Annotated in this window: 42 protein-coding genes and 1 pseudogene (2 of these 43 cut by a window edge); 30 read left to right on the forward strand and 13 right to left on the reverse strand. The window is 53.3% G+C overall.

Annotation, left to right across the window (positions count from 1 at the left end; translation table 11 throughout):
- From ACI1P1_RS25270 to ACI1P1_RS25285, 4 genes are all read left to right on the forward strand, one after another.
- Positions 1-432: the 3' end of a Gfo/Idh/MocA family protein gene (locus tag ACI1P1_RS25270; RefSeq protein WP_416219267.1), read on the forward strand. 603 nt of this gene lie to the left of the window's left edge; only the last 432 of its 1,035 coding nucleotides appear in the window; its start codon lies beyond the left edge, outside the window; the stop codon is at positions 430-432.
- 310 nt (positions 433-742) lie between these two features.
- A complete protein-coding gene (locus ACI1P1_RS25275; RefSeq protein WP_416219269.1) occupies positions 743-3,853 on the forward strand; it encodes an efflux RND transporter permease subunit in 3,111 nt (1,036 codons plus the stop codon).
- Between the two features lie 15 nt (positions 3,854-3,868).
- Positions 3,869-5,119, forward strand: coding sequence for an efflux RND transporter periplasmic adaptor subunit (locus ACI1P1_RS25280; protein WP_416219270.1), 1,251 nt, complete (start codon positions 3,869-3,871; stop codon positions 5,117-5,119).
- A 24-nt stretch (positions 5,120-5,143) separates the two neighbouring features.
- Positions 5,144-6,868, forward strand: a complete 1,725-nt coding sequence (locus tag ACI1P1_RS25285; protein ID WP_416219272.1) for a hypothetical protein — start codon at positions 5,144-5,146, stop codon at positions 6,866-6,868.
- A 79-nt stretch (positions 6,869-6,947) separates the two neighbouring features.
- Here the strand turns inward: ACI1P1_RS25285 and ACI1P1_RS25290 are convergent, their stop codons facing one another.
- From ACI1P1_RS25290 to ACI1P1_RS25300, 3 genes are all read right to left on the reverse strand, one after another.
- Positions 6,948-7,832 (reverse strand): VOC family protein, encoded by an 885-nt coding sequence (locus tag ACI1P1_RS25290; RefSeq protein ID WP_416219273.1) that lies wholly within the window; start codon positions 7,830-7,832, stop codon positions 6,948-6,950.
- A gap of 53 nt (positions 7,833-7,885) precedes the next feature.
- Positions 7,886-9,058 carry a PQQ-dependent sugar dehydrogenase gene (locus tag ACI1P1_RS25295; protein WP_416219274.1) on the reverse strand — a complete coding sequence of 391 codons (1,173 nt, stop codon included), beginning with the start codon at positions 9,056-9,058 and terminating at the stop codon, positions 7,886-7,888.
- Between the two features lie 170 nt (positions 9,059-9,228).
- Positions 9,229-10,023, reverse strand: coding sequence for a helix-turn-helix domain-containing protein (locus ACI1P1_RS25300; RefSeq protein WP_416219275.1), 795 nt, complete (start codon positions 10,021-10,023; stop codon positions 9,229-9,231).
- A 136-nt stretch (positions 10,024-10,159) separates the two neighbouring features.
- Here ACI1P1_RS25300 and ACI1P1_RS25305 point away from each other — a divergent pair, with 136 nt between their 5' ends.
- Both ACI1P1_RS25305 and ACI1P1_RS25310 read left to right on the forward strand, forming a co-directional pair.
- On the forward strand, positions 10,160-10,921 hold the full coding sequence (locus ACI1P1_RS25305; protein WP_416219276.1) for a sugar phosphate isomerase/epimerase family protein: 762 nt from the start codon (positions 10,160-10,162) through the stop codon (positions 10,919-10,921).
- Positions 10,922-10,954: 33 nt separating this feature from the next.
- Positions 10,955-12,022 (forward strand): Gfo/Idh/MocA family protein, encoded by a 1,068-nt coding sequence (locus ACI1P1_RS25310; protein WP_416219277.1) that lies wholly within the window; start codon positions 10,955-10,957, stop codon positions 12,020-12,022.
- 74 nt (positions 12,023-12,096) lie between these two features.
- Here the strand turns inward: ACI1P1_RS25310 and ACI1P1_RS25315 are convergent, their stop codons facing one another.
- The 3 genes from ACI1P1_RS25315 to ACI1P1_RS25325 form a co-directional block, all read right to left on the reverse strand.
- Entirely contained in the window at positions 12,097-12,918 is an 822-nt protein-coding gene (locus ACI1P1_RS25315) for a CPBP family intramembrane glutamic endopeptidase (protein ID WP_416219278.1), read from the reverse strand.
- On the reverse strand, positions 12,866-13,441 hold the full coding sequence (locus ACI1P1_RS25320) for a PadR family transcriptional regulator (protein ID WP_416219279.1): 576 nt from the start codon (positions 13,439-13,441) through the stop codon (positions 12,866-12,868). Before ACI1P1_RS25320 ends, ACI1P1_RS25315 begins: the two co-directional genes overlap by 53 nt.
- A gap of 161 nt (positions 13,442-13,602) precedes the next feature.
- Positions 13,603-15,567, reverse strand: coding sequence for an LTA synthase family protein (locus ACI1P1_RS25325; protein WP_416219280.1), 1,965 nt, complete (start codon positions 15,565-15,567; stop codon positions 13,603-13,605).
- A gap of 346 nt (positions 15,568-15,913) precedes the next feature.
- On the opposite strand from ACI1P1_RS25325, the gene ACI1P1_RS25330 reads away from it, so the two are divergent.
- The 4 genes and pseudogenes from ACI1P1_RS25330 to ACI1P1_RS25345 all read left to right on the forward strand — a co-directional run bounded on the left by ACI1P1_RS25330 (position 15,914) and on the right by ACI1P1_RS25345 (position 20,666).
- Positions 15,914-16,225, forward strand: a complete 312-nt coding sequence (locus ACI1P1_RS25330; protein ID WP_416219281.1) for a Dabb family protein — start codon at positions 15,914-15,916, stop codon at positions 16,223-16,225.
- Positions 16,226-16,627: 402 nt separating this feature from the next.
- Positions 16,628-17,524, forward strand: a pseudogene (gene rpoD / locus ACI1P1_RS25335) (RNA polymerase sigma factor RpoD); the annotation flags it as partial.
- Positions 17,525-17,661: 137 nt separating this feature from the next.
- Positions 17,662-19,122, forward strand: coding sequence for a cardiolipin synthase (gene cls / locus ACI1P1_RS25340; protein WP_416219282.1), 1,461 nt, complete (start codon positions 17,662-17,664; stop codon positions 19,120-19,122).
- A 302-nt stretch (positions 19,123-19,424) separates the two neighbouring features.
- On the forward strand, positions 19,425-20,666 hold the full coding sequence (locus tag ACI1P1_RS25345) for an S-layer homology domain-containing protein (RefSeq protein ID WP_416219283.1): 1,242 nt from the start codon (positions 19,425-19,427) through the stop codon (positions 20,664-20,666).
- Positions 20,667-20,741: 75 nt separating this feature from the next.
- Here the strand turns inward: ACI1P1_RS25345 and ACI1P1_RS25350 are convergent, their stop codons facing one another.
- Entirely contained in the window at positions 20,742-20,954 is a 213-nt protein-coding gene (locus tag ACI1P1_RS25350) for a hypothetical protein (RefSeq protein WP_416219284.1), read from the reverse strand.
- Between the two features lie 200 nt (positions 20,955-21,154).
- On the opposite strand from ACI1P1_RS25350, the gene ACI1P1_RS25355 reads away from it, so the two are divergent.
- The 4 genes from ACI1P1_RS25355 to ACI1P1_RS25370 all read left to right on the forward strand — a co-directional run bounded on the left by ACI1P1_RS25355 (position 21,155) and on the right by ACI1P1_RS25370 (position 28,646).
- Positions 21,155-22,687, forward strand: a complete 1,533-nt coding sequence (locus ACI1P1_RS25355; protein ID WP_416219325.1) for an acyl--CoA ligase — start codon at positions 21,155-21,157, stop codon at positions 22,685-22,687.
- A 310-nt stretch (positions 22,688-22,997) separates the two neighbouring features.
- Complete coding sequence (locus ACI1P1_RS25360) at positions 22,998-24,254, forward strand: LacI family DNA-binding transcriptional regulator (protein ID WP_416219285.1); 1,257 nt, start codon at positions 22,998-23,000, stop codon at positions 24,252-24,254.
- A 556-nt stretch (positions 24,255-24,810) separates the two neighbouring features.
- Entirely contained in the window at positions 24,811-27,609 is a 2,799-nt protein-coding gene (locus ACI1P1_RS25365) for an alpha-mannosidase (RefSeq protein WP_416219287.1), read from the forward strand.
- A gap of 2 nt (positions 27,610-27,611) precedes the next feature.
- Positions 27,612-28,646: an HAD family hydrolase gene (locus tag ACI1P1_RS25370; RefSeq protein ID WP_416219288.1), complete on the forward strand. Its 1,035-nt coding sequence runs from the start codon at positions 27,612-27,614 to the stop codon at positions 28,644-28,646.
- Positions 28,647-28,666: 20 nt separating this feature from the next.
- Here the strand turns inward: ACI1P1_RS25370 and ACI1P1_RS25375 are convergent, their stop codons facing one another.
- Positions 28,667-29,626 (reverse strand): glycoside hydrolase family 43 protein, encoded by a 960-nt coding sequence (locus tag ACI1P1_RS25375; RefSeq protein WP_416219289.1) that lies wholly within the window; start codon positions 29,624-29,626, stop codon positions 28,667-28,669.
- Between the two features lie 193 nt (positions 29,627-29,819).
- Here ACI1P1_RS25375 and ACI1P1_RS25380 point away from each other — a divergent pair, with 193 nt between their 5' ends.
- The 6 genes from ACI1P1_RS25380 (at position 29,820) to ACI1P1_RS25405 (ending at position 34,328) form a co-directional block, all read left to right on the forward strand.
- Entirely contained in the window at positions 29,820-29,939 is a 120-nt protein-coding gene (locus ACI1P1_RS25380) for a YjcZ family sporulation protein (RefSeq protein ID WP_416219291.1), read from the forward strand.
- Positions 29,940-30,514: 575 nt separating this feature from the next.
- Positions 30,515-31,447 (forward strand): manganese-dependent inorganic pyrophosphatase, encoded by a 933-nt coding sequence (locus ACI1P1_RS25385; RefSeq protein ID WP_416219292.1) that lies wholly within the window; start codon positions 30,515-30,517, stop codon positions 31,445-31,447.
- A 171-nt stretch (positions 31,448-31,618) separates the two neighbouring features.
- Complete coding sequence (locus ACI1P1_RS25390; RefSeq protein ID WP_416219293.1) at positions 31,619-32,143, forward strand: MarR family winged helix-turn-helix transcriptional regulator; 525 nt, start codon at positions 31,619-31,621, stop codon at positions 32,141-32,143.
- Between the two features lie 42 nt (positions 32,144-32,185).
- Entirely contained in the window at positions 32,186-33,586 is a 1,401-nt protein-coding gene (locus ACI1P1_RS25395; protein WP_416219294.1) for an MFS transporter, read from the forward strand.
- A 73-nt stretch (positions 33,587-33,659) separates the two neighbouring features.
- Complete coding sequence (locus ACI1P1_RS25400; RefSeq protein WP_416219295.1) at positions 33,660-33,959, forward strand: DUF6509 family protein; 300 nt, start codon at positions 33,660-33,662, stop codon at positions 33,957-33,959.
- 60 nt (positions 33,960-34,019) lie between these two features.
- On the forward strand, positions 34,020-34,328 hold the full coding sequence (locus ACI1P1_RS25405) for a hypothetical protein (RefSeq protein ID WP_416219297.1): 309 nt from the start codon (positions 34,020-34,022) through the stop codon (positions 34,326-34,328).
- A gap of 413 nt (positions 34,329-34,741) precedes the next feature.
- On the opposite strand, the gene ACI1P1_RS25410 is transcribed toward ACI1P1_RS25405, so the two are convergent.
- Positions 34,742-35,791 (reverse strand): glycoside hydrolase family 88/105 protein, encoded by a 1,050-nt coding sequence (locus ACI1P1_RS25410; RefSeq protein ID WP_416219298.1) that lies wholly within the window; start codon positions 35,789-35,791, stop codon positions 34,742-34,744.
- A gap of 118 nt (positions 35,792-35,909) precedes the next feature.
- Between ACI1P1_RS25410 and ACI1P1_RS25415 the strand changes: the two genes are divergently transcribed.
- The 4 genes from ACI1P1_RS25415 to ACI1P1_RS25430 all read left to right on the forward strand — a co-directional run bounded on the left by ACI1P1_RS25415 (position 35,910) and on the right by ACI1P1_RS25430 (position 41,056).
- Positions 35,910-36,827 carry an AraC family transcriptional regulator gene (locus ACI1P1_RS25415; protein ID WP_416219299.1) on the forward strand — a complete coding sequence of 306 codons (918 nt, stop codon included), beginning with the start codon at positions 35,910-35,912 and terminating at the stop codon, positions 36,825-36,827.
- Between the two features lie 36 nt (positions 36,828-36,863).
- Positions 36,864-37,340, forward strand: coding sequence for a translation initiation factor IF-3 (gene infC, locus ACI1P1_RS25420; protein ID WP_416219300.1), 477 nt, complete (start codon positions 36,864-36,866; stop codon positions 37,338-37,340).
- Positions 37,341-37,428: 88 nt separating this feature from the next.
- The gene (locus ACI1P1_RS25425; RefSeq protein ID WP_416219301.1) at positions 37,429-39,183 is read left to right on the forward strand and encodes an ABC transporter ATP-binding protein; all 1,755 of its coding nucleotides are present in this window, start codon (positions 37,429-37,431) and stop codon (positions 39,181-39,183) included.
- Positions 39,167-41,056, forward strand: a complete 1,890-nt coding sequence (locus ACI1P1_RS25430; protein ID WP_416219302.1) for an ABC transporter ATP-binding protein — start codon at positions 39,167-39,169, stop codon at positions 41,054-41,056. Before ACI1P1_RS25425 ends, ACI1P1_RS25430 begins: the two co-directional genes overlap by 17 nt.
- 520 nt (positions 41,057-41,576) lie before the next feature.
- Here the strand turns inward: ACI1P1_RS25430 and ACI1P1_RS25435 are convergent.
- On the reverse strand, positions 41,577-43,973 hold the full coding sequence (locus tag ACI1P1_RS25435) for an ABC transporter ATP-binding protein/permease (protein ID WP_416219303.1): 2,397 nt from the start codon (positions 43,971-43,973) through the stop codon (positions 41,577-41,579).
- A gap of 188 nt (positions 43,974-44,161) precedes the next feature.
- Here ACI1P1_RS25435 and ACI1P1_RS25440 point away from each other — a divergent pair, with 188 nt between their 5' ends.
- Positions 44,162-44,839: a response regulator transcription factor gene (locus ACI1P1_RS25440; protein ID WP_416219304.1), complete on the forward strand. Its 678-nt coding sequence runs from the start codon at positions 44,162-44,164 to the stop codon at positions 44,837-44,839.
- Complete coding sequence (locus tag ACI1P1_RS25445; protein ID WP_416219306.1) at positions 44,832-45,881, forward strand: sensor histidine kinase; 1,050 nt, start codon at positions 44,832-44,834, stop codon at positions 45,879-45,881. Before ACI1P1_RS25440 ends, ACI1P1_RS25445 begins: the two co-directional genes overlap by 8 nt.
- 255 nt (positions 45,882-46,136) lie before the next feature.
- Here ACI1P1_RS25445 and ACI1P1_RS25450 read toward each other — a convergent pair whose 3' ends face one another.
- A complete protein-coding gene (locus ACI1P1_RS25450) occupies positions 46,137-47,105 on the reverse strand; it encodes a Gfo/Idh/MocA family protein (protein ID WP_416219307.1) in 969 nt (322 codons plus the stop codon).
- Between the two features lie 199 nt (positions 47,106-47,304).
- On the opposite strand from ACI1P1_RS25450, the gene ACI1P1_RS25455 reads away from it, so the two are divergent.
- The gene (locus tag ACI1P1_RS25455) at positions 47,305-48,261 is read left to right on the forward strand and encodes an alpha-E domain-containing protein (protein ID WP_416219308.1); all 957 of its coding nucleotides are present in this window, start codon (positions 47,305-47,307) and stop codon (positions 48,259-48,261) included.
- Between the two features lie 152 nt (positions 48,262-48,413).
- Here ACI1P1_RS25455 and ACI1P1_RS25460 read toward each other — a convergent pair whose 3' ends face one another.
- On the reverse strand, positions 48,414-48,755 hold the full coding sequence (locus ACI1P1_RS25460; protein WP_416219309.1) for a hypothetical protein: 342 nt from the start codon (positions 48,753-48,755) through the stop codon (positions 48,414-48,416).
- Positions 48,756-48,863: 108 nt separating this feature from the next.
- On the reverse strand, positions 48,864-49,787 hold the full coding sequence (locus ACI1P1_RS25465) for a helix-turn-helix domain-containing protein (RefSeq protein ID WP_416219310.1): 924 nt from the start codon (positions 49,785-49,787) through the stop codon (positions 48,864-48,866).
- Between the two features lie 286 nt (positions 49,788-50,073).
- Here ACI1P1_RS25465 and rhaA point away from each other — a divergent pair, with 286 nt between their 5' ends.
- The 3 genes from rhaA to ACI1P1_RS25480 all read left to right on the forward strand — a co-directional run.
- The gene (gene rhaA, locus ACI1P1_RS25470; protein WP_416219311.1) at positions 50,074-51,312 is read left to right on the forward strand and encodes an L-rhamnose isomerase; all 1,239 of its coding nucleotides are present in this window, start codon (positions 50,074-50,076) and stop codon (positions 51,310-51,312) included.
- Positions 51,313-51,852: 540 nt separating this feature from the next.
- Entirely contained in the window at positions 51,853-57,327 is a 5,475-nt protein-coding gene (locus tag ACI1P1_RS25475; RefSeq protein ID WP_416219312.1) for a fibronectin type III domain-containing protein, read from the forward strand.
- An 81-nt stretch (positions 57,328-57,408) separates the two neighbouring features.
- Positions 57,409-57,671, forward strand: partial view of a hypothetical protein gene (locus ACI1P1_RS25480; protein WP_416219313.1) — the start only. 526 nt of this gene lie beyond the right edge of the window; the window shows 263 of its 789 coding nt (coding positions 1-263); its start codon is at positions 57,409-57,411; its stop codon lies beyond the right edge, outside the window.

Genomic DNA, 57,671 nt, shown 5'->3' on the forward strand with positions numbered 1-57,671 from the left:
AAGCGTGTGGCTGCGGTAGGGGACGCGGAGGATCATGTGAAAATCATCATGAAGGGGCAGAACAACCGCCTAGTGGATCTGGAGATCAGCGGCGGGGTGGCGGAGCCGTCACCGCAATATGCGGTATATGGTGCAAGGGGCACGATGACAGTGATGGACGGCCAAATGTCCCTGCGCTACCTGGACCCTGCCGTGCCGCTTATGGAGAAGCAGGCCGACCCGGGCACCCCCGGGGAAACCTTCGGCAGTGTGGAGAATCTGAGCTGGCGGACGGAAACGGTGCCCGTGGCACCCGCCAAATCGTATAATATATGGGAGGAGCTGTACCGTTCTATCCGTTTGGGGGAGACATTCCCCATTGCCCTGGAGGAAGCCCTGGAGGTGATGCGGGTCATTTCGGAGACAAAACGAGCGTCAGCGTTTACTGGTTAAAAAAGACATAGCCTTCTTTATCGAAACGGCAGCGATGCCGTTTTTTTGCGCTTTGTTTGGCTTTCCGACCCCGTTGATGGATATATCCCTCCCCCGGCCTACCCCCATCCCTCCTCCCGGCGGAGGTCCGCCATGACCGATCTTATGACCCCAGTCATCTGATTTCATGACAGATTTCACATGTTTCCAAATCCTTCTGCGTCTATAATGAATTCATTCCTGTGCCTTCGTGAGATACAGGGATCAGAGAAAAGGAACACAGGGAGGCAGCGGCCATGTGGCCGGCTATTTTATCGGAGGAGCTGTGAGGATGAATAAGTTAACCAATTTTTCCATGAAGAACATCACGGCCGTCATCATTATTGTTCTTCTCCTCTTCGGCGGGGGCGCTTATTCCGCAACCACGCTGAAGGTGGAAAGCATGCCGGATATTTCGTTTCCGGTGGTGCTGATCAACACCATGTATATGGCGCCGCCCAAGGATGTGCTGGAAGGAGTGACGGAGCCGCTGGAGAAGGCGGTTGCCAGTATGGAGGGGCTGAAGAACCTGAGCTCAAACTCCAGCGACAACTTCTCGCAAATTATCCTGGAGCTGGAGCAGTCGGTGAAAACCGATGACGCCAAACGGGATGTGGAAAGCCTGATCTCCAACGTCAAGCTGCCCTCGGGCTCGGAGAAGCCCCAGGTTACCACCTTCGGCTTTGCCTCGGAGCCGGTGTATTACCTCTCGCTGTATGCCCAGAACGGCATGAGCCAGCAGGAGCTTGACAAGCTGTACAAGGATGTCATCGAACCGGGCTTTAAGGGAATGGACGGCATCGACCACATCGACTCCATCGGCAACCAGGAATCGGTGCTGACCATGAAGCTGGACGGCAATGCCATCAATAACTACGGCCTGACCCCTTCCCAGGTGTCCCAAAGCATCCAGGCGGCTCTTATGACAAGTCCGGCCGGAACCGTAGACTTCAACGGCAACGAACAGATGGTCCGGGTCAAAAGCGATCTGAATACCATCTACGGTCTGGAAAATATGAAGATTCCCACGGGAATCGGCTCCACCGTATTATTGAAGGATGTGGCCAAGGTCGAGGCCATTACCGAATCCACCTTTTACTCCCGCCTGAACGCCCAACCGGCGATTGGTGTGCGTCTGTACAAGACGAAGAATGCCAATGCTGTCCAATTTGGCGCTCAAGCCGATGAAATGATGGAGAAATGGAAGGTAGAATACCCCAACATTAAATTCCAGCCGATCTACAACAGCGCCACCGAGATTCAGAACTCCATCAACGGTATGCTGAAGGAAGGCATTTTGGGAGCCCTGCTGGCCTCCATTATGATTCTTCTATTCTTGCGGAACGTACGGATGACCTTGATCGTATTGGTATCTATCCCGTTATCCATGCTCATCACACTCATGGTCATGGCTCCATTGGGGATATCCCTCAATATTATGACCCTGGGCGGAATGGCCATTGCCGTCGGGCGGGTTGTGGATGATAGTATCGTAGTTATTGAGAATATCTTCAGCCAGCTGCAAAAGGCCCAGGAACGCAACGAGTCGGTCATTAAAATGGCGACGGCTCAGGTGGCTTCGGCAATTACCTCGTCCACCATTACCACCGTGGGTGTGTTTGCCCCCATTGCCTTTGTCAGCGGAGTGATGGGTGAAATCTTCCGTCCCTTCGCCATCACCCTGAGTGTGGCGCTGCTGTCATCACTGGTCGTTGCCTTGACGGTTATCCCCATGCTGGCCAAAATTCTGGTTCTGAAAAGCGGGTCCATCAAAACCCACACAGAGGCACCTGCAGGGAAATTAGCCACGACCTACAAAAAAGCGCTGACTTGGTCCCTGAAGCATCGTATGCTTACAGTGGGCATGTCCATCCTGCTTTTGATCGTATCGGTTATGGGAACATTGCCGTTCCTGGCCCAGACCTTCATGCCGGAAAGCGATTCGGATAAAATGATGCAGTTCTCCATCAAGATGCCACGGGAGACGACCATCGAAACCATGAATGAGAAGGTAAAAGAAATCGAAAACGACATGTTGAATGCTAAGGATTCTGCAGGTCAGCCCACATTTGAATATGTGGAATCCTCCATCGGCTATAACGGAGGCAGCGACCGGGTTTCATACCGCAGCTCCTTCTTCGCCGTAGCCTCCGGCGCCTCGGATACCAAAGCTGTTGTCCAGGATTTCAAGAAGCGGATCCGTGATATGCTGCCTGCGGGCTCAGAAGCGGAAGGCGCCGTGATCAGTATGGGCGGCACCGGCGGCGGTACGGACTTCAGCTACATGCTGAAGGGCGACGATATGCTGTATCTGCAGGAAGCAGCCAAGCTGGTCAAGGAGCAGATGAAAACCTTCCCCGAGCTCACCGACATCAAGGACAGCTTAAGCGAATCCAAGATGGAAGTGGAAATCGCGGTTGACCAGAACAAAGCAAGAATGTACGGACTTTCCTCCGCTCAAATCGTGCAAGGTGTACATACATGGCTCGCGGAAGAAAAAATCGGCGATCTGAAATTTGACAATACCACCTTCGAAACCAAGGTTATGCTGGATCCCAGCTTCAAAAACTCCGTGGACAAAATCGGCCGTTTTACCCTGACTGCCCCTACCGGAGCCAAGGTCGCCCTGAATGAAGTAGCCAAGGTGAACCAGATTGAAGCTCCGGCAGCCATCAGCCGTGACCAGCAGGTTCAGTTCGTTCAGGTCACCGCCAAGATCAACTCCGCCGACAAAGGCGGCGTCAGCGCCAAGGTCACAGCTGAGCTGAACAAGCTGGAGCTGCCCGGCGGCGTCCGCACAGAGGTTAAGGGCGTAACCGACGACATGACGGAAAGCTTCCAGCAATTGCTGGTGGCTATGCTGGCCTCTATCTTCATCGTTTACCTGATTATGGTTCTGGCCTTCGGCAACGGCAGCGCACCCTTCGCCATTCTGTTCTCCCTGCCCCTGGCGGCTATCGGGGGACTGGTAGCTCTATTAATTACCAATGAATCTATCAATATTACCTCTCTGATCGGCTTCCTGATGCTCATCGGCGTCGTGGTCACTAACGCCATCGTGCTTGTGGACCGGGTGCAGCAGCTCCGGGAGGAAGGCCACAGCATCCGCGAGGCTCTGATCGAAGCGGGCATAACCCGTCTGCGTCCCATTATTATGACGGCGGGAGCTACCATTATCGCCCTGATGCCTCTTGCTCTGGGCTTCTCCAAGGGCGCCGTCATCTCCAAGGGGCTGGCGGTTGTGGTTATCGGCGGTTTGACCACCTCCACGCTGCTTACCCTTGTTGTTGTACCGGTGGTTTATGATCTGATCGAAGGCTTCAAGCGCCGTATGGGACGTCTGTTCCACCGGAAGAAGCCGGCCGGTCTGGATACCCCGAATACCACTTCCGCAACCCACTGAAAAGGAGAATAAACCATGAAACGGACAAAAACCAAGAAGTTGAAAGCCGGCTATCCTGTTGCCGGAGCCATGGTGCTTGCCGCGGCTCTTCTGGCGGGATGCTCCGCGGAGCCGGCACAGCAGCCTGCAGCTGCCGCCGAATCCCAAGTGAAAAGCGTGAAGGTGGCCCCTGTCGCGAAGAAATCCATCGGTGAGCCCCTGGAGCAGGTGGCGGATATCTCCGCCTCCGTCCAGATGAATATTGTGACGAAGGTAAACGGCGACGTGCTGGAGATTTTGAAGAAACGCGGAGACCGGGTGGAAAAGGGGGATGTCCTGTTCCGGATCGATCCCACCGACCTGGAGATTCAGAAGGAAAAGGCCCAGCTGTCCATCGCCAGCACCCAGGAGCAGATGTCCAAGGCGCGTCTGGATCTGGCGGACGGCAAGCAGGAACTGAAGGACGGCATCACCAAGATGGAGTCTGCCTTGAAGGATGCGGAGAAGGGCTACAACAAGCTGCGCAATGATTATGATCTGGGTCTGGTGCCCAAAATCCAGCTGGAGCAGGCGGAAACCCAATTAAACGGCCTCCGGTTGGATCTGGAAGGGATGAACCGCAAGCTTCAAAACCTGGAAAACTCCAACTCTCTTTCCCAACTGGAATATGGGCTTAAAACAGCCGACGTTTCCTTGCGTGAGCTGGACCGGGGCTTGAGCAATACGGATGTGAAGGCTACTGTCAGCGGTGTATTGACAGATCTTCCTGTACAAATAGGGATGACGTTGAGCCCGGGCATTCCGGCGGCTACTGTGCAGCAGCTGGATCCGGTGAAAATCCAGGCGGAGCTGACCGAGGAAGCGGCGGCGCTGGTGCGCGGCAAGCAGGAGCTTAGCTTTTATGTCCCCGGTACCGTTGACAAGGCCAAAGCAACGGTCAGCTACCTGGCCGATGTTATCGGCGCCCAAACCAAATCCTATTCCCTGGAGCTGACTGTGCCCAATCCGGATTTTAAGCTGAAGCCGGGCAGCAAGGCGCAGATTCTGCTGACAGAAGAACAGGATCAGGTCGTAGTGACGGTACCGACATTAAGCGTCGTCCGCGAAGGCGGGGATACCTATGTGTTCGTTATCAATGGAAATGCGGCAGAAAAGCGGAAAGTGGAGCTGGGACGCCTGCATGAAACGTATCAGGAGGTGCTCTCCGGCGTTAAGGAGGGCGACCAGCTGGTCATCTCCGGACAGAACCAGCTGAAGGACAAGGAAGCCGTACAGATCGTCAAGTAAAGGACAAAACAGGAGGAGAGCAACTTGAATAATAAATGGAAATTATCCCTTGCATCTGTGGCGTTATCCGTCTCGCTCTTGGGCCCCGGCATCGCCGTGTATGCAGCAGACGGCAGTGCAGTCCCTGTGCTTGCCGCAGCCGCCGGACCGTCCGTGAAGCTGACTGATCTTTTGGATGTGGAGCTGAAGAGTGTCCTGAACCAAAAAACAGAAACCGGCACCCGCCTGGGTGTGGTGGTCCGGTTGAAGAATACAGGGGCCGCGGTGACCCGTGTGCCGGATTATGAGGTTAGGGCCGAAACTGCCGACGGCATTCAATATACCCTGAAGGCCAGCGCCGCCAATGCCCGGTCTCTTCAGGCCAAGTCCAGCACGGAACTCAGCTATCTGGTCGAGCTGGACCGGATGGACGAGGTCACTGTGACGCAGGTGAATTGGACGGATGTGGATGTTTATGTCTATCCCAAGACGGAAACGGTAGTGGCCTCCATTCCGGTCCAGGCTGAGGTATGGCAGGGGGAGAGCAGCGTTATTGCCAAGCCGGAGGCGCTGAAGAAATGGTCGGATTCCTTCCGGATTCCGGGCCTCACCTCTCCTGTTCAATACACGCCTGTGTCCATCAGCAAGGAATCCACCGCCGCGGGAACGGTGTATGTGGTTCAACTCCTGGCGTCCAATCCGTCTGAACGGCGCGAGTCCATTCCCGCCTTCACCCTGGACGGGAAATCGGACAGCAAGGTCTTCAACGGCTCCCGGGTGGAGCAGGGGGCATTGACCCTGGAACCCGGCGCAGATAAGTACATCCATTACGCCATCCCGACGGAGCAGGATACCGTGCTGCAAAGCCTGAACCTGCTTACGCCGGAAACCTTCGCTGATGCGGGAGCGGTCGGAGTGAATGTAACCAGCTATGCCGTAGGCCGGCTTCACATTCTGCTTCCCGGTGAGGGAGAGGGTACCGCAGCCACTGCCTATTCGCTGGGTACATCCATTGTGTTTGATGCCAAAAGTCAGCTGGTCAATCCGGAGATGAAGGTTTCCGTGGAGGAGTTCTATATGCACTCCAATAAGGAAGAAGGCAATAAGGGAGTTACCGCCACCTTCAAGCTGACCAATACCTCCAAAAAACCCTTGGCCGTGCCTGCTTTTGCCGCAGATCTGGTTACCAAGGAAGGGTATGAATATGCAGGCAGCCGCCAAGCTATCCAAACGGCCACCGTGCTGCCCGGCTCCTCGGTGACCGTACGCTACGCCTTCACTGTGCCCGCTTCGGAAAAAGGCGAGAACCTTGTCCTGAAGGTGCAGGACGGAGTGACGGCCGCTCCTTACAAAACCGCCATCGCGGCGCTGTCGACAGGGCTGCAGAAGGCGGAAGACAATCAATGGAACCTGTATCCGTTTAATGTTAAGGTCAACCGTTGGACATTAAATTCGAATTACGGACCTGAAACTGGGTATGCCTATGTCTACAAATTAAAGCTTGACTTGTCTATCAACCGCGCTGAGGATATCCAATTGGACAACACCTTCCCGCGGATTCTGGTAGAGCAGTACGACTCTTTTGACCGGCTTGTTGGCAGCGGAAGCGCCACTCTCTATGGGCAGGGACGTCTCGTGAGCGGCGAGAACCTCATTACCCTGCAGGGTGCTTCAGATATGCTGGATATCCGGCATAAGATCCTGATTTATGAAGTGTTCACCACACCTAACGGAGAGGCCAAGCGGCTGCTGGGCCAATACAGACAATAATTCATTTCTTTTACCAAATAGAGAAGTCCGGCCACATCCACAGGATGATGGGCCGGACTTTTTTTGTTGCTATTGTCTATTATTCCCCCGACCAGGCCGCTTCAAGTGCCGCGAAATCGAATTTTTTCATGCCCAGGAACGCCTTCGTGACCCTTTTTACCTGTTCGGGCGAACCCTCCGCCATCATCCGGTCCAGCTGCTCCGGCACAATTTGCCAGGATACGCCGTACCGGTCCTTCAGCCATCCGCACTGCTCCGCCTCCGGAACAGCCGATAGCTTGTCCCAGTAATAATCGAGTTCCGTCTGGTCCTTGCACCGGACCATAAAGGAGAGGGCTTCATTAAAGCCAAAGTCGGCATCATAGCCATTGTCCATGGCGGTGAAGCTTTGGCCGCACAGGGTGAAGGAGGCGAAATTAATTTTGGCCCGCTCCATCCTGGCTTCACCTTCTCCGTACCGGCTAATGAAGCCGACGGTGGAATCGGGGAAGATCTCCGCATAGAAGCGGACGGCCTCCTCTGCCTGCCCGCAGACATCCCCGGAAAAAAGCAGATTGGGGGTAATGATCTGTTGGAGCTGTCCTCCGTCAACGAGCATGGGCTGCCAGCTCAGGCCGAACCGGTCCTGAATCCAGCCGTACCGGCGGCTGAAGGGATATTCCCCCAGGGGCATCAAGGCGCTGCCTCCTTCTGCCAGGACGTTCCACAGCACGTCCACCTCCTCTGCGGTTGCGCAGGCCACCATGAAGGAGATGGAGGGGTTCAAGCGGAAATATGGGCCTGCGCTAATGGCCTGAAAGGGCTGGCCGGCCAATTCAAAGCTGACCGATTCGGCATTGCCGGAAGGCGTATCCGCCAGGGTAGTGGCGGATGTAATGCCCGAGTTGGGCAATAATCCGGTGTACAGCTGCGCGGCCTCCTTGGCTTGTGTGTCAAACCAGAGATGGGGAATAATCTTGTGCATACAAATCCTCCCAACAGATCATTTATGGCTGTTCTAAGCCCTTGCCCTATTGGTTATTTCCAGGTGGGGTAAAGGGCGATCAGCTTGTCGTCGTTTTCCTTGGGGGACCCCCGGCCGTCACGATTGCCCACCAGAATGTAGAGGGTGCCGTCCGGAGCCTCGGCTACATTACGCAGGCGGCCCCACTCCTTCTGGTACAAGGAGCTGACAGAGGCGGATTGGCCGCTGCCCTCTGGCATCACCTGCAGGAGCTGTTGCCCGGACAAGGCTGCTACCAGCAGGCGGCCCTTCCAGGGGCCTTGGGTGATAAACGCCATGCCCGAGGGAGCCCAGGTTTCGCTGCCGCTATGAGTAAGAGGGGCCTTAAGCGAAATGCCGTCCCGTGTATCCGTTTCGTCCCCCTGGATCAAAGGCCATCCGTAGTTGGCGCCGGGGGTGATGATGTTTAATTCGTCATGGGCGCTTTGTCCATGCTCGGAGCTGAACAGGGCGCCGGTATCCGGCTGCCAGGCCAAACCCTGGGGATTCCGGTGTCCCCAGCTGTAAACCGGGGAGCCGGGAAACGGGTTATCCCCGGGAACGGAGCCATCCGGCGCAAGGCGGAGGATTTTGCCGGCCAGACTGTCCTTTTGCTGGGCCAGCTCCCGTTTGGCGGCATCGCCTGTGGTTATATACAAGAACCCGTCGGGCCCGAATTTCATCCGTCCGCCGTTATGGGTGCTGCTTCCGGGAATGTCGTCCATAAGGGTGGCTTCCACTTTGGCCGTTTCCTGCCCGATGGAGAGGCGGAGTATACGGTTTTTAACAGCATCGCCGTTCCGGTAGGTCTGATATACATAAGCGTTGCCATTCGCGGCAAAGTTGGGGTCCAACGCAAGCCCCAACAATCCGCCTTCGCCCAAGCCGGGGGAAGGCAGCTCCAGCAGGGGGGCCTCCCGGACCTTGCCGGCTTCAATGACGCGGAGAAAACCCGGCCGTTCCGTGAAGAAAATCCGCCCATCTGGCGCAAAAGCCAATTCCCATGGCAGCTGCAGGCCCTCCGCCAGCACCTGGGCCCGGTAAGGAAAATCATCGGCTTCGGGTGCACCAGTTCTCGCCGGAGCCGTGGAACTAGCGGGGGAGGATACACTGCCGGTTCCCGGTCCGGCTTCCTCCCGGACAGCACAGCTTGTCGTGAGCAGCATGAGGGCAGCGGTTCCAGCCGCTGTGAGCTTCCGCATCATCATCCGCCTCCAATCATTTTAACATGGTATTGGTAATCGTATCTTCATTCGGTTTTGTTCTTACCGGGGGCTCCCCCAAAAGTAATCGAAATCCGCTTCGAAGCATCTCGTCACTTTTGGGGGATTGTTTTGGGGGAATCATTAATATTACCCGCTTCCATCCATTCTGAAACCTACAGCGGATGCCGGTTCTGCTGCCGGTATTCGCTGGGAGAAATGCCGTAGCGCTTGCGGAACATCCGGCTGAAGTGGGTATAGCTGGTAAACCCGCAGGCGAAGGCCGCTTCCTCCAGGGTAACGTTATCGTAGAGAATATGCTCCCGGGCATGATTCAGCCGCATCAGAATGGCATAATCCATAACAGAGCAGCCGTAAGCCTCCTTAAACAGCTCCGACGCCCGGGAAATGCCCAAGCCGCCGTGAGAGGCAATCTGCTTCAGGGTCATGGGCTGGGCCGAATGGGCCTCCATGTAGCTTTTCATCCGGGCTGCCGCCCGTGGGATGGGATGAGAGGAGTAGGGGGAGAGACTGCGGCGGACAGACAGCAGCAGAAGCCGGCCCAGATAATCCTGGGTTTCCGCATCCTGGTCCCGCAGTCTGCGGAACTCATAAACCAGATTTTTGAAGAGGTTCAGGAACGGCTCATCCTGGCCCAATTGGAGCTTACGCTTAAAGTCACCTTCCAGCCAGTCGAGAGGTTCGTCCACCGTGCAGGACATATAATAATCCGCGCAGCGCACCGCCTTCTGTCCATCAGGCAGCCCGGTTTCCAGCATATAGCTGTCCCCCGGTGCGGCAACCATCAAATCGCCGGGGGCATATTCCTGCGCAACCCCATTCAGATGGATACGGCTTTTACCCTCCGCCTGGAAACGGAGCAAATAGTGGGGCAGAAGCCGCCGGGAGGAATAGGGTTTGGTGTGAATGGAATACCCGCAGGCTGTAACCGTACAAGGCGGCATTGGCATGGATAAGGCCCCTTCCTGTATAAATAATCGGAAGATATGACAACTAGGCGGAAGATCGTTTCTGTTCAGCGTACCGTGGTCTTTTTTATAATGATAAAGGAAAATGAAAACGGTCGCAATCATGGGGGGCTAGACAATGGAAAGCAAAACGGCTGTGCAGCTGTACACACTGCGGGAGGAATGCCAAGCGGATTTTCCTTATGTCCTGCGGGAATTGAAGCGGATGGGCTGGAGCGGCGTGCAGTTTGCCGGCTATCACGGCAGGGAGCCCGAGGAGCTGGCAGCTATTCTGAAGGAATTGAACCTGCAAACGGCGGGACTGCATGTGGGTTATATGCGGTTTGTGGAGGAGTTGGACACGCTGGCCCGCGAGGCGCGGATTCTGGGCACCAAGGATCTGGTTTGCCCCGCTATTCCGGCAGATTTGCGTACTCCTGAAGGATATATGGAGGTCCGCAGGGTCTTGAATGAAGCCGCCGCCCGGCTGAAGAGGGAGGGGATGCGGCTTAGCTACCATAACCATGCTTTCGAATTTGAGACCATGGTAGAGGGGCGTACGGCGCTGGAGTATCTCCTGGACCCGTCCCCCGATAATCTGGTGCTGGCGGAGCTGGATGTATATTGGGTGAAAAAGGGCGGGTATGATCCCGTGGCTTATTTGGCTCCCTACCAAAACCGGATGCCCATTATCCATCTGAAGGATATGACCCAAGACGAGGAGCAGACCTTTGCCGAAATCGGGGAGGGCTCTATCGATTTTAAGCCGATCCTGGGGTGGGGCGAGGCTAACCGGGTGGAATGGTATGTGGTAGAGCAGGACCACTGCAGCCGCTCCGCTATGGATTGTGTGGAAACCAGCTGGAGAAATCTGTCCCGGCTAATCAGGGAGCTTCATTAAAGATAGGCATTCCATAAAGGGGGAAGAACGATCATGGGCAAAAAGCTGAGGGTTGGCGTTGTGGGTACAGGCAATATCTTTGTGTCGGCGCATCTGGAGCCGTTGCTGCAGCATGCGGAGCTGGAGGTGGTGGCCCTTTGCGATATTAAGCAGGAGAAGGCGGAGCGGATCGCCGCAGAGCATCACATCCCGTTCGTGTATGCCGATTACCGGGAGATGCTGGCGGAGCAGGAGCTGGATATCGTAGACATCTGTACGCCCAACCTGCTCCATTCGGAGGTGGCAGTGGCAGCTCTGCAGGCAGGGGCGCATGTGTTCTGCGAAAAACCGGATGCGGTCAGTCCGGAGGAGGCCCAGCGGATGGCGGATGCCGCCGTGGAAGCGGGCAAACATCTCATGGTGATGCGAAACAACCGGTTTTCACCCCAAGCCCAGTTTTTGAAGCGGTATATTGAGGAAGGCCATGCAGGCGAGATTTATACCGGACGCTGCGGCTGGCTCCGCCGGAGAGGCATTCCGGGGAAGGGCGGCTGGTTTACAACCAAGGAGTTATCCGGCGGAGGGCCGCTGATTGACCTGGGGGTCCATTTTATTGACCTGGCTATTTGGCTGATGGGCAATCCCCGTCCCGTAGCCGTCAGTGGCGCCACGTATACTAAGTTTGCCAACAATGAGCTAACCGACTCCATTCACAGCAGTTTCGGGGAAAAACAGGAAAACGGTACCTTCGACGTGGAGGATCTGGCCACCGGCTTCATCCGCTTCGACAACGGTGCCACGCTTCAGCTTGAATTCAGCTGGGCCTCCAATGTGGGGGAGGAGATGAACTTCGTGGAGCTGCGCGGTACGAAGGCGGGAGCCAGCATCAAAAAAGGGGAGCTGGGCGTATTTACTGAAACAGCGGGCCAGCTGACAGATCTGGTGCCCGTATTCAAGGGTAATCAAGGCCATGGCAACCATGGGAAGCACCTGTATCATTTTGTCGACTGCATTCAGGGAAGGGCCACTCCCATCAACACCCCGGCCCAGGGGGTGGATATGATCAAGATATTGTCCGCCATCTACGAATCCGCCGCCGCAGGCAAGGAAATCCGGCTGTAGGCAGCGGCTCACCGTATAAGAAAAGCGCTGGTTTCCCTTGGTGAGGGAAGCAGCGCTTTTTGCGAGACATCGTTTTATGCGGCCGTGGCCGTAGTTGTAATTTCCTTATGCGGCTGCACGAGCAGCCAGATGCAGGAGACCAGCAGAGCGGCTACCACCAGACTGTCAAATAGCACGGAGGCCTGCTCCTTCACCAAAAATTGTGTAAAGTTGTGCAGGAAATGAAAGGCGATAAGCGGAAGCAGGGTTTTATGCCGGATATACAAAAGCGCCAGGGACAGACCCACCAGAAAGGCGTAAGCCAGCTGCAGCAGGGTGGCGGCCAAATCCTGTCCGCCCACCAGATTCAACAGATGGGTAAGGGAGAAGAGCAAGCTGGAGGTGAGAACGGCAACGCGGACGCCTTTTTGCAGCATCAAATTAAGGATCAGCCCGCGGTAGACGGTCTCCTCCACAAAACCCACCAGCAGGGCCAGACCCAGCAGTCCGATCCAATGCAGAGCCGATATCTCCCGGAAGCCGTTGGTCAATCCGTTGGTGATAACCAGGAGCACATCCGCTACCAGCGGCAGATAAAAGAGCAGCTCCTTACGCGGGATGGAGCCGAAGCTGCGGAAGCCGTAACGGGTGTACCGTTTGCCGGTCAGCAGATACAGGAGCAGCAGGATTGCGATGGGAACAAAAGCATATGGAACCGGGGAATGGCTGGTTTTTTCCGTAATGGTGAGGTAAGCTCCTGCGGCAAACAAGGACAAAAACAGGATCACCTCAATCAGCACTACAGCCAGTACCGGGTGTCTTCCGGTAAAGCCGGACAATCCGTGTTTGCTTGTTGGTTGGGCGTTATTCATCATGGTTCTCCTCCACAGCGGCATCTTGGTCCGCATTATATTCATTCTTTAGTTCCTTCTCCCGCAAGTCGCCCAGCCACCGCTCGGCCATCTCCAGATAGCGGAAGCCGTAGGTCAGCACCGACAGCCTGTAGCGGTAATCCTCCGGATTCTCCAGAGCTTCGGTTTCTTTATCCACGATCTGTTTGACTACGGCAAGCCGTCCCAGCTCCTCCCGCAATGATCCGTGAAAGGCAGCAAGCCGTTCCTTCCGCAAGGACTCCTCCAGATAATCGTAGAAAAAAAACTTTAGCAGATGCTCGTTGCGGTTGCGGGTCAGCGGCTCTCCCAGCCATTCCAGGAACTGTTTGCGGCCTGCAGTCTCCATAGTGTACAGCTTCTTGTTTTTCGTTCCGTCGGTCTCCACCAGTGAAATGGCTCCCTGCTCCGCAAGACGCTTCAAGGCAGGATAAAGGCTGCCATAGCTGGCTGTATAAAAAAAGCCGACGGATTGTTCGATGGTGCTTTTTAATCCGTAACCGGTCTGGGGACCTTCCATTAATATGCCGAGGATTACATTATCGATCATGTTTAGGCTCCTTCATATCAAGTCGATATATCGAGTTGATACTATTATTATCCGTACAGCATCATTTTGTCAACAAAAAATAAGCTACGGTTATCCATAAAAGAAAAAGCCGCCCCTTTAGAAGGGACAGCTTTGGTCTATGATTGCGGTATGCGGCAATTTTATTCCTCTTCCTTCACGGCGGCGGCAAGGGTATTGTAATTGGCCATAGGCTCCTTGGTCAAAAACGGCGCATCCACAAAACGGGACAGATAATTGTCACCGAACAGGATGTCATACTGCAGTAGCCGGTATTGCTCCACCAGTTCCTCGGAACCGGCAGGGACTGTGTGGGAGAGTGCTCCCGACGGGTCCACCGTCAGGTTGCGGATCAGACCGGGCACAGACCGGTACAGCTTGGAGCCTAGGGCGAATTGCCCCTCCGGCTTCATACCCAGTGTATCCAGCACATACGAGCCCATAAAAGAAGCGCTAATGGTGTTGACCTGCTGCTCCTCCGGTGCGGCAAAATTGGACCAGGTGACAAAGGGGATGCTGCGCAGGCTTTTGTACTCCGTGAGGCTCCAGTCTGCCGGCTTGCCAGATTGGACAAACCCCGCCTGGCGGTACAGGTCATACTCTAACCCCAGGGTGGGCAGATGGTCGCCGTAGAAGACAATATAGGTGGGTTCGTCGGACTGGGCAAAATGCTCCACCAGCCGCTTCAAGGCCTGGTCGGCATAATGGGCGCCTTGGGCGTAGGTTTCCAGCATATCGCGGGCTTCCTCTGTCAGGTCACCCTCCACCTTGAAGGTGTTGCCGGACGGATACCGGTTTTTATCTGTATAAGGGGCATGATTCTGCATGGTTACCGCATAAATAAATACCGGGTCATCACTTTGGTCGATCTCATGAATGATGCTGTCGGCGATTTCGTTGTCCGAAATATAAAGACCGTTGTATTCAGGGTTGATGAAGCCATCCTTGCTCTTAAAGCCTTCAAAACCCAGCTCCTTGTACACACCCTCCCGGTTCCAGAACCAGCCGTCGTAGGTATGGATGCCGAGACTCCGGTACCCTTTTGTTTCAAAATAACTGGCCAGACTGGGGACACTTCCGTTGACGTATTGCAGATACGGTACGGACCCGGCGGGCATAAAGGACATGGAAAGACCGGTCAGTACCTCAAATTCCACGTTGCTGGTGCCACCTCCGAATTGGGGAGACAGCATGGTGCCGGAGGGATAGCTTTGCTGCAGCTGATGAAGCGTCGGCACCGGGTCAGCGCTAAAGGACACATTGGAAAGTCGGGTTGGGTCCCAGAAGGCCTCGCTCATGATGAACACCACGTTGGGGCGTTTCTGCGGAGCCGCGGGTTCCTTGCCGTCCGTCTGATTGAAGGCGGGTATGGCCTCACCAAAAGTGTCGGCGGTTAAGCCCTGGGCCAGTGACGCCATCTTGTCCGCACTGTAGTCCTCCGGCTCGGGAACCTGGGCATTCTGTACATTCAGGGTAAAGGCCAGGAGCAAACCGTTGCTGTCATAATTAGCCTGCTGGCTCCAGATGGTATCATCCACTCCGGCCTTGGCCACCCTTTCCTTGGCCCAGGACACCTGGAGGCCGAAGGACAGCAGTACGGCCAGGGAAACAGCTCCCAGAATTCCGCGGCTGATCCATGAAACCATCAGCCGGCTTTTGAGCTTGCGGTGGAGGTAAATCAGACCACCTAACGCGGCCAGGATTACCGCCAGCTTGAGCAGATCCTGGGCACCTGTAAACAGAGGGCCTACGTCCATTCCTTCTTTATTCAGGATAATATCCCAAGGGAAGAAGGGTTCACCCACCAGCATGCTTTTGTAATAATTGATGAAGGCCATCACTGACAGCAGCACCGCCGCTGCGCCAACAGCTAAAAAGACCGATCCGATCAGGCTATAAAATAAAATCAGGGCGCTGCCGCTAATGAGGGCGTTTAAGGCATAAATGGAGGTGTTCCGGCGAATCCAGGCCAGGGTTTCCCACAGAGAGCCTCTGCTGATCCACTCGACTCCGATGCTGAGAAGACAAGAGGAAAGCAGAAGGGCGGTTCCGATAAATAATGACTTTGCCAGACGTTTCCTCCCAAGAGGTAAAGTTTGGCGGTTCATAAAGGGTTCGCTCCTTCCTCGTACATATGATTATTACCCCATGGTAACAAGGGGGTTTGAAATATTCATGAAGAAAAAGTAAAGAAATTCTTAATTTTTTGTGAAGATGTTTCGTTGGCCAGGGGCTGTCTTCAAACTCCGAGGGGAGCAGATTTTGGCGGATTTTTGTTCCAGGCAAGGCACTTTTGTGAAGGCGTACCGGGGGTACGTCAAGCGAAAGTAACGCAGCAAGGGACGAAAAGGCGATAAAAGATGCCCTCAAGGGAGTTTGAAGATAGACCCTAGCGTTAATACAGCCGGAAAATCGGGTAAGATAAGAGCATAGAGATATGAGGAGGAATGAATCATGGATCAAGAGGGGATTCGTCATGTGGTGCAGTTCCGGTTGAAGCACAAGCCGGACTCGGCTGAGGCGGAGGCGTTTCTGGAGGAGGGAAGGAAGTCGCTTTCGTCTATTCCTGTGGTGAAATTTTTTGAAGTTCTGCGCCAGATCAGCAGCAAGAACAAATTTGATTTCGCCTTCTCCATGGAATTCCTGACGCAGGCGGATTATGAGGCGTATGACCGCCATCCCGTCCATGTGCAGTTTGTGGAGGAATTTTGGAAGCGGGAAGTCGAGGATTTCCTTGAAACGGATTTGAAAATTTGGAAGGATTAAACCGCAACTCTTTTGTACAAGAGTGCGTCTAATGGATAACCTCCCAAAACAAAGAAAAACCTGAGGAGTGTCCTCAGGTTTTTTGGGCCGGGGTTGAAAAAGATTGTGGGCTATGTTACAATTATATTCTCATTCATCATTCGTTCGCATATCATTATTATCATAGCACTTATCGAAATGATTGTCAAGGAACGTTCTTGTGTCATTTCAAAAGCCGCATCATGGGATGTCCGCAGCAAGGGGTCGTAAATAGAACGGGAAGCCCACATTCCCACATGGAGGAAGTGCATGCCAATGGTGAACCACACGGATACAGGCCAGGAGCATATAGACAAAAAAGGCCTGATGGAGCTGGATTTATCAAGTCAAACACGGGATCTCTCCGCTTTGGAGCAGCTTGAGCCGGCCAAGCATGAGCTGGAGGAAGAGGAGTTTATCCCTCTTGATGAGGAACTGCTGCTGCCCGCCGATGTAAAAATTGATGATCCGGTGCGGCTTTATTTAAAGGAAATCGGCCGTGTGCCGCTTTTGAAAACCCAGCAGGAAATTGAACTGGCCAAACGCATTGAGCAAGGGGACGAGGAAGCGAAGAAACAGCTGGCGGAAGCCAATCTCCGGCTTGTGGTCAGCATTGCCCGCCGTTATATCGGCCGCGGCATGCTGTTCCTGGACCTGATCCAGGAAGGAAACCTCGGCCTGATTAAGGCCGTGGATAAATTCGACCATTCCATGGGCTTCAAATTTAGCACCTATGCTACATGGTGGATCAGACAGGCCATAACCAGGGCAATAGCCGACCAGGCCCGTACCATCCGGATTCCCGTGCACATGGTGGAAACGCTGAACAAGTTTGTCCGCGTATCCCGCCAGCTGCTTCAGGATTTGGGCAGGGAGCCTACGGAAGAGGAAATTGCCAAGGAGATGGGCGTCACTGTAGAGAAGATCCAGGAGATCAAAAAAATCGGCCAGGATCCGGTATCACTGGATACCCCTATCGGTGAGGAAAACGATTCCCTCCTGGGAGATTTTATAGAAGACAAGGACGCATTGGCTCCGGCGGATTCCGCTGCATTTAAGCTCCTGAAGGAGCAGCTGGAGGATGTGCTGGATACGCTGACGGAGAGGGAGGAGAACGTGCTCCGGCTTCGTTTCGGCTTGGACGACGGCAGAACCCGGACGCTGGAGGAAGTGGGACAGGTGTTCGGCGTCACCCGGGAGCGGATCCGGCAGATTGAAGCCAAGGCGCTCCGCAAGCTCCGCCACCCCAGCCGCAGCAAACGACTCAAGGATTTCCTGTAACCAACTGGCTTCTTTATACAAGCCGCGGGCATTACGCCTGCGGTTTTTTCGCTTCTGTCCGGAATACTTGTGCGGAGCCGGTAACCGGATATAATAAATACAACAAGGTTGTATCAAGCAGCAGGGACGGTGGATACGTGCAAGCATTGGCAGCGAATTTATTAGGACATTTATACGGCTTTATCACGATTTTGAATGTGCTTCTTGCCATTACCGTTATATTTTTGGAGCGGCGCAATGTGGGGGTGACCTGGGCATGGCTGATGATTCTTTTGTTCCTGCCTGTGGTGGGGTTTGTGCTGTACATGTTATTCGGGCAAAATCTCAGCAGGCGGAAGCTGTATAAGCTGGGGGCCCGGGAGCGGATGGTGATCCGCACCGTTGTGAATTCCCAATTGGAGGATCTGAAGGACAAGACGATCTTATTCCCCGATCCGGCTTCCGAAGAGTACCGGGATATGATTATTCTGAACCTGCAGGCCGGCCAAGCGCTGTATACCCAAGAAAACCAGGTGGAGATTTTCACCAACGGCATGGATAAATTTGAGGCCCTCTTCCAGGATATAAAAAATGCGAAAAAGCATATCCATCTGATCTATTATATTGTTCAGATGGACACCACCGGCAAAAAGCTGGTGGAGGCTTTGACGGAGAAGGCCAAGGAAGGGGTGGAGGTCCGGTTTTTGTATGACGACATCGGCTGCTCCCATATGAATGCCGATTTCTTCAAACCCTTGCGGGTGGCAGGCGGGCAGGCTGTGGCGTTTTTTCCATCGCGTTTTCCCTACCTGAACATCCGTGTAAATTACCGCAACCACCGGAAGCTGGCCATTATTGACGGTACGGTTGGATACATAGGCGGCTATAACGTCGGAGATGAGTATCTGGGGCTGGACCCCCGGTACGGCCACTGGCGAGATACCCATTTGAAGGTCAGAGGCAGCGCGGTGCTGATGATGAATTCCCAGTTTATGCTGGATTGGAATCTTTCCTCCGCCAACAAGGTGGTGCCGGATACCCGTTATCTGCCTGCGGCTCTGCCGGACAGTCAGGTGGGGATTCAAATTGTCTCCTCCGGCCCCAATGATTCCATGGAGCATATCCGCAATGCGTACATTAAGATGATTCATAAAGCCAAAACCAGCATTTGGATACAGACGCCCTATTTGATACCCGACGAAAGTCTGCTTAACGCTCTGCAATTGGCCGCTATGTCCGGTGTGGATGTGCGGATTATGATTCCCCGGACCCCCGACCACCGGATGGTCTATTGGGCCACGTATTCGTATTTGGGGAACCTGCTGCCCTATGGGGTCAAGTGCTTTTTGTACGGCAAGGGTTTCCTCCATGCCAAAACCATTACCGTGGACAGTGAGGTGTCCTCTGTCGGCACGGCGAATTTCGATATCCGCAGCTTCAAGCTGAACTTTGAGGTCAATGCCTTTGTCTACGACACGGAAGTCGGCAGACGGCTGGACGACATCTTCATGGAGGATCTGAAGGAATGCATTGAGCTGACCATGGAGATGTATGAGAAGCGGCCTGTGCACCACAAAATGAGGGAGTCCTTTGTGCGGCTGATGTCGCCTATTTTGTAGGGAGCCTGCTCCATTCATAACCTCAAAATTCGAAGCATCCGTAACTTATCCGGCCTTTGGCTTGGACCAAGTTAGGATAAGTGCCCTTCAATTTCGGCTTTGCCAAAATCCGAAGCATCCGCAACTTATCCGGCCTTTGGCTTGGACCAAGTTAGGATGGGGGTAGTTCTCCAGTCATACTCCGCACGTTTGGTGCGCCTCGCGAGAATAGTCGGGGAGTCCGTAGGATTCCTTCCGCCGATTCCTTATACTAATGAGGGTCGGCGATTTCCGACAATTTTTGAAAGAGCGGGGATGAATTCTTGAAACGTTGGCAGAAAACAGGACTTGCAGGAATCACCTTATGTGTGTGGCTCATGGGCGCTGTGCCGGCAACGGGTTTTGCCGCGGCAGGCCAGGAAGCTGTTTATGCCGATATGGCGGGGCATTGGGCCAAGGACAGTGTGGCCAACATGAGCAGCTTGGGTATTTTGGACGGTTTCCCGGACGGCACCTTCCGGCCGGAGGAAGCGGTTACGGCGGACCAATTCGTTAAGATGCTGCTGCTCTCTTATTCGGAGCTGTATCCCAACGGGGAACGGGGCTGGAAAACCAGTTTTTTCGGGGCGCTGTCTGAGGCCAACAAAAGTGTGCTCCAGCGGGATTACCGCAATTTCACCTTCAAGCCCGATCCTTCCGGCTATTGGGCTAAGCCTTATGTGGATTTGGCGGAGGACCTGAATATTCTGGCCAAAAACCAGTTTGCGGACTACAAGGTGAAGCTGAAGCGCGAGGATGTTGCGGAGATTGTCTATTATACCCTGAAGGAAACGGAGTTTCTGGAGGACAGCGCGTACAGCATGGGCTTGGCCTCCCAATACGGGGATTACCTGAGCCTCTCCTCCCGGTCCCAGCGGTTTGTGGCCGAGGTGACAGCCAAGGGGATTATGGAGGGGTACCCCAACGGGTACTTTGGGGCCGGGCTGCCGGTGACGCGGGCGGAGGCCCTGCGGATTCTGGAGCGGCTGACAGATAAAAGCGGCCGGGTGAACGCTTCCTCCGCTTCCAATGGCACTTTCGTCAAGATGGTGCCTACCGCGGACGGCAGCTACAAGAAGCTGATTTTTCCCAGCGAAAAGATGCTGGGCGCTTACGACGTGATGCTGGAGGCGGCTGCTCTTCGGGGAACCAACTACGATATGCAGGGAACCGTTCTGCGTCTGTTTAAGGATGCCGCGGCCAAAAACAAGGGGATCTCCGGAAATGGCGGAGCTTGGGATGAAGCCTCCCTGTGGCTGGAGCCGGGCTACCGGATTTACGGGATCACTGTACGTCTGCAGGATGGTATGCTGGCCCGTAACGAAGAGTCCATCGGCAGGTTCGCCGCATACATATTCGGCAATCATACGGAACCCTTCCTTATTTTGTTCAACCAGATTTACGGCCAGCTGGCGGAGGGTCAAACTGTGGAAAACCGCACGGTCACCATCGGCGGCTACAGTGTTGAAATCGCCATACAGGACGGCGGCCAAACCGCAGTATTCTCCATTTTGGAAAAGCAGTGACGGAAAGTTTAAACGCCTCTCCGGCAGTCCGAGGACTGTGGGGAGGCGTTTTTTTTTGACGGGCTTTCAAGAGCGTCAGCGGACGGCCTCGAAAAATTCACAGAGCTTCCGCTCATGGTAGGCGATCTGGCTGACGGAGGATTGAACCACTACGAGATGATCATCAAAGCGGATGATGACGCCTCCGGAATCGACTATATGGTCATCCTTAAACACCTTCACAGGATATTCACGGTCAAGGGCCTCCTGAAAGTCCCGGTCTGTCAGCAATTTACGGTTTTTGGGCATAGTACAACTCCTTTCATGGGAATTATAGCATAGGTTGCCGGTGCGAGATGGTCATAAAATTGTCTTTTTTATTAGCACTAGGTACTAGGATTTAATCTTATAATGAGGTATATGAAATTACATATCATGTGCAATAGGAGATGGATGTCGTGATTCACGAGAATTGGATTGCCCCTGAATTTTATAACGTAACCTCGGAGATGGAAGGGCATGCTTCCGGCAAAATGGCATTGACCTGGCTGGATGAATCAGGAGTCAACGAGCATTTGACATATGGGGAGCTGCGTGCTCAAGCCAACCGGCTGGGACATGGCCTCCGCGGGCTTGGTTTGGAAAAAGGGGACCGGGTGCTGGTCATGGTTCCCCGTAGAGTAGTTTCGTATGTGATTTATCTGGCATGCCTGAAGCTGGGGCTGGTGATTATCCCCACTTCGGAAATGCTGCGGGCCAAGGATCTCAGCTACCGTCTCCGCCACTCCGAGGCAAGAGCCGTCATCGTGTGGCCGGAGCAGGCCGCCGAGATGGAGAAGGGGATCCGCGAGGCGGAAATGCCTGCCGGAACCGTGCGGATCTCCGCAGGGGACGAAATTCCCGGCTGGACGGCTTTGGCCAGTGTGATGCAAGATCAGCCGGAGGTGATGGAGGCGGCGCCTACCCGGCGGGAGGATATGGCGATCCTCACCTATACCTCCGGCACCACCGGCAACCCCAAAGGGGTGGTGCATACCCATGGCTGGGGTTATGCTCATCTGCGGATTACCGCTTCGTCGTGGCTGGATATTCAGCCCGAGGATACGGTATGGGCTACGGCGGCGCCCGGCTGGCAAAAGTGGATTTGGAGCCCCTTTTTGTCGGTGCTGGGTATGGGGGCAACAGGTTTTGTATATAACGGCAAATTCAATGCCGAGCGGTACTTGGAGCTGCTGCAGCAATACCGGATCCGGGCGTTGTGCTGTACACCCACAGAGTACCGGCTGATGGCCAAAACCGACGGGCTGGAACGGTATGACCTGTCCGGCCTCAGAAGCGCCGTCTCCGCCGGAGAGCCCCTTAACCGGGAGGTGGTGGATGTGTTCCGCCGGTATTTCGACATTACGATCCGGGACGGCTACGGCCAAACGGAAAGCACGCTGCTGATCGGTACGCTGAAGGATACCCCCATGAGAATCGGGTCCATGGGACTGGCCACTGCCGCCGGGATGGTGGAGGTCATCGACGAAGCGGGACAGCCTCTTCCGGCAGGTGAAATCGGGGATATCGGCGTCCACCGGGACATGCCGGCGTTGTTTGATTCGTATTACAAGGACCCGGAACGGAAGCCGGGATGTATGCGCGGAGATTATTTCGTGACCGGCGATAGAGCCAAGCGGGACGAGGAAGGTTACTTCTGGTTTGAGGGACGCAACGATGATATTATCATCAGCTCGGGGTATACCATCGGCCCCTTCGAGGTGGAGGATGCGCTCATGAAGCATCCTGCCGTGAAGGAGTGTGCGGTTGTGGCCAGCCCGGATGAAATCCGCGGCCATGTGGTGAAGGCCTTCATCGTGCTGAAGGACGGCTTCGGCGGCACGGAGGAGCTGGCCGTTGAGCTTCAACGGCATGTGAAGTCACTGACCGCTCCGTACAAATATCCGCGCAAAATAGAGTTTATCGCCGAGCTGCCCAAAACCATCTCCGGCAAGGTGCGCCGGGTGGAGCTGCGGGAGCTGGAAACGGCCCTGAGAGGGTAAGGACTGCAGTCAGGGGATTCCATGGCCTTGGCAGCAAGCCGGAAATTAAGTGGAGGTCCCGGAATCGGCGATGCCGGTTTTGGGGCCTTTTTCGCATAACACGGAAGATAAGAGCAGAGCAGTGCAGTGCAGATCAGATAAGAGCAGATCGGAGCAGTGCAGATTTGATAATAAAAGAACAAAACTGAACGGATTGGGAAAACTCAGGCAAAAGTGATGGCCGAAGTACGACTGGTCAATACAAGGAAAAAACCTCTTGTTGCTTTTTATAACACGAGTTATAATGTGGGTGAAAGGAGCGTGCCGAGCTTTGCGCAAACGGGTAACGGCAAGCGATGTGGCCAGTCGGGCAGGAGTTTCCCGCAGTCTGGTATCGGCTTTTCTTAACAGCACGCCGGGAATCACGGTAAGCGCGGAGAACCGGGCGGCCATTACCAGTGCCATCCGGGAGCTGGGTTATACGGTGAATGTGCAGGCCCAGAGTATCAAAACGGGCAAAAGCAATTGCATCGCGGTGTACGGGGATGTGTACAACGCCTTGTTTCTCCAGCTGGTGGAGGGGATTCAGCGGGTCAGCGGACCTGCAGGCTACCATGTGCTTTTGTATGGAGAAGGCAAGAATGTGGAGGGCCGAGAAGGGCTGGCCGCTTTGTACCGGCAGGGGCGGATCGATGGTGTGATTACGCTGGATTTTCCGGACGCTTTAGCCCCTTCGTGGGAAGAAGCGGTGCTGGAGTGGGGCATCCCCTACGTGACCGTGGAGGGCATCCCAAGCTCCCCGGTGATTCTGTCGGTGGAAACGGATTATGCTGCCAGCATCCGCCGGGCTTTGGATTTTATGGAGGCGGAGGGGTGGTCCTCCCCTGTATATCTGAATGTGCTGCCATGCGACAGACCGCAGACAAGGGGAGACCGGCTCCGGCTGGAGGCCTATGAGGGTTGGATGCAAGCAAAAGGCCGGCAGCCCCGGATATGTCCGGTGCAAGATAAGCCTTGGGGCCAACAGCAGACCTGGTGGCGTGAGTGGCTAGCCGCGCAGGAGCTTCCGCTGGGTGTGCTGTCCAACTGGTCCAGAGGGGCGCTTTCGGTGTACCGGACCGCCTATGAGCAAGGGCTGCGGATTGGCCGCGAGCTGTTCATAATGTCCGCGGACGATACGGAGCGGGTAAGCCGCCATATGGTCCCGGCTGTCCCTTGTTTGGAGGTGCCTTACGGCGAGATGGGGGAAGCGGCGTTTACGCTGCTGCATCAAGCCATGGCAAAGGGCGGAGAGGCGAAGGCCGACTCCAGGGTGAAAGTGGAAGACGCAGGGGATATGAGAGAGACTGAGGCAGCAAACTCTGCGGAAGATGCAAGGGATGTGAGAGCGGCAGAGGCCGCAAGCTCTGCGGAAGATGCAGGAGGGGCAAGAGCAGCAAGCGGTGCTTTGACCCGGCAAGCCTTGCAGGCTAGGGCTGGTCCGCCTCATCCCGCCTCGAGAGCCGCAAAAACTGCAGAAGGTGCAAATTATCCCTCAGCAGCGATACGCCAAGTTGTGGAGGCAAAGCTGTTTACGGGAAAGGAGTAAATGCATTTGTGCCCCCGGTGTGGCGGCTGCAATTCCAGGTGTCGGAGAATTCTAACGGAAGCAGAAGCCTTTATTTGGCGGAAAAAGGGTGGTTTGAAATTCTAACGGAAGTGAGCGCCGTTATTCGGCCGGATAGGCCATCAAATGACTCCATTTGGCCCAAATAAAGGCTGTGGCTTCCGTTAGAAAAGGAGATTGCCGCTTTTGAGGCAAATAACGGCGCTGGCCGCCGTTAGATTTTTCTGCGTGACCATAAGGCCCTTGTTACGCACAAAAAGAGGGTCGGATCATGCCAGGTAACGCATTACCCTGACGCCGGCGGGGAGAGAGGTAATAGTTAAGAGCAAAAGTAAAGTCCAAAAGCAAACCGATAGAGCGCACTGGTCGATAGGCAGATGAAGTCCAAAAGCAAACCGATAGAGCACGCTGGTCGATAAGCAGATGAAGGAGGAATGGCGCCTCCTATCTCATAAGCTGCGGTGGCCAACTATGAGCATTTATAACACGTGTCATAAAACGCTTCCAAAACTACTATTTTACAAAGGAGCTAACAATTATGAAGCCGGATTCTTCCCATATTAAACAAATTAAAGTTGTTTCCAACACCCACTGGGACCGGGAGTTCCGCCGTTCCTTCGAGCGGACCCGCCGGAATCTGCTGACCATGATGGACGTGACGCTGGACATTCTCGAGCAGGACCCGGAGTTTGCCTCCTTCACCATGGACGGCCACTCCATTATGCTGGACGATTACGTGGAGATGCGTCCCGAGAAGCGGGAGCTGGTGGAGAAGCTCATACGCGAGGGGCGGCTTATCGCCGGACCGTATTATACCCTGGCGGAGGAATTCAGCATCGCCCAGGAAGCGTTGGTGCGCAACCTCATGTTCGGACGGCGGACGGTGGAGAGCTACGGCGGCAAAACGGGTACCGTTGCCTACACCCCCTCCTCCTGGGGCCAAACCGGGCAGCTGCCGCAGATCCTGCTGGATTTTGGGCTGGACAAAATGATGTTCTACCGGGGCATCTCCCATCATGAAGCGGATGCGGAGTGGATCTGGAGCGCGCCGGACGGCAGCCGGGTGCTGGCCAGCCGGTTTGCCCTGTATGCCCGCTACAACTGGTACTACCAGGTCCACCGGGCGGTTACCCGGGGAACCGTCTTCGACAAAACCTATAATTGGGGCGAATACGACGAGGTACCTTTCCGTCTGTCAGACGGCCTGTCCGGTGAGGATCAGTCCTACGGGCTGCTGTCCCCTGCCGTTCACTATGATAAAAGCCGCCTGAAGCAGGCTGTTCTGGATATGGTGGAGCGGGAGGGCCGGCATTTCACTACCGAGGTATTCCTGGCCATGAACGGCCATGACATCTCGGTGGCCCATCCGCTGGAATCCCAGGTGATCCGGGATGCCAAGGAGCTGCTGGGGGACCGGTATGCTATCGAGCACACGGATTTGGAAAAGTTCTGGGAAGAGGCGCAAAAGCATCTTCAGCTAGACCAATTGTCCGTACTCACCGGAGAACGGCGCTCCTATTTGAAGGAGGGCATGTGGACCTTCCTGTTTCCGGGCACCATCAGCGCCAGAACTTATTTGAAGCAGCAGGATTTCCACGCTACCAAGGAGCTGGTTGCCTACGCGGAGCCGTTGGCGACTTTGGCCTCGGCCTTCGGTGAAGCTTATCCCGTCCGTTATCTGGAGCGGGGCTGGCGCTACCTGCTGTCCAATCATACCCATGACGCCAACGGCGGCTGTGCCCCCGATGCGGTCTGCCAGGATATTGAATACCGTTACCGCAAGGCTGCGGACATTGGCGGAATTGTTTCCGAGGATGCTATGGGCTTCATCGCCCGAAACCTGTCGCCGGAGCACCTGGGAACGGATGTCACCCAACTGGTGGTATACAATCCGCTGCCTGTTGAGCGCACCGTGGTCACCTCTGTGGACCTGGAGCTTCCCCGTGGTGAAGGAGCCAAGTCCTACAGCTTGTACCATGAGCAGGATCCGTCAGTACAGCGGCAGGCAGTGGCTTTCGAAAAATCCAGCGTATTCGTGGACAGCATCTGGGAGGTGCCGACCATTCTCGACTCCCACCGGGTGAGGATGCACGTGGAGCTATCCAAGCTTCCGGGCCTGGGGTACCGCGCATACCGGCTGCAGCCAGAGGTGCAGGAGGTGCGGAATATCCGTACGCTCATAACCGGGCCCGACACCATGGAGAATCAGTTGCTGAAGGTCAAGGTTAACACCAACGGCACCCTGGATATCGTCAACAAGCTCACCGGAAAAGCCTACAGCAATCTTGGTTACTTGACGGATCAAGGGGAATGCGGCAACGCGTGGAAGCATGTAGCGCCCCGTTTTGACCGCAAGTACAACAGTCTGGGTGTGGCTGCGCAGGTGGCGGTAACGGAGAGCGGTGAGCTGTCCAGCACCATTGAGGCTAATTTCAGCTTCCCGGTGCCCGTGGATTATGCCGACGGTAATTCCCGCAGCACGGTGGTGGTGGAGCTTCCGATGAAGCTGGCCTATACCTTGGAAAAAGGCGCCTCCGCCGTCAAAGTGAAGCTGACGGTGGATAACAGGGCGCGTGACCACTGGCTGCGGGTGAACTTCCCCACAGGCCTGGCCACGGATACCTCCTGGGCGGATACCCACTTCGATGTGATTTCCCGGCCTATTCCCATTCCGGATTCCACCGGCTGGGTGGAGCAGGCAGGGGGAACCCACCCGCTGCAAACCTTCGTGGAGTTGTCTGACGGACAGGACGGGCTGGCGCTTTTGCCCAAGGGCATCTATGAATATGAAGCCTTCGAGGATGACAACCGTACCCTGGCGCTCACCCTGATCCGGGCCTGCCGGATCAAGCTGGCGGTAAGCGAGGAGAAGCTGACTGAACTGCCGGACCAGGGGATTCAATGTCCCGGCGTACAAACCTTCGAATATGCGGTACACATCCATGCGGGAGATTGGCAGCAGGCCGGTTTGCTGAATGCGGCAGCCTGCTACGCGGTGCCCGTACGGGCTGCAGTGTCAGGCAGAGGCCAAGGAAGCTTGCCTTCCCAAGCAGGGCTGTTCACCCTGGCAAGCGGCGCGACCCTGCATGTATCCGCTGTGAAGCAGGCGGAGGACGGCAGCGGACTGGTCATACGGCTGTTCAATCCGTCGGCTGAGACAGAGCAGGCCGTGTTCCGGTTTGGCGTAGGAGTGACAGAAGCATTCCGCTGCAGAATGGATGAAAGTGTTACGGAGGCGCTTACTCCGGCGGCAGACGGATATTCCTTCGAGGCAGCGGTGGAGCCGAAGAAAATCGTTACCTTCAAGGTCATTATGGCAAATGGGAGCGGGGAATAAGCATGGGGACCTTCATGAATGGATCGCCGGCCAACCAACCCCTGATCCCGGGTTTTGGACTGTCCCTGCCGGAGCTTGTGCGGGATGGAAGCATGTCGGAGTGCGAAACCGGCGGGGAAGGAATGTTCCGGAGAGGCGAGGATGGGGTGCTGCACATTCTGACGCCCCGGGACCGGAAAGCGGATTTTGTGGTGTACCGGGACAAAACCCTCTGTTATGTGAAGTCGGCTATGGGCCATCCGGCCATGTATCCCCTGCCTGACGCCGGGTTCGAGGGCCCGGCCGAGGCGGTGCTGATGGATCTGGACGGCACCAGCGTACACAGTGAGGCCTTCTGGATCTGGATTATTGAGCGGAGCATCGGATTGTTGATGGATAACCCGGGGTTCCGGCTGGAGCCGGAGGATGACCCGCATGTGTCGGGGCATTCCGTATCGGAGCATCTGCAATACTGCATCGGCAAATATTGTCCGGGGCGGAGTGTGGAGGAGGCCAGGCGGCATTATTTTGCCGTGACCGAGTACGAAATGAATGAAATCTTGAAGGGCCGGGGCAAGGAAGGGGCGTTTACGCCCGCCCCGGGTTTAAAGGAGTTCCTATTGGAGCTGAAAAGCCGTGGCATCCGCATCGGCCTGGTGACCTCCGGCCTGTACGAAAAGGCCTGGCCGGAGGTGCTGTCGGCCTTCCGCACCCTCCAGCTGGGTGATCCGCTGGAGCTGTACGATGCCGTCATCACCGCCGGGCAGGCCATCCGTAAGGGCCAGGCCGGTACGCTGGGCGAGCTGGCGCCCAAGCCTCATCCCTGGCTGTATGCGGAAGCCGCCAGGGTGGGGCTAGGCCTCGGACCAGAGAGCCGCCGCCGGGTCATCGGCATCGAGGATTCGTCAGCCGGCGTGCTGTCCATCCGGCTGGCGGGGTACGCCGCCTTCGGCATCGGCGGCGGCAACATCGCGGCCAGCGGCGCGCAGCCGCTGGTGAAACAGCAGTTCGGCAGCCTCCTGGAGATGCTGCCGGGCATTCTCGGCGCGCACGGCTGACCGCGCCGCCCCCCAGGCCCCTAGACCCCCGGGCAGGGGCCGTCCTTCACCGGCTGCCCGAACACGGGGAAGCCGTCCTCTCCCCAGCCGAAGGGCTGCAGCCGGGTGTGGCGGTTGGGGTCCCGCAGGGGATCACCCTGGATCTCCCGGTAGTTGCGGGCATGGTACACGAGAATGTCCCGGCTGCCGTCCTCGGATACGGTGAAGCTGTTGTGGCCGGGTCCGTATTGGCCGTTTTCCTCACAGGTGGTGAAAACAGGCTCCGGCAGCTTGTGCCAGGAGGCGGCGTCCAGCAGATCGCTGTTTTCGTCCGCCCACAGGAGGCCCATACAATAGCTGGCATCTGTAGCGCTGGCGGAGTAGGTAATGAAGATGCGGCCGTTGCGCACAAGTACAGCAGGTCCTTCATTGACCTTGTATTTTACCTGCTCCCATGCGAAATCCGGTGTGGCAATCTCCACTTGCGGACCTGCCAGGGTCCAGGGATTGCTCATAGGCGCAATATACAGGCTGGAGTTGACCTGGACCTCAGGATTAGACTGGGCCCAGACCAGATAGCGGTTGCCCTTGTGCTCGAAGGTGGTGGCATCCAGGGCGAAGGAATCCCATGCCGTGAGCACCTCTCCCTTTTCGGACCAGGCGCCGGTGGTGGGGTCGTCGGATTCATTTTCCAATACCCAAATCCGGATTCTCCAGATATCCTCGGCTCGTCCCGCCGCAAAGTAGATATACCACTTGCCGCCGATGCGGTGCAGCTCGGGAGCCCAAATGTGATAGCTCATGGGCCCGCTCTCATGCTTATGCCAGACAATCACGGGGGGAGCCTCCGCCAGTCCGGCCAAAGTAGAGGCCTTGCGCAGCTCAATGCGGTCATATTCGGGAGCGGACGCGGTGTGGTAATAGGTGCCGTCCTCCGCCTTCAGAATCCAGGGATCGGCGCGCTGTTCAATCAGCGGATTGGATACAGGTTGGGTGGTCATGGGGGATTGTCCCCTTTCTTTTTCGAGGGTTGCGGTACTTCTCGATTTTAATATTGGTCCGTCCCATTAATCAATCCTTTTTGCAATATAGACATTAGTCCATACCCATTCCGTTCCTCCTACATAGGATGTGGGGACTTAACCGATTGGGATTGGGGTTAAGCCAACCATCACAAAAGAGGGAGTGTTGAAAATGGGATATGCAGCAGGTGCAGGTTGCGGCGTAGGAGTAGGCGGAGGATTCACTACCACTGGCGTGATTTTGGTACTGTTTATTCTCCTGGTAATCATAAGCAGGGCTTGGGTATTCTAATCTAACTTAACTGTAAAAACGCAGTCCCTCCGGGGGCTGCGTTTTTTTTCTGGAAAGCAGACCCAACCCCTGTTGCTTTCGCTGCGCTAATGGCGCTAACGGAACTCAGAAGCGCTTAAAGGCGGAATTCCGTGGGTTTTCTAATTTAACGGAACTGTTAGAAGCCAAATTTATCTCCGATGGATGCCTGCTAGCCCTCTAAGAGCTTCTGGGTTCCGTTAGGTTCCGGACAAGCGGGGTTTTGGCCTCTAAGAGCTTCTAAGTTCCGTTAGGCTTCGGACGCGGTATCATCCGTCTCGACTGAGTTCCGTTAGGCTTCGGATACGCCACCATCCGTCCCGACAGAGTCTGTTGGCTTCAGGCACGCCCCTGTTCCCCTCCAGCTCGACAGTCAATGGTGTGGTGCGGGCGGATATGTGCTATTTTTTGGACAAGCTCTGTAAAGGAATTGGAATAAGAAGAATTTGCCGTTATAATAAAGAAAGCTTCCAGAATGGAGCATCCCGGAACACCCGGGCCAGTAGGGCCGGAGGCTGCTTTCGCGGGAAATTTTCGGATAAGAAGAGGTCATGTACATGGAGAAAACATTGATTTTCGGCCATAAGAATCCGGATACGGACACCATCTGCTCTGCGCTGGTGTATGCCGATCTGAAGACGAAGCTGGGCCAACATGTGGAAGCGGTGCGTCTGGGCGAAATCAGCGGCGAAACCCGCTATGCGCTGGACTATTTCAAGGTGGAGGCTCCGCGGCTGGTGGAAGCTGTTGCTGCCGAGACCAAAACGGTGATTCTGGTGGACCACAATGAGCGTCAGCAAAGCGCTCCCGACATCGATCAAGTTCGTGTGACAGAGGTTATCGACCACCACCGTATCTCCAATTTCGAAACCAGCGGCCCTTTGTATTACCGGGCGGAGCCGGTAGGCTGCACCTCCACCATCATCAACAAGCTGTACAAGGAAAACGGCGTGGCCGTATCCAAGGAAATGGCCGGTCTGATGCTGTCCGCTATCATTTCGGATTCCCTTCTGTTCAAATCCCCCACTTGCACCGAGCAGGACGTTGCCGCCGCCAAGGAATTGGCAGCCATCGCCGGGGTCAATGCCGACGAATACGGTCTGGCTATGCTGAAGGCAGGAGCAGATCTTTCCGATAAATCCATCGCCCAACTGATCTCCCTGGATGCCAAGGAATTCTCCATGAACGGCCGCAAGGTGGAAATTGCCCAAGTGAACGCGGTGGACGTGAACGACGTGCTGTCCCGCAAGGCTGATCTGGAGACTGCCTTGAATGGGATTATCGCCGAAAAAAACCTGGACCTGTTCCTGTTCGTGGTAACGGACATCCTGAACAGCGATTCCGTTGGTGTGGCGCTGGGCAAGGAAGCCCAGGCTGTGGAGAAAGCCTACAATGTGAAGCTGGACGGCAACAAGGCGCTGCTGAAGGGTGTAGTTTCCCGCAAATCCCAGATCGTGCCGGTGCTGACCGATCTGTTCAACAAGGCATAACTCCTGCTTTTCGCTTATCCTGCAACGAACCCGCCCGGCTCGCTTGAGTCCGGCGGGTTTTATTATTTTGCTGTCCCGTAAGTTATCCCGCATTGACAAAGCCCGGGTATAAAAGTAAGCTGATAGTTAGGTATCGAACTATTGTCTGCGGTTTATCCGAGGAGGTGCACTATGCAACAGGGTGAAGACCTGCCGGACCAGAAATCCGGGCAAGGGCAGGAGCCGCAAGTGCGGAGGGGGATTCTGCCGTGGGAATCAGAGGAGCAGATCGGCTCGCTCTTGAGATTGACCTCCATGAGTATGCGCAAGCAGATCGAAAAATCCCTGCGCCCCCTGGGCTTGACCCAGCAGCAGGGCAAAACCCTGCGCATACTGCTTCATAATCCCGGCTCTACCCATTCCGATTTGGAGCGGATTCTGCGGATCGAAAAACCCAGTGTGACCAACCTCATTAGTGTAATGGAAAGACGGGGATGGGTGGTCCGCAGGAAGGATGCGCAGGACGCCCGGTTCAAGCAGATTTACCTGACTTCGGAGGGGGAGGCCCTTGCCGGAAACATTGCGGAGACGGTGGATCAGACCAAGGAAAGGCTGATGGAGGCCTTAAGCGACGAGGAAACGCTGCTCCTGAGGTCGCTGCTGCAGAAGCTGCGCAAGGCTTGGGAGGATGATCCCCAGGAGGGGGAACAGCCGTAAACACCGGCGGCCGATTATTTCAGTAGGGGCAGGGAGGGCAACATGAAGCAACAACATAACCGTCCGGCAGCCTCGTCCAATGCGGAGAAGCTGCTGAAGGTGCTGGCTTTTACACTGGTTTTTTCGGTGATGAACGCATCCATTTTTAATGTGGTGCTGCCGGTGATCGGCAAGGAATTTAAGCTGAACCCTTCCGATTTGAGCTGGGTATCCACCGGGTACATGATTGTATACGCCATCGGCTCCGTCACCTACGGGAAGCTTGCCGACCGGTACCGTTTGAAGGATCTGCTGTCCTTCGGCCTGGTGCTGTTTGCGCTGGGTTCGCTGGTAGGGGTGGCCGCAGTGGACTATTGGATGATTATTCTGGCCCGGGTGCTGCAGGCGGCGGGGGCTTCGGTCATTCCGGCTACGGGTATGATTATCCCCGTCCGGTATTTCCCGCCGGAGGAGAGGGGCAGGGCGTTAGGCACCTCTGCCATCGGCTTGGCGCTGGGTTCGGCTTTGGGGCCTATTGTTTCGGGCTTTGTCACCGGCTTCGCCAGCTGGCGCTTTTTGTTCCTGGTGTCCGTGCTGCCGCTGATGACGCTGCCCTTTTACCTGAAGTATCTGGATGATGAAAAAGGGGCCCCACGGCCCATCGATTTTATCGGCGGTGCATTGCTGGCCGGAACCGTATCCCTTCTGCTGTTGTCCATTACCCGCGGGAGCCTGCCGTTCCTGATTGCCGGATTGGGTCTGGGTGTACTGTTGGCCTGGCGGCTGCTCAGCACTCCCGAGCCCTTCGTGAATCCTGCAATGTTTCGCAACCGCAGTTATACGGCAGGGATCATCGTCGCTTTCCTGGCTAATGCCATGAGCTTCGGCATGCCCTTTATAACGCCGCAGTTCCTGAGCCGCTTGAACGGCCTTACGCCGCTTGAGATCGGGCTTGTGCTGTTCCCCGCTGCCCTGGTCACCGCTTTTATGGGCAGAAAGGGCGGACGGCTAGCTGATACCCGGGGTAATCCGACGCTGGTGCTGACGGCATCTGTGCTTCTGCTCTGCTGCTTTTTGCTGCTGTCGGTATTCGTAGGTTTGTCCCCGTACTGGATTATGCTGATGCTGATTTTTGGCAATGTGGGGCAGTCCTTTATGGGTATCGCCATGTCCAATACGGTATCGCGGACGCTGAAGCGGGAGGAAACCGGTGTGGGGATGGGGCTGTTTTCCATGATGAACTTTATCTCCGGGGCGGCGGCTACCGGCCTGATCGGCAGGCTGCTGGATTCCGGCTCTGTCAGCTTCCGGCTGAATCCCCTGCTTGTTCTGCGTGAAGGGGCGCTATACAGCAATATTTTTCTGTCCTTGGGGGCGGGAACGGTGCTGGTGGCGTTGTTGTATCTGAGCGGCTTCGGTAAGAGCAAACGTTCATCGGAGGCGGGGCTGAAAACAGGAAATTGACAGCAAGCGAGGCTTCCTCCATACTGGGAGGAAAAAATGCCGGCGATATGCCGGCTCGTGGAGGCAAACAGACATGTTGGAAATTACAGGCTACAGTGTGGAATGGATCCGGGATCCTTTTGGAATTATCCAGGGGAAACGCTATGAGTTTCTTCTGGATATCCAGGTGGAGGAGGACGATGAGATGTACTCCCCCCACGGGCTGACCCTGCGGGTGATCTACCTGGCGGACGGCGAAGCATCCAAGATCGTGAAGTATGAGTTTTTGGAAAAGAGCACAGGCAAATATCTGGATTTCGATATGGTGGAAGAGGAATATGCCGAAACCCTGGCCTTCTGCCAAGCCCATTATGCCGAAGCCGAGGAAAACTGAGCTGCGCTTCTTAGCGGATCCCCCTCTCTGGAGGGCTGTTGGAGTGTGATAGGCAGGAGCTTGAACGCAGCGGTGCAGGGGTTAACGGTCCAACAAATTAGCAGACCAACAACCAGCACACCAACAGCAGATCAGCAAATCAACAACCAGCAGACCAACAAACGAACAAACCAACAACCAGCAGCTCATCAGCAGATCAGCAGCCCAACAACATTTCCAAAAAACAACAAACCAACAAACCAACAAACCAACAAACCAACAAACCAACAAACCAACAAACCAACAAACCAACAAACCAACAAACCAACAAACCAACAAACCAACAAACCAACAACCAACAGACCAACCCAAATGCAAAAGTGCAGTTAATTTCGGTGACTGACTGTGAAATAGCAGGTTTAACTGCAAAAGTGCAGTTATTCTTAGCAAAAAAGCCCGGAACCGAGGTTCGGGGCAAAAATAACTGCATTTTTGCATTTAGGCGGAGCGGCGGGAGGGCTGTGGCAGAAAATAACTGCACTTTTGCAGTTCAGCTACAGCCGCAGGCCCTCTAACTGGTGCAATCTAGTCGTCGGCTGATGTTCCCGTTTCAATGGAGTGGCTAATCGGTTTGTTACACAATAGTTACTATATAAGCGATTCTTCCAACCTGCCATGCAGCTCAAGCCGTACATCATAACCCATACAGTTATACCAGTAAATCCGATCAACTCAATCTGTACAACTCAATCCGTACAACTTGATCTGTCAGCTCTATATCACTAAGACTCAATCCGTCGCCGCTACCCGGCCAAGGCTTCAGCTAGCAGGATCAGGGTGAGACCCTGGCCGTACAGGCTGGGATAACACGGAATGTGGTTATAAGCCTCCACCGTGGGCATCACCGGTGTGCCGCCGGAAACGCCGAGGACGGTGCCGTCCTCGTCAATTTGGGCGAGCACTCCCTGGAGTGCCCGGCGGGCCGGCTCCAGCACCTCGTCCCCCAGCAAGCCCATACGCCTGGCCTTCAGCAAACCCGCCGCAATCCCGGCGCTGCCGGAGGTTTCCGGGTAGAAGCCGGCTTGATCCATGACCGTGTTCCACAGGCCGTTGTCCCGCTGATACGCGAGAAGCCCCTGCATCATCCGTTTATACCGGCGTATGATATCCGCGTCACCGGGCACGATGCCGTCGATTTCCTCCAGGATCATGGGGGTGCCTACGGCGATCCAGGCATTGGCCCGGGTCCAGCGGGCGGCGGACATATGGTTCTGGGCGATGCAGTTCCAGCCGTGGAACAACACCCCGGTTTCCTCATCCTGGAGAAGGGACAGGTGGAGCTCCAGCTGCCGCAGGGCTTCAGCGGTATAGGCGCTGTCCCCGGTGAGACGGCCCAGACGGGCCAGGAATAGCACAGCCATAAAAATCGTGTCTGCCCATACCTGCTCGGGGAAGCTGGCATTTTCCGTTACCGTATGCTCGAAAGCGCCTTCACGCGTACGAGGTGCTTCATGCAGCATCCACTGTCCGATCCGGACGGCAGTGTCCAGGAAAACGGCGTCGCCGGTTTGCCGATACAGAGCGGGGAAGATGGCGAAGGGCGCCATGGAATTGATCACCTTCATTTGCTCGGATTGATGCAGATTTTGACGTGCCCAATTGATCAGCTGCTCCATCAGTTCCTGCCTGCTGTTTTGTTCATAATACTCCAACATAGAAATAACACCTACACCAGGTACCCAATCCCAGTGGTGGATGTCCATCCCCCAGTTGCCGGCATGGTCCTCCAGCATTTTGCCGCATACGCCCTGTGCCTTCTGTACCAGAATTTCCGGAGCTTCCGTGATTGTCATAACACATTCCTCCCGCAAGGTTTGATATACTCTTACTATAGCGCGGGAGTGATGGCGGGTCTTGGGCAATTCTCCTGCAATCATTGGACAATTGTGAACCTACAGGGGGGAATGCATCATGACGGCAGAGGATCAAACAGTGGTGCAGGAAGTATTTTTTGTGGACGATGTGACCAACAGCGCGTTGTTGGCCTTTCCCGTTGGCTGTGTGTCCCGCACCCGGGAAATCCAGCAGCCGTTTTTGCATGCGCATGACGGTTATGAGCTGTATATGTGTTTGTCCGGCCGGGGAAAAATGCTGGCGGGCGGCCGGGTCCATGAGGTGGCAGCGGGGAGTCTGGTGGTGATCCATCCGGGTGCTTTGCATATGCCGCGCTCCGTACCGAAGGAGCCGTTTCACCGCTACATTGTCAGCATCGACAAGGACTATCTGGAGGAGCTGGCGGATAAGGAATCGGGCTTTGGGGGCAACGCAGTAACCCGGTGGCTGCCCAAGGAGGAGCCCTCCATATGCTGGCAGCTGAACGGACGGCAGGTTCTGGCACTGCAGGATATTTTGGCCCAGCTGGAACGGGAGCTGGATGAACGTAAGGAATGCTTTTCCCTGGCTGCTCACAGTCTGGTGCTCCAGCTATTCGTGGCGTTAGGCCGGTATCAAGAGGAGCAGGCGCCCGGCACAACCGGGAATGGCGAGCGCAAGCAGCTGGTGGAGGAAATGATGGGGCTGGTAGCGGAAGGGTACCGGGAAACGCTGCGCATTGAGTCCCTGTGCCGCCGGTTTCACCTGTCCCGCTCGTACCTTCACCGGATTTTCAAGCAGGAGACGGGGCTGTCCATTACTGAATACCTGATTGCCTACCGGATCAACAAGGCCAAGGAGTCGCTGGAATCCAGCTCTCTGCCGCTGGCGGAGGTGGCGCTTTCCTCGGGTTTTCAGGACTTGTCCCATTTTTGCCGTATGTTCAAACGCCTGACCGGCGTCACACCGGGACATTACCGCAGAAGCGGCGCCGGCCTAAAGGGATATCATGCTTGACGCACGGTTATATCGCAGAGGAAGAAGGGGTTCTTTTTGATCAAAAATGAGAAAATCAAAGCGGCGGAGGTTAAGCTCACGGGCCTTCAGGGGGAGGAACTGGGCATTGTTCCCACTGCCGAGGCACTGGCTATGGCGAAGAAGCTGAAGGTGGATCTGGTCTGCACCTCCCTCCACGAGAGCCCTCCGCCCTGCAGGCTGGCGGGTGCGGGTGCGGTGCGCCAGGAGAAGGAACAAGCGAAGAAGCAGGAGCGTCCGGCCAAGGTGAAGGAGCTGCGGCTCACTCCCCATATCGAAGAGCATGATCTGGAGGTCAAAAAAAGCCAGGCGGAGCGCCTTCTGCGCGGCGGAGACGCCGTACTGCTGAAGGTGGTGCTCACCGGGAGTAAGGAGGGGGCTCAGGCCAAGGCATTGCTGGAGGAGCTGACGAAAGCGCTGGCACCGTACGGGAAACGCCAAACCGGCATCCAGCAAAGCGGCAAACAAGCCATGGTCCAACTGGATCCCCTATAAGGCGGAGCATCCCAAAGCCAAACTCAAACCCGTCTCCAGCAGTCGCCGGGGATGGCGTACATACGATTAGGGAAGGAGTTTAGACACTATGTCTTATCTGACCAAATATGTCCGGAAATACGGCAGATGGTTTGGGTTTGCCGTTTTTTTTCTGACGGTGGAGGCGCTATGCGATCTGCTCCTGCCGACGATTCTGTCCAGAGTCATCGACGAGGGCATTGCCTTGGAGCGGATGGATACGGTATGGCGGCTAGGCGGCGTGATGCTGGGCATTACGGCGGTAGGGGCCTTGGCGGCCTGTACCCGCAATGTGCTGGCCAGCCGGGTGTCCCAGGCCTTCGGCACGGAGCTTCGCTCCGACCTGTTCCGTAAGATCCAGTCCTTAACCTTCGACAGTATGGACCGGTTTGACCGGGCGTCGCTCCTGACCCGGCTGACCAATGATGTAACCCAGGTGCAGAATTTCACCAACGGACTTATGCGTATTTTTGTCAAAGCGCCCCTGACCTGCATCGGCAGTCTCATCATGGCCATACGGCTGAATCCCCGGCTTTCGGTGATTCTGCTGATTGTGGTTCCCCTGGTGGGCGTGCTGATCATGATCAACATGCGGATTGGCCTACCCCGGTATCTGAAGGTGCAGAAGGCTATGGACCGGATGAATCTTGTCCTGCGGGAATATCTGTCCGGAGTCCGTGTGGTGAAGGCCTTCAACCGCTTCCGCTATGAAACGGACAAAATGGAAACGGCCAATCTGGAGTATCAAACCCGCTCCATAAAAGTCATGCGGGCGATGGCTGCCTTTAACCCGGCGGTGACGCTGACGGTAAACGCGGGTATTTTGGCTGTGCTCTGGTACGGCGGCCTGCGGGTGGACAGCGGGGATATGCAGGTGGGCCATATTGTCGCCTTTGTTAACTACATGACGCAAATTTTGTTCTCCCTGATGATGATCTCCATGGTGCTGATGATGTTCGTGCGGGCCCGTGCCTCCTCGCAACGGATCAGTGAGGTGTTCGCCGACGACAGCGCCATGACCTGGAGCAAACCGGCTGTTGCGCAGCCGGAGGAGCCGGGGGGGATTGAATTCCGCAATGTGACCTTTACTTACGGCTCCTCCGGTGGAGATAAGGGCAAGCCGGTGCTGAACGGAATCGATCTGGTCTGTGAACCGGGGCAAACGGTGGGGATTATCGGGTCCACAGGCTCGGGCAAAAGCACGCTGATCAGCTTGATCCCCCGTTTCTACGATGCGGATTCCGGCCAGGTGCTGGTGAACGGGCAGGATGTGCGCACTATGGACCCTTCTGCTCTGCGGGAGCGGATTGCGGTGGTTCCGCAGAAATCGGTGCTGTTTTCCGGCTCCATCAAGGATAATATCCGTTGGGGCAAGGAGCAGGCGGACGACGGTGAGATAGAAGCGGCTGCCAGGATTGCCGGAGCTCATGACTTTATCGCGGCATTCCCGGAAGGGTATGACACCCGGATCGGACAGAAGGGGGTTAACCTCTCCGGCGGCCAAAAGCAGCGGATTTCCATTGCCCGGGGCCTGATCCGCAAACCCGACATTCTGATTTTGGATGACAGCACCAGTGCCGTGGATGTGATTACCGAAGCCCGGATCAAGGAGGCCTTGCGCCGGGAAACCCGGGGGATGACCTGCCTGCTTATTGCCCAGCGGATTACCTCCGTCATGGATGCGGACCGGATTCTGGTGCTGGAGCACGGGGAGATTGCCGGTTTGGGCACCCACGATGAGCTGTTGGCCGGCTGCCGGGTTTACCGGGAAATTTATGCGTCGCAAACCGGAAAGGAGGCGGTTCCCCATGTCCAAGGAGAATAATGGCGCATCCGGCGGCGGTGACCGCTTGCGGTTCGACGCTACCTCCGTTCCGGCACCCGGTGCCAGGCCGGGCGGGGCCTTCCGCATGAATGGACCCAAGGTGAAGCCCAAGCAATTCCGGGGCACCCTGCTTAGGCTGTGGGGGTTTCTCGGCCGGGAGCGGGGGCTGCTGCTGCTGATTCTCGGGTTTCTGCTGGCCAGCTCACTGCTGGGTTTGGCTGGCCCTTATCTATTGGGAGTAGCCGTCAATGCCATGGAAGGCGGCGCCGGGAATGTGGAATTGCGAGTGCTGGAGATGGCGCTTTTGTCTTTGGGGGCGGCATATCTGCTGGACGCGTGCCTCACGCTCACCCAAAGCTGGCTGATGGCGGGTCTTGCCCAGCGGGTGACCGCCAGTCTGCGGCGTGCTTTGTTCGGCAAGCTGCAGAAGCTGCCGCTGTCCTTCTTTGACTCCCGTCCCCACGGGGAAGTGATGAGCCGGCTGTCCAATGACATCGACCAGGTGAGCCAAACCGTATCCCAAACCACCACCCAGCTGATGGCAGGGGTATTGACCATTACCGGCTCTCTCATCATGATGCTGTGGCTCAGCCCGCTGCTTACGTTGGCTACCCTGATCACTGTACCCTTGGTCTATATCCTGGCCAAAAGCATCACCAAGCGCACCGGGCCGTTGTACAAAGCCCAGCAGGCGGAGCTGGGGAAGCTGAACGGGCTTATGGAGGAGACCATTTCGGGCTTGCAGGTGGTCAAAGCCTTTAACCGGGAGGAGCGGACCATCCGGGAATTCGACGAGGTGAATGGAAGGCTCTACCATGTGGGGTTAAAGGCGCAAATTTCCACCGGATTTCTGATGCCGCTGCTGAACGTGATCAACAACCTGGGCTTTGTCACCGTTGCGGTGGTTGGCGGCTTGCTGGCCCTGCGGGGCAGTATCTCAGTGGGGGTTATCGCCAGCTTCATCGGCTACTCCCGGCAGTTCGTCCGGCCGCTGAATGAAATGGCCAACGTGTACAATATGCTGCAATCCGGCATCGCTGGAGCGGAGCGGGCCTTCGAGGTGCTGGATGAGGCAGAGGAGCCGGATGACGCTCCTGATGCGAGGGAAATGGATCTGAAGACGCGCCCTTCCAGCGGGCATGTGGTCTTCGAAAAGGTGAGCTTCGGCTACCGGCCGGAGTCACCGATCCTGAAGAACGTAAGCTTTGAAGCGCCTCCCGGAAGCAGCATTGCGCTTGTAGGTCCAACGGGTGCGGGCAAAACCACCATCGTCAATCTGCTCACCCGGTTCTATGACACTACCTCCGGGGTGATCCGGATTGACGGGCAGGATATCCGCACCTATACCCGGGACAGCCTGCGCTCCGGCTTCGGCATCGTGCTGCAGGATACCTACCTGTTCGCGGGCTCCATCCGCGAGAATATCAAATACGGACGTCCGGATGCGACGGACGAGGAGATGATGGAGGCGGCGCGGCTGGCTAATGCCGATGCCTTCATTCGCCTCATGCCGCGGGGCTATGACAGCGAGCTGGCGGAGAACGGCAGCAACCTGAGCCAGGGCCAGCGTCAGCTATTGGCCATTGCCCGGGTGATGCTGGCGAAACCCTCCATCCTCATTCTGGATGAAGCCACCAGCAGCATCGACACCCGGACAGAGCTGCATATCCAGGATGCGCTGCTTAAGCTGATGAAGGGGCGCACCAGCTTCGTCATTGCCCACCGGTTGAACACCATCCGCGACGCCGATACCATCATGGTTATCGAAAATGGTGAAATCGTCGAACGCGGCAGCCACGAGGAGCTGCTGCAGGCCCAAGGGCCGTACAGCCGCATGTATGCCAGCTCCTTCGGGCAGCTGGAAACGGGCTGATGTGGGGTAACCCCCGGGGTTATCGCAGCAATAATGAAGAAGAGCAGACGTGGGATCTGCTCTTTTTTTGTGCTGATAAAGAAGAGCAGACATGGGATCTGCTCTTTTTGCGCTGATGAAGAAGAAGTGACTGGTTGTGCGCTCTTATTGCCATTTTTGTCGGCGTGAAGCCAGGTGAATATAGACACCAAATGCAAAAGTGCATTTATTTTCTCCCGCTAACCTGCAAAATGCCGCCGTACCTGCAAAAGTGCATCTATTTTTGCTCCTCAAGGTCATTTCGGCCCATCCTGCCTGAAATAACTGCACTTTTGCAGGATAGCTTCACCCAATGGCCAACTGAGTCAAAAATAACTGCACTTTTGCACTCTGGCAGCTACAAGGTGGGCGATATAACCTTCAGGTGGCCAGTTGCCGCCCCCTTCCGCCTCCACGCGCAAATAGGCGCCTGTTCCTCAAGGGAACAGACGCCCAACTGCACGGGCTGCCGGGCATACGGCCACCGGCACGAACTACAAACTTATTCGCTCCGCAGCGCCACAACCGGGTCCTTCTTCGCCGCGAACTTCGCGGGGATGAAGCCGCCGAGAATGGTCAGGCCGACGCTCAGGATGATCAGGAACAGCGCATGGACGGGATTCAACTGGGCCACATTGTTCAGATCCGTCGCATTCTTGATGATCATGTTGGTGGGGATAGTCAGCAGATAGGCGATACCGATCCCCAGCAATCCCGATAGGGTTCCGATAATCGTGGTCTCCGCATTAAACACCCGGGTAATATCCTTCTTTCGTGCCCCCAAGGCACGCAGGACACCGATTTCCTTGGTCCGCTCCAGCACCGAGATATAGGTGATGATCCCGATCATAATGAGGGATACCACCAGAGAGATGGAGGCGAAGGCCACCAGCACTAACGTGATCCCGTTCATGATGCCGCTGGAGAGATTGGTCACCATGGCGGCAAGGTCGGTGTAGATGATCATTTGCTCCGTGGGCTTACCCACATTCCATTGGTCCAAATAGTCCACAATCGCCTCCTTGGTGTCAAAATCCTTGGGATACAAGGAGATGGAGGCGGGGATAGCTACGGCGCCCAAGGCGGCCAGCGCATCCTCCTTGGAGGTGGCGTCCATCGGATCCGTCAAGGCGCCGGAACCCATTCCTCCGCCAGGCCCCATGGCAAAGCCTCCGCCGGGGCTAAAATTGAAGCCGGGCACACCGGCAAACACCTTGCCCGAATACACATTCATCTTGTCATTGGCTTCCTGCGCCTTTACAATTTCCGAGGACTGGGCCTTGCTGATAAAATCCTGGGCCAGCACATCCGAATAAGCGATCCCTGCGGACATGGTGGACATGGGGGAATCCTCCTGCTTGCGGATAATGCCCGAAATCTTCAGTTCCACCGCATTGCCGCTGTTGTACAGATTGCTTAAATCCGAGGTGTTGCCGTTAATGCGGAACAAATCTCCGGATTTTACATAATAATCGTCGTTGTAGATCAGCTTGAAGGTTTTGCCGAGAACTTGGTCAAACCCAATATTCTCCGCCTTATAATCTAAACCCAAGGCATCCAGCACCGTCACGTTCATCCGGTTGTATTCATCCACCACCATCACCAGGTCAGTTGGCTTCGCCGGGAAGCTGCCCGCCAGAAGATCGTAATACGATTCCAGATAGGTGCTGCTGAAGCTTGCCGTTTTGCTGGGGAAGGACATAAAATTGGCGTCAGAGGTGTTAACCGGTACGGCAGTCTGGCCGTCGCTTCTGAGGATATTCAGGTTAACCTGGCGGCTGTAGGACACACCGTCCAGCAGGGATGCATCTATTTTGTCCAGATAGCTTAGGTATTCAGGAGTAATGGTATTGTTGTGCAAAATCGTATTGGATGTGGGATCAAACGGGTAAATCTCCGCAGCTTTGGTAAATTCCGTCCGGTTGTTCCGGTCTTGTGCATGGGCCCCGGGCTGCATAGCCAGATCCAGATTGGCCGCCATTTGGCTGATGGTGACGGGGAAGTTGGACAACGCGCCGGATTCATAGCTTTTGATTTGCTTGTCGAACCCGTTGGACAGGGACAGAATCAGCGCAATGCCGATAATCCCGATACTGGAGGCAAAAGCGGTGAGCCCGGTTCTCCATTTTTTCGTGGAGATATTCCGTCCCGACAGATTCAGAGCCGTCCAGTAGCTCATGGCGGTTTTTTTGAGCCGGTAATTGCTTTCGGTTTGTACCTCAACCGCGGGATTGCTGTCGGAGATCACCTTGCCGTCCTTAAACTGGACCACCCGGTCGGCGTAAGCCTCGGCCAGCTCCGGGTTATGGGTGACCATAATAACCAGCTTGTCCTTGGCGATTTCCTTGATCAGATCCATAATCTGAGCGCTGGTGGCCGTATCCAGGGCTCCGGTAGGCTCGTCCGCCAGGATGATGTCGGGATCATTGGCCAATGCCCGGGCGATGGCTACCCGCTGCATCTGGCCCCCTGACAGCTGGCCCGGTTTTTTGTGCATGTGGTCCTTCAAACCAACCTTCTCCAGCACCTCCACCGCTTTCTGGTGTTTGGCTTGGGCGCTGACACCGCTTAGAGTCATGCCCATCTCCACGTTATCTGTGATGCTGAGATGGGAAATCAGGTTATAGCTTTGGAAGATAAAGCCCACGCTATTATTGCGGTAAGCATCCCAATCGCTGTCCTTGAAGGATTTGGTGGAGGCGCCGTTAATAATCAGGTCGCCGCTGTCGTATTGATCCAGGCCGCCCACCAGGTTCAGGCAGGTGGTTTTGCCCGAGCCGCTGGGTCCCAGGATCGCGACAAATTCATTCTTGCGGAAGCTTAGGCTGATATTGTCCAGAGCAGTCTGCGTAAACGTGCCAGTGGTATAGCTTTTGGAGATATTCTTAAGCTGCAGCATGTTCTCATCCTCTCTTGTCTCTGCTATGTATGTTATGCTATCACAGCAATATCAACTGAACATCAACTGGGCGGTAGGCAGTCTCCTGTTCATGTTGGGTTAACATTGATGCGGTATAATGAACGGGCGCTCTTAAGTCAGGTCTGATTCATCGGCAAGGGCGGACTATGGAAAAGCAGGTGGGACGAGTGAACCGAATTCTTGTGGTGGAAGACAACGAGAAGCTGCTCCAGCTGATCAGTACAGTGCTGGCCAAACACGGATATGACCCGGTTCAAGCGGGAAACGGCCAGGAGGCATTGGATATTCTGGATAAGCAGCATGTCGATTTAATCATATCTGATATTATGATGCCCAATTTGGACGGTTTCGAACTGATCAGGAGGCTCCGGGAGGCAGGATACACCCTGCCTGTTCTGACGGTGACCGCCAAGGACAGCTTTATGGATAAGCAAACGGGCTATTTGGCCGGCACTGATGATTATATGGTCAAACCCATCGACATCAACGAGATGATTCTCCGGGTGGGGGCGCTTCTGCGGCGGGCCCAAATCGCCAGCGAGCGCAGGCTTACGGTTGGCGGGATCGTACTGGATTACGATTCCTTGACGGTGACTGCAGGCGGGCAAACCACCACCCTCCCCCAAAAGGAGTTTCAACTCATGTACAAGCTCTTGGCATACCCCAACAAAATTTTTACACGGCATCAGCTGATGGACGAAATATGGGGGATGGATTCGGAAACCGAGGCCAGGACAGTGGATGTGCATATTAACCGCCTGAGGGAACGGTTTAAAAGCTATGACGGGTTTGAAATTGTAACCGTCCGCGGACTCGGCTACAAAGCGGTGAAAACCTATGATTGACCGCAGGCAGTCGGGGAATTTATGGGGAACGCTAATCTGGACGGTATTCCTGATTATGCTGGCTTCGGGCGTTCTGATGGCGCTGTTGACAGGGGTTATCATTCATCTGGGGTTTATAAATTTTAACAGGTTCCATGTACTGTGGTCCATCATCTTCGCAATGGTGTCCAGTGTGCTCATCGGTACAGGCATTACCGCTATCGTGGGCCGCAAAATTTTGGCGCCGATCACCGATCTGAGCGAAGCGGCCAAGGAGGTAGCCAAGGGGAACTTCAAGGTGCGGCTGAAACAGGAACACCACCGGGTGCGGGTGCTGGGGGAGATGGCGGTGAACTTCAACAAGATGGTTCAGGAGCTGAACGGAATCGAAACCCTGCGCAATGATTTTACGGCCAATGTCTCCCATGAGTTCAAAACGCCCATTGCTGCTATTGAGGGGTACGCGGCTCTTTTGCAGGATGAGGACCTGACTGTGCCGGAGCGGCGGGAATACAGCCGGCTGATCATCGAAAGCACCCGTCAGCTGTCGTCGTTGTCCGCCAATATGCTGAAGCTCTCCAAGCTGGAGAATCAGGAATTTGTGCTGGAAAAGCATAACTTTGATCTGGACGAGCAAATCCGCCATGCTATCCTTCTCTTGGAGAACCAATGGAGTGAGAAAATGCTGAATCTGGACATTGCGCTGGACCAGGTGTGGTTTTACGGCAACGAGGATTTGCTGATGCAGGTTTGGCTGAATCTTTTGGGCAATGCCATCAAATTCTCCGATAACGGGGACGAAATCGCCGTTTATTTAACGGCAGACCCAGCTTCGGTCCATGTCCGGATCGCCGATACGGGCACAGGCATGAGCACGGAGGTGCTGGCGCATATCTTCGAGAAGTTCTACCAAGGGGATAAGTCCAGGGCGGGAGAGGGAAACGGCTTGGGGCTGGCTCTGGTGAAGCGGATTATAGATCTGTGCGGCGGAGAGATTACAGCGGAGAGTGAGCCGGGAAGAGGCTCTGCTTTTACGGTCACGCTTCCTGTAACCAAGATGTGAGGGGCATAAAAAAATTAGGCTGTCCAAAAAGTTCGTTGAGGTGAATAAATATTCGGCAGAAAGGACCGGGAGGAAAAGGGTGGCTTGAGGGCGAGTTTTTTGGCCGCTTTTTACCTCTAAATCTAATCAAAAGAAAGCGGACAAAACGTGTTTGAAGCTTCCATGACAGCCTTTTCCCGGAAGGGAGTGTATCTTGCCGAATATGTATTGATCCAATTAGACTTTATGGACAGCCCAGTTGTGTTATGAGCCGGATTACAACCTGACAGGCAGCCCTGTTTTGGCGGATTCGACAGCTGCGATGGCCACCTGTTGGGATTTCCACGCATCCTCGTAGCAGGAGAGAATACCGGAAGCATCCCCCGTGCGCAGAGCATGAATGAAGGCGGCATTTTCAGCCTGATAAGGGTCGTTTTGGTTCTGGAATTCAGTGGTTTGCCCTTGCCGGATTTCCTTCAGGCCTTTGCCGTGGAGCTCCAGCACACCCGTGTCGGTGTAAATATGCAGTCCAGTGGTATGGCTTACCGGCAGCATACAGGTGTTGGAGATGTTGGCCACGGCACCGGAGGCCAGCTTCAGGGTCACGGTGCCTACATCCGGCACGGTTACTCCCTCCTCTGTCACATGCTTATGCCGCAGGGCAAAGGAAGCGTACACCTCCGTCACCTCCCCCAAGGTATACCGGAGCAGGTCCACGATATGGGTGGTCTGCTCCACAAACTGCCCGCCGGAGCCGTTCTCCATCCGCCACCAGTACACACCCGGCATACCGCCCATCCAATAGCCCAAGGCCATTCCGGCAGTTTGCTCCTCCAGAAGCCGGCGCACCCGGGCGGTTCCATCCGTATAGCGGAAGTGGTAGCCGACAGAGGTGATCAGCCCTTTGGTGTTCACCGCCTCCAAGATCTCCGTAGGGGTTTCCAGATTGGCGGCAAGAGGCTTTTCCACAAAAAAAGGAATGCCCCGTTCCGCCAGAGCCAATTCGATCCTGCCGTGGGCAAAGGGAGGAACGCATATGTACGCGGCATCCAATTTGACGGATTCGAGCATCTGCTCCACCGCGGCGAATGCGGCGGCGCCGGGGAATTTGGCTGCGAAGCGCTGGGCTTTCTCCAGGGAAGAGCCGCAGACGGCGCTGATGGTGACATCCTCCATAGCGGCAAGCATGGCTGCGTGTTTCTCGGCGAACCAGCCGGTTCCGAATATTCCAATGTGCAGAGTCATAAATCCTCCTGTAAAAACGAATTTGGTAAGCGCTTGCTGGTTTGCATTTGGTCCATTATAACACATTCTTCTAAGGGTTGTGGGGTTGTCCTTGACTTGTTTTGTAGAGTCATGTCACATAGATTGACACCAAAAAATCTGGGCGCTATGATGATTATTGCAATCATATCCATGCTTTGGAAGAGGGAGGGGGAAGCTGATGCTCAACCGCAATGCGGAAGCACTCTTCTGGATCGGCCGTTATATGGAACGTGCGGAAAACCACGCTCGCATGATTGATGTCCATTACCATCTCCAGCATAATCAGGACCTGCAGGACAAAGAATACAAATGGGCCCGTATCATCCGTTCTCTGGGGGCGGAGGTGGAGTACCGCCGGCAATTTGAACAATACAGCGAGTTGGATGTCCTCTCATTCATTACATTGGACCGGGGATATGAAAACTCGCTGTTTTCATGTGTCAGCAAAGCCCGGGCCAATCTCAAAACCATGCGCGAGGCGCTGCCCAGCGAGCTCTGGGAAACCTTAAACGGCTTTTATCTGGCTCTCTCCGAAAAGAATCCCGGCGACCTGCGGAAGGAAACGCCCAATCTGTTCTTCCGGTACATCCGGGAGAAGGTGGAAACCTTCCAGGGCATCGAGCATTCCGTGATGCTGCGGGAGGCGGAGTGGCATTTTATTGAAAGCGGGCGGATGCTGGAGCGCGCGGAGAATACCATCCGCATCCTGAAGTTTGTGGTAACAGCCATCAACGAGGATCAGGCGGTGCCGTACACCTATTTGCTGGCTGCGCTGAAATCCGTAGGGGGCTACCAGGCGTTCCGCAAATTTTATGCCGACAGCATGGCCATTGAACCCATTCTTGAATTTCTCCTGACCCATACCACCTTTCCCCGGTCCTTCTACTATACCTTCACCAAGCTGGAGGAGCATCTGCGGGGCATCCGGCAGTTGGGGCAGCCTGCTCAGTCCGGTCAGGAAAAGGCTATCCGCCAAGCGGGTAAAATCAGAGCCGAGCTGGGCTGTATGACCCGGGAGGATTTTATGCTGGAGCAGATGGAGCTTCTGATCTACTTTTTGACCGATGCCTGCATGACCTTGGGCAAGTCCATGACGGAAACCTTCTTCCGGATGGAGGAGGCCTCCGCTTCTTAACTGCTGCAGATTGAACACACCAAGGCTTAGCCGGACATAACAAAAAGCCCTCTTCCGTTTATGGCAGCCATTGGCTTTTCCATCCAGCGGAGCAGGGCTTTATTTGTATTGCGTTGGGTTAATGGGCAGTGGTGAAAGGCGGGTGACAGGAATCAGTGGACGACCGTTTGCTTGCGTTGGGTTAGGCGCTCTTGAAGGGTTTGTTTCTTCCAGAGGGGCACACTGACAATTTTGGAACCGGTGGTATGGTCCAGGAACCGGATGTGGTCCTTTTCCACGGAAGAGATTTTATCCATGTTGACATAGCAGTTGGAGGAAATACGCAAAAACATGGAATCACGGATCAGCAGCTTCAGCTGGTCCTCGGACAGGGATTTTCTGATATTGTAATTCCTGCCGTGGAAGCTGATCAGGCCGCCGTTGCCGACTTTGAAGAAGTAGGTGTCACGGTTGGGTTCAAAATCCTCATACATATCTTTGAACTCTTGCTCCACGATCAACGTCCCCCTTTTAGAATCGGTGATATGTTAGCGCTTTCATTATAGCACAAACGAAACGGCCTGCAAACACCTTTTTTGTGAAAACGTACAAATTTCTTTGTTTCAATTGCCAATTTGGCCGTTCTGCTTGCGGAAATCGCTTGGGCTGCAATGGGTGAAACGCTTAAACAACCGGCTGAAATAATACGGATCGCTGAAGCCCACGGACTCCGAAATTCGGTTTACCGGCAGCTCGCTGTTCATCAGGAGATACTGAGCCCGCTGGATGCGGAGCTGGTGAATATACGTAAAGATGGACATGCCCGAATATTTCTTGAAAATGTGGCAAAGGTATTCATATTTCCGGTTGAGCTGGCTTTCGATAAACGCCCTGTCCGGCTCGGTGTTGTAGCTTTCGTTCAAGAGATTAACCAGCTGCCGATAGGCCAAAAACGCGGCGGGCACGGAGGTTTGGAAATTTTCCTTGGAAAGCAGATCTTCGGCAATCAGGTGGAAAATCTGGCCCAGCAGAAGGGAGGAGCGGTAGCGGAAATAACCCCTTGGATGCTCCATTTCCCCATGAAGCTTCTCGAACAGGTTCAACAGCTCATAACGGCGGACCGGCTGGAAGCGCCGGGGCAAAAGCAGATGCTCGGCCTCCTCGTCCTGGCCCGTACGCAGCTCCTGGCGGCTTTTGTCCAGCCAGCTTTCGGGTTCGGCAAGAGGCATTTCGTCAGGCGTTCCGGGGGTAAGGCCGGGGGTAGCGAAAAACTGTACCCAAAAGAAGCCTGCATGCTCATGGGTCAGCCGCCAGGCGGTATGCCGCTCCCAAGGTGTCAAGAGGTAACACTCGCCGGATACCAGCTCCAGCTCCGCGTCCTCGGATTTCAAATAAATCGGCCCTTCGGTGACCATCAGGATTTCGTAATACGGATTGGAATGCTCATAGCTGGCCAAGGGGGCGTTGCCCTGGTGATATCCTGTCCACTTCACATCCAAGCGGCATAGACGGGACATCCTAAACCAGATATCCGGCTGATTCTGCATATTTGGTTCTCCTTTTGCTGTATCAAATTAATGGGGAAGATTAATATCGTCCATTTGAAATATCAGTCTGTACACAGCTTTATTGTAACCGATGGAGAGCGACTGGACAATAATGATCTTAAAGCTGGAGGATTTTAAGATTGCCGGGATACAATCTCTAAACATCCGCCATTTCATTCCGGCTGCCGTTGCTGATATAGTAGGGGAGTAGGAAGAAAGCGTTTTATCACGAGGCAAATGTACTGGTTTAACACCAGTTGTTATGTAAAATGGAGGAGTGACGATTATGAATTTTGATGAGGCTAAAAAACTGTACGAAAAACATGGGATTAATGTAGACGAAGTATTGGAATCCCTGTCCAAGGTAAAAATCTCCCTGCACTGCTGGCAAGGCGACGACGTACGCGGCTTCCTGAACCGTGACCAGGAGCTGACCGGCGGTATCTCCGTAACCGGCAACTATCCGGGCGCTGCCCGCACTGCTGAAGAGCTCCGTCAGGATCTGGACAAGGCCCTTTCCATGATCCCCGGCACCCACAAGGTAAACCTGCATGCCATCTACGCCGACACCGAAGAGAAGGTGAGCTGGGACAAGCTGGAGCCCAAGCATTACACTCCTTGGGTAAAGTGGGCTAAGGAAAAGGGACTGGGTCTGGACTTCAACCCCACCTGCTTCTCCCATGATCTGTCCGCCGACGGCTTCACTCTGAGCCATGCAGACAACGATATCCGCAAGTTCTGGGTTGAGCATTGTAAGGCCTCCCGTAAGATCGGCGCTTATTTCGGTGAGGAGCTGGGCCAACCCTGCGTAACCAACGTATGGATTCCGGACGGCTTCAAGGATATCCCGGTTGACCGTCTCGCCCCGCGGGTGCGTCTGAAGGAATCCCTCGATGAAATCTTCGCGGAAGAGCTGAACCCGGCCCATAACCTGGACGCTGTAGAAAGCAAGGTATTCGGTATTGGCTCCGAAGCTTACGTAGTTGGCTCCCACGAGTTCTACATGGGGTATGCCGTACAAAAGCAAAAGCTGCTTTGCCTGGATGCCGGCCACTTCCATCCGACAGAAGTCATCTCCAACAAGCTGTCCTCCGTCTCCATGTTCACGCCGGGCATTCTGCTGCACGTAAGCCGTCCGATCCGTTGGGACAGTGACCACGTGGTCATCATGGACGACGAACTGATGGACATTGCCCGTGAGCTGGAGCGCCACAACCTGTACAGCACCACTCACATCGGCCTGGACTTCTTCGATGCCAGCATCAACCGGATCGCCGCATGGGTCATCGGCGCACGCAACACCATCAAGGCAATCCTCCGCGCCAAGCTGGAGCCGGTAGAGCTGCTGAAGAAGGTAGAGCTGGAGAAGGATTACACCACCCGTCTTGCCCTGGTGGAGGAATTCAAGTCCTATCCGTTCGGCGCCATCTGGGACCACTACTGCGAGAAGATGGGTGTACCGGTCCGCGAAGAATGGCTGAACCAAGTGAAAACTTACGAAAAGGACGTTCTGCTGAAGCGCTAAGCTTCGCGGTATGATAAGGCGGCTTCCCCGTTGAGGGGGAGCCGTTTTTTTGTGGAATTACAAACCAAATTTTGGGACATGAAGATACTTGATTTATCTTCAGGATAATTAAAGATTATTTAGGTTGGTACTACCAAAAATATTACTAACTTATGAAAGAGCTTAAGTTGTTTTAAATAAAAATGACATATTATGACTTAATCCTGTCTTTTGTACCTCTTTACGAAACGACAAATTTCCAATAGACTTATGTCGTTATTCTTATATTATGTAAAAAGAAGGTGGTTTTTGGCTTAATCTGTAGAATTTATAAAATTAAAAATAACCAATAAAATTCAGGGAGGAAATCGAGTGCAGCGACAGTGTCGGACATATTTAAAAATAATATTAGTATTACTAATAATCACTTCAATAGTTTTACCTGGGAACGTATGGGAAAGTTCATATGCTTCTGAATCTCTTTCTTTTCCCTCCTCACAAAGTGAGAATCTTAATTCCAGTCCAACTGCAAATACAAGTATTGATCCCGGGAGTCAGGCAATGGTTCCAGAGACAAGCTCTCCTAATAATACAATCAGTGAAGAAATAACCCCCAATGTTATTCCTCTTATTGATAGCAATAGTTCTTCAGAATTTGTATTCCCCTTTCCTACACCAGAATCAAATGTCACCCAAGCTACTTATCGAGATGTGAATGTTGAAGCTCTTAAAATACCTCGTCCCAGGACTGAGCTGACTGATAAAAGAGACCGATTTAGCAAAACCTTCTTGAATCCCGATGGTACAACAACTGTACAATCTGCCGTGTATTCTCTTCACTACCTGGATAAAGGAGCATGGAAAGAGATTAATACAACCCTCCGACAGGATCGGTCAGATGGTAAAAATACATACAGTATGTTGGCTAACCGCTTCAATATCCGCTTGAATGATCAAAGCAGTAAGCAGTCAGTTACCTTTTCAGTTTCTGATCAAAGCGTCACATATCGTTCATTAAGCATGAAAAATGTCACCGGAGTTGTATACGATAATACAGTCATCTACAACGAAGTATGGAAAAGTACAGATTTAGAATACCAAGTTCAAAATGATCAATTGAAAATGGAATTGCAATTAAAAGATAACAAAGCTCCCAAAACCTTTTCCTTTCAAATTGATGCTCAAAATGTTACCTATGATTTAAATCCAGATGGTTCCATAGATTTTATGAATCAGAATGGGGAAGTAGCCTTCCGCATTCCACGCATGTGGGTAAAGGATTCTACTAGTGATACTCTCATGTATGACCGGCTCAAGGTTTCACTAAATCAACTCAAAGGCAAGAATATATTAACTGTAACGCTTGATGATACGGGGCTGCAGTATCCTGTGACGATTGATCCTACTACGGAAATTCCAACATTCGGACAAAATCATTGGCTCTTTTTAAAAAGTGATGGAACGGTTTTGGCATGGGGAGACAATCAATATGGACAAGTGGGTGATGGTACAACGGAAACTCGACCAGGCCCAGTCCCGGTAGCGGGTTTAACTAACGTAAGGTCAGTTTATATTGGAAATGGAAATTCCTATGCTATCAAACAAGATGGAACAGTTTGGGCGTGGGGAAGGAATAACAATGGGCAACTGGGTAATGGTTCGAAAGTTGCAAAATTAATTCCTACACAAGTGAATGGATTAACCAATGTTACTTCTCTTGCTGTTAATACCGATCATGTATTAGCGCTTAAGGAAGATGGTACGGTTTGGGCATGGGGGAGGAATTTATATTCTGAGTTGGGAAATGGGAAATGGGATACAAGTTTAATCCCTGTTCAATCAATTGGACTAGACAATATCAAGGCTATTGCTGCTTCATATATGGCATCTATGGCTTTAAAGAAAGATGGAACAGTTTGGGTTTGGGGATACGCTAGCCCTTCAGGTATGTTGCCATTACAATTACAGGGTATATCCAATATCATTGATATTTCTGCTGGACACACTTTTTATGCAGTTCTTAAAGCAGATGGCTCTGTTTGGGCTTGGGGAAATAATGACGAAGGTCAAATTGACATAGCCGGAAGATCATGGATTGACATGCCTATTCAAGTCATCGGCTTAGATAATGTAAAGGATATTAGTCTTGGCCATAGCCATACTTTAGCTCTTAAAAGTAATGGTACCATCTGGAGCTGGGGGGCTAATGATTTTGGACAATTGGGAAATGGAACAACATCGTTTAGTTACACGCCTATTCAAATTAATGATTTGTCCAATGTTCGGTTAATTCAAACCTCTGCCTATACGAATAGGAGTTTTGCAATTTTAGACGATAACACAATGTGGATGTGGGGAGGAGATTCTACTGTCTATAACACATTACCGGTTTTATACACAGTTCCTGGACTAGGTCCAGATACGATTCCCCCCTCCACACCAAGTGCTTTTACATTTACTAATTATTCTGTTAACGAAATATCATTTCATTGGCAAGCATCCACAGATAACATAGGTGTAGTCGCTTATGATATTTATCTGGATAATAATGTAATCAAAACGGTTGATTCACAACTTAAGGAATGCACAATTAATGGCTTAGTTACAAATGTCCTATATAATTTTTCCATTAAAGCAAGGGATGCCGCAGGAAATTCATCTGTTGCAAGTTCTTTATCTGTATATACGGATACTATTTCTCCAACTGCTCCAAGTAACCTAAAAATCACTAATCCCAATCCTACGAGTGCTTCTCTCTCTTGGGATCCGTCAACGGATAATTTTGGCGTAAGTCACTACACCATTGATGTTCGTGATAGCATGGGAAATCTAATAGCTACAAATCTAAGAACAACGAATGGAAGTATTACAAATTATACAGTTACAGACTTGAATCCGGACTTAGTTTATTTTTTTAATGTGTTTGCAATAGATACAAGCGGAAATATATCTAATCCATCTGTAATAGAAAGATCCATTTTAATTGACCAAGAAGCACCGACAAAACCTACTCTTTCTATGACTAATAGAACAAGTACGAGCATCTCGATTTCTTGGACTGCTTCTACGGACGCTTTTGGCATCAAAGCATATGATATTTATCATGAAGCAACTCTTTTGGCCACTGTTGCTGGCAATATTACATCTCACCAAATTATTGTAGCCTCACTTCCTCTGGACCCAAAAACAACATTCAAATTGTCTGTTAAAGCTAGGGACGGGGCTGGAAATGTTTCTACAGCCAGTAATGTTATAATAACCAATACGGATTTAACCGCACCTTCTGCGCCAACCAATTTTAGAATTGTTGATCAAATTCCGGGCAGTGTTTCATTGTCATGGAATGCATCTAGTGATGAGTTTGGTGTAACAAATTATGAAATATATGCCTCCAACAGAATGGGTTTACCTTCGAGGTTATTAACAACAAATGGAGCTACCAGTTTTATCGTTACAGGTCTACCACCTAGTATTAAATATGAAATAAATGTAAAGGCCATAGACTTTGCTGGAAATAAATCAGTACCCAGCAATAGTGTCAGTGCGCAGGGAAGTGAATATCCTCCTACAATACCTAAGAACTTAACAGCAAAGGTGAAAACTGAATCAAGTATTTATTTATCATGGGATTCTTCCAGCGATGAAAATGGGATCATTGATTATGAAATTTATAATGGATCAACACTTTTGGTAAACAGTAATTCTAGTAATTATACACTAACTGGATTGCAAGCTAATACAACTTATGTCTTATCTGTAAGGGCAAAAGATGGAGTTGGTTACTTTTCTGGACTAAGTAGTGCTGTCACGGTAACTACGGATGTGACACCTCCAACAACACCTGGTTTATTAAGGGCTTTAAGCTCAATTGGTAAAAATATTTCATTGATTTGGGATGCCTCAATCGATAATTTAGGCGTGGTTGGTTATGAAATTTATAGTGGTAACTCACTCATTGCAACATCATCTGGTACAGGAACAAGTTATACATTATCAGGGATGGCCGTGAATAAAACATATACTCTATCAATTAAAGCAAAGGATGCTGCAGGGAATCTGTCATTAGCAAGTAACACAATAACTGTAATTACAGATGATGTTGCTCCAACAGCCCCTAAGCAATTAAAGGTCGTACCCCTAAATGAAACAAGCCTTTCATTATCATGGATAGGTTCAATGGATTATTATGGTATAGCAGCTTATGAGATCTATAATGGTTCTGAGTATTTAACTACATCAGTAGGCACGGCAACAACTTTTACTCTCACAGGACTCAAGGCAAATACAGTGTATTCCCTTTCAATAAAAGCTCGAGATGCAGCTGGAAACTTATCTGATGCAAGTAATGTAGTGTTAAGTGGCACAGATTTATCTGTACCTACACCACCCAATAGTTTTAAAGCGACAGGTTGTACCGCAACCAGTATCTCTCTTTCATGGGCACCATCTTATGATAATGTGGGTGTAGCTGGGTACAATATATATCATGGTACCGTACTGATAGCAACTTCGTCTGGTACTGGTACAACCTACACAATTAGTGGGCTAACTGAAGATACATTTTATTCATTAACCGTCAAGGCATGGGACGCAGCAGGAAATCTTTCAATTCCGAGTCAAACACTAGTTGTAAGTACTGATGGAAAAGCTCCCACGGCACCACAAGATTTAGAGGTATCCCAAAAAACTGATTCAAATGTAACATTAATTTGGAAACCCTCTACAGATAACATTGGTATAGCAAGCTACGATATCTATAATGGTACAACGTTTTTAGCTTTTGCAGGGACAGCAACAACTTACACTTTTAAATTTGCTAAAAATACAATTTATAACTTGACGGTAAAGGCGAGGGATGCTGCTGGGAATATATCTACCGCAAGCAATATAGTGACAATCAATACTGATGTTTCATATCCCACAGAGCCATATGGTCTAACAGTTTTAAATCGCACAGAAACCACAATAGACCTTTCTTGGGAAGCATCAACTGACAACTTTGAAGTGGTGGGTTATAAGATATTTGCTAAGATAAATGATGTGCGAACATTATTAGCAACATCAATGGGCAAAGATACTAAATATTTATTAACAGGCCTCAAACCCAATACAATGCACATTCTCTATATAGCCGCGTTTGATGCTGCAGGTAATGAGTCAGTATGGAGCAATCCCGTCCACGTAAGTACTGATTTAACACCTCCGACTGCTCCAACATCATTATCGGCACATATCATCAACCAGAAAAATGTTAAACTTACCTGGACAGCTTCGACTGATAATGTCGAAGTAATAGGTTATGATATTTATTTAGGTTCTCAGTTTGTAGAGTCCGCGAATGTAATTGCTGGCCAAACTGTGGTCGAGGCTGTGATTACAGGTCTAACACCTTCGCTGCAGTATTCTTTTTCAGTCAAAGCGAAAGATGCAGCAGGTAATATAGCAAGTAGTGAAATCCTATTAACTCTCCGACAAGAATATATCTATGATAAAGCCGGCAGATTAAGTGCAACAAGGATAGTGCCGGTTGGGTATATTATAGATTACCGGTACGATAAAAATGGTAATTTATTAAAAAAAGTCACTACAAATAGTTTGTTAATGGATAGTTCCTTTGAAAAAGGCGGTGATTATTGGTATTTTTATTCGCCTAATACAACTTTGGATTCTACCAAAGTAACTGAAGGGAAAAATAGTATTAAATTCTCGTCCTCAACGCCTTTAAATAAGAAGACAATTGTACAAGACACACAGTTGATCGAAGTATCTCCTAATACCACATATACACTTTCGGCAATGATTCAAGATAATTTAAGTTCAGGATCGTTTTATGTAAGTGTAAAAGAAGTCGAACCAAACATGGCCACCTGGGAGTATGGTGTTATGCTTTCCTCGACAAAGAAAGGTCAACAAGTCTGGGATCAACCATCAATACAATTTACCACACATTCTGCAACTGTAAGATTGAGGATTGAAATAACTGCAGATAGCAATGCAGTTGGCGAAGCATATATTGATCAGATTGTTCTTCAGTAGAAGTAAATAGAGATAGAGGGTTATTGAATCTTTGCTTCAGTACCCTCTATCCCTCAAAAAGTGTTAGGGAGGAAATTTTGAATGAAAAAAGCAATTTCTAAATCAACTAGCAGCTTTATTATATTTCTGGTGACCATATTAATTATTAGTCTTTCTATTCCGGCTTGGCTTAATCACAAACAAAGCACTGCCACTGTTACATCATCCATAGAAACTCAGGAAGAAGAGTTCCTAGATAATCGGAAGCAAATGGAAGAAGAATTTAAGCAAGAGCTATTGGAAGCAGATGTATCACAACCCATCTTAGAAAAAGATTGGGCATTGGAATTAACCAATGAACAGCC

Source organism: Paenibacillus mesotrionivorans, assembly GCF_046098205.1.
Lineage (GTDB): Bacteria > Bacillota > Bacilli > Paenibacillales > NBRC-103111 > Paenibacillus_AR > Paenibacillus_AR mesotrionivorans.

What these genes read in the sequence shown, in the direction of transcription:
- ACI1P1_RS25275 (WP_416219269.1), top strand. Translation starts at nt 743, where the DNA reads ATGAATAAGTTAACCAATTTTTCCATGAAGAACATCACGGCCGTCATC.
- ACI1P1_RS25280 (WP_416219270.1), top strand. Translation starts at nt 3,869, where the DNA reads ATGAAACGGACAAAAACCAAGAAGTTGAAAGCCGGCTATCCTGTTGCC.
- ACI1P1_RS25290 (WP_416219273.1), bottom strand. Translation starts at nt 7,832, where the DNA reads ATGCACAAGATTATTCCCCATCTCTGGTTTGACACACAAGCCAAGGAG.
- ACI1P1_RS25295 (WP_416219274.1), bottom strand. Translation starts at nt 9,058, where the DNA reads ATGATGATGCGGAAGCTCACAGCGGCTGGAACCGCTGCCCTCATGCTG.
- ACI1P1_RS25300 (WP_416219275.1), bottom strand. Translation starts at nt 10,023, where the DNA reads ATGCCAATGCCGCCTTGTACGGTTACAGCCTGCGGGTATTCCATTCAC.
- ACI1P1_RS25305 (WP_416219276.1), top strand. Translation starts at nt 10,160, where the DNA reads ATGGAAAGCAAAACGGCTGTGCAGCTGTACACACTGCGGGAGGAATGC.
- ACI1P1_RS25310 (WP_416219277.1), top strand. Translation starts at nt 10,955, where the DNA reads ATGGGCAAAAAGCTGAGGGTTGGCGTTGTGGGTACAGGCAATATCTTT.
- ACI1P1_RS25315 (WP_416219278.1), bottom strand. Translation starts at nt 12,918, where the DNA reads ATGAATATAATGCGGACCAAGATGCCGCTGTGGAGGAGAACCATGATG.
- ACI1P1_RS25320 (WP_416219279.1), bottom strand. Translation starts at nt 13,441, where the DNA reads ATGATCGATAATGTAATCCTCGGCATATTAATGGAAGGTCCCCAGACC.
- ACI1P1_RS25325 (WP_416219280.1), bottom strand. Translation starts at nt 15,567, where the DNA reads ATGAACCGCCAAACTTTACCTCTTGGGAGGAAACGTCTGGCAAAGTCA.
- ACI1P1_RS25330 (WP_416219281.1), top strand. Translation starts at nt 15,914, where the DNA reads ATGGATCAAGAGGGGATTCGTCATGTGGTGCAGTTCCGGTTGAAGCAC.
- ACI1P1_RS25350 (WP_416219284.1), bottom strand. Translation starts at nt 20,954, where the DNA reads ATGCCCAAAAACCGTAAATTGCTGACAGACCGGGACTTTCAGGAGGCC.
- ACI1P1_RS25355 (WP_416219325.1), top strand. Translation starts at nt 21,155, where the DNA reads ATGGAAGGGCATGCTTCCGGCAAAATGGCATTGACCTGGCTGGATGAA.
- ACI1P1_RS25365 (WP_416219287.1), top strand. Translation starts at nt 24,811, where the DNA reads ATGAAGCCGGATTCTTCCCATATTAAACAAATTAAAGTTGTTTCCAAC.
- ACI1P1_RS25370 (WP_416219288.1), top strand. Translation starts at nt 27,612, where the DNA reads ATGGGGACCTTCATGAATGGATCGCCGGCCAACCAACCCCTGATCCCG.
- ACI1P1_RS25375 (WP_416219289.1), bottom strand. Translation starts at nt 29,626, where the DNA reads ATGACCACCCAACCTGTATCCAATCCGCTGATTGAACAGCGCGCCGAT.
- ACI1P1_RS25380 (WP_416219291.1), top strand. Translation starts at nt 29,820, where the DNA reads ATGGGATATGCAGCAGGTGCAGGTTGCGGCGTAGGAGTAGGCGGAGGA.
- ACI1P1_RS25385 (WP_416219292.1), top strand. Translation starts at nt 30,515, where the DNA reads ATGGAGAAAACATTGATTTTCGGCCATAAGAATCCGGATACGGACACC.
- ACI1P1_RS25390 (WP_416219293.1), top strand. Translation starts at nt 31,619, where the DNA reads ATGCAACAGGGTGAAGACCTGCCGGACCAGAAATCCGGGCAAGGGCAG.
- ACI1P1_RS25395 (WP_416219294.1), top strand. Translation starts at nt 32,186, where the DNA reads ATGAAGCAACAACATAACCGTCCGGCAGCCTCGTCCAATGCGGAGAAG.
- ACI1P1_RS25400 (WP_416219295.1), top strand. Translation starts at nt 33,660, where the DNA reads ATGTTGGAAATTACAGGCTACAGTGTGGAATGGATCCGGGATCCTTTT.
- ACI1P1_RS25410 (WP_416219298.1), bottom strand. Translation starts at nt 35,791, where the DNA reads ATGACAATCACGGAAGCTCCGGAAATTCTGGTACAGAAGGCACAGGGC.
- ACI1P1_RS25415 (WP_416219299.1), top strand. Translation starts at nt 35,910, where the DNA reads ATGACGGCAGAGGATCAAACAGTGGTGCAGGAAGTATTTTTTGTGGAC.
- ACI1P1_RS25425 (WP_416219301.1), top strand. Translation starts at nt 37,429, where the DNA reads ATGTCTTATCTGACCAAATATGTCCGGAAATACGGCAGATGGTTTGGG.
- ACI1P1_RS25430 (WP_416219302.1), top strand. Translation starts at nt 39,167, where the DNA reads ATGTCCAAGGAGAATAATGGCGCATCCGGCGGCGGTGACCGCTTGCGG.
- ACI1P1_RS25435 (WP_416219303.1), bottom strand. Translation starts at nt 43,973, where the DNA reads ATGCTGCAGCTTAAGAATATCTCCAAAAGCTATACCACTGGCACGTTT.
- ACI1P1_RS25445 (WP_416219306.1), top strand. Translation starts at nt 44,832, where the DNA reads ATGATTGACCGCAGGCAGTCGGGGAATTTATGGGGAACGCTAATCTGG.
- ACI1P1_RS25450 (WP_416219307.1), bottom strand. Translation starts at nt 47,105, where the DNA reads ATGACTCTGCACATTGGAATATTCGGAACCGGCTGGTTCGCCGAGAAA.
- ACI1P1_RS25455 (WP_416219308.1), top strand. Translation starts at nt 47,305, where the DNA reads ATGCTCAACCGCAATGCGGAAGCACTCTTCTGGATCGGCCGTTATATG.
- ACI1P1_RS25465 (WP_416219310.1), bottom strand. Translation starts at nt 49,787, where the DNA reads ATGCAGAATCAGCCGGATATCTGGTTTAGGATGTCCCGTCTATGCCGC.
- rhaA (WP_416219311.1), top strand. Translation starts at nt 50,074, where the DNA reads ATGAATTTTGATGAGGCTAAAAAACTGTACGAAAAACATGGGATTAAT.
- ACI1P1_RS25475 (WP_416219312.1), top strand. Translation starts at nt 51,853, where the DNA reads ATGGTTCCAGAGACAAGCTCTCCTAATAATACAATCAGTGAAGAAATA.